The following is a 45,478-nucleotide window of genomic DNA, read 5'->3' on the forward strand; positions in this document are numbered from 1 at the left end:
TTCGATTTCATGCCTCATGCTCTCCATGTGTACCGGGAGCTTGTCAGGCTTTTGAGCAAGGCGGTTGACTGAGGTTTGGGCGGTCGTCGTCGGCTTGCTATCTTCCGATGGGCAGAGTATTCCGCTTTCGTAAGGTTCTTCCTCGTCCCAGTTTTCATTACCTTCCTGGGAGGCTACGTGTGGCAGTGCATTGGCAAGCAGTTCGGACATTGTTCCTTTCTGGCCTTTTTTACTCCAAAGGATGAGATTTTTTCCGGCACGGGTAAATGCTACATAAAGCAGATTCAGGTTATCCACCCAAAGTTGCAGACGCTCGTTAAGATACTCTTGCCTGTATACTGATTCTGCCATGGTAGAGGAATAATTGACCGGAACAATGTCGAGTGCGCTGAAAGGTGATTCGGAAGGTGAACACCATATTAATTGATTATTGGTCTCATTCTCCAACTTCCAGTCGCAGAAGGGGATTAAGACGGTATGGAATTCCAATCCTTTTGATTTGTGAATGGAAAGGATACGAATACCATCCATTTCTCCGCTGGGGATTGTTTTGTTGCATAAGGTTTCGTCCCAATAGCGGATAAATACATCCAGATCCGATGAGTTGTTTTGCAGGTACTCCGTTACGGCATCGAAAAAAGAAAAGAGATACGCATCCTGTTCTTTGATCCGGTTCATCTCAAACAGACTGAACAGTTCTTCCAATAATTCGTATAGCGGCATTAGACGAAGAGGCTCTATGCGGTTGACAAATGCCTCGGGCAATACATCCTCCGGTCGGGAAGTTAGTATATCATCCCACTTCGTTTCAGGCGCATTTGCTCCTTCCTTCTCCATTCGCCCTTCTTTGTTTTCGTTTGTAATTTGTAATTTGTAATTTATAATTAATGAGGCTCTTGTTACTTTATCATCAGGATTGGAAAGGTAACGTAAAGCATCCATCAACATGCACAATGCTTGTGAAGCATTCAGTCGGAAAGCTTCGTCTGAAACAATAGGCAGATGCATTGTTTTGTCGAAATAATCGGCAATGGGAGGAATGTTTTTATTCTTGCGAACGAGGATGGTGATATCGTTTAGTTTTACACCGGCAGCCAGTAGTCTCTGTACTTCTTCGCCTAAAGAGATGATGGTCAGTTCCGTATAATCGTGTTCTTCGTCCGGTTCCAGGAAAGTAGCCTTGATGTATCCTTTGGCTTCGGTTCGTGGAGATTCCTGTTCCACGTCGGCATAAGCTTGCTGCAACGGGCGGCAGTCTTCCTGTAATTCTTTCAGATGGAGCATATTCAGGTACTCCACTGCGGCCGTAAACAAACTGTTGTTAAAACGGATGATATTTGTTTCGCTTCGACGGTTTGTTTTTAAAGTTTCTACACGTACAGGGTAGGGAATAGGCGTTTCTTTGGTACCCAGCGCATTCAATATTCCCCAGTCTCCATTTCGCCAACGGTAAATGGATTGTTTCACGTCACCTACAATCAAGCTGTCGGCTCCTTGTGAAAGACCTTCAAGCAATAAGATTTTGAAGTTATCCCATTGCATACGGCTGGTGTCCTGGAATTCATCGATCATTACGTTCCGGATATTGGCACCGATTTTCTCGAATACGAATGAAGAGTCTCCATCTCGTACCAGGTTATGGAGCAAGGCATTGGTGTCTGACAACAGGAAACGGTTGTGTTCGCGGTTCAGCTCTCGTACTTCTTCGTCAATGTGGGCAAGCAATTGCAATTTGTTCAGGTGTTGCAGTGATAACCGGCAACTGTTTACGGTCTTGTTGTTGCGGGGTCTGAATGTTTCTGCATCCTGCAATAAAGGGAGCAGACTTGTTTCTGCCAGATGGATGATATCGTTCTTTCGGGGCGAAGTCTTGGTGGCCCAATTCTTTGCGTCATCCAAGCTATTCTTCAGAGTGGTGTTCAGCACATCTTTGTCTGATAGCCGTCCGTCACGCAATTTACGGAAATAACTGCCTATGCCTCGCGTTCCGCCTTTCAGGTCTTCGGCGGTGAGTGCATGTGATTCCAATTCTCCGATGAACTGGTCGTAGAAGCTTTTCATTTGTTCCAGAGCCTCGGTCTCCATTTCCCGCAACACATTACGGTACAGTTTGATTATATCCGGTTCTTTCAGTTGTTGCCGGAGTCCTTCACCGCGTTCTATGTAACCTTCGTCGAAGATGTTCCAGCCGAATCGCTTGATCTCATCGGATACATTCCAACGTTTGTCATCGGCAATGCGTTCGTTGATATAATCCAGCAACCAAGCCAGAACAGGGGAGGAAGGTGTCAGTTTTTCAATGAGGCTGTCCACGGCATCGCTCAATACGTCGGCATTGTTCAGTTCTATATTCAGGTTCGGACTCAGTTCCAGTTCCCGTGCCAGATTGCGCATTACGGACTGGAAGAAGGAGTCGATGGTTTCTACACGAAAACGGCTGTAATCATGCAGCATGTATTGCAATGCTGTTCCTGCTGCCCGACGGATGTCAGAGTCAGATAAGTTTTTCTGTCGTAAATCTTCCCGGATACGGTTCAGGTAGGGCTCTGATGCCGGATCACTTAACCAGATACCGTAAAGTTGTTGCAGAATACGTTCTTTCATTTCTGCCGTAGCTTTATTGGTAAAAGTTACGGCCAGTATTTGCCGATAGGCCCTTGGATTCAGTATCAGGTGCTTGATATACTCTACAGCAAGGGTGAATGTCTTTCCTGAGCCGGCTGAGGCTTTATATACTAATAATTCCATGTAGATTTGCTGAATTGAACTTTTGTACAAACATACGCAAAAATGTGAAATTATTGGGATTGGTGGGGGAATTAATTTGTTTCTATAAGGTTATGAGTTAAATAATAAATAATCTTTTAGACGCGGATGACACGGATGACGCGGATTTTTTTATACTTCTTATAGCGCAGCCTTTTAAATCCGCGTTATCTGCGTCATCCGCGTCTAAAAAATAATATACCGAATGGCACTATTCGCTAAACCCTAATCACTTTTTGCTATTTCACCTCTTCCAGCCAAAGCACCCTGCTTGAATAATCATTCTGCTTATGGTAATCTACCTTATGATTATAAGGTATCTCCAACCCATTCGCCATCAGATAAGCACCACTAAATGTCTTTCCCTCAAAACTCAGCGGATCATTATCTATCCGGTTCAGTTCATGCACTTTGTAAAGTTTATCGGGAGAGAGTCCTGCCATTTTCACTCGTGGCAGATGCTGGTTGACAAAGTGTTCTGTCTTCCACCAATAGAACACCGACTTATCTTTTTCGGGCGTTACATACATCATAGAAGCTACTCCCAATTTATCATACGGAGACATTAAACGATAGATATCACCTAGTTGCACTACCGGACGGATCGTTTTATATTCAGCGATGGCATTCTTGCAAAGTGTCTTCTCTTCTTCTGTCATATTCTTTGGTTGTATTTCCATACCCAGGCGACCACTCATCGCTACGTCAATGCGATATTTTAAAGGAATGGTGCGGAAAGTCTGGTGGTTGGGAGCGGCACTGATATGCGATGCCATGGCAATGGCAGGGAAGAAATATGAAGTTCCCCATTGCATATAGATACGTTGCAGAGCATCCGTATTATCACTTACCCAAAACTCATCGAAGTAGGGCAGGATGCCATAGTTGACACGACCGCCGCCGCTGGCGCAAGCCTGTATGGTGAGGTCCGGATATTTAGCGCGTATTCGCTGACATATTTTCTCAAAGCCACGGTGGAATTCAATATACATGTGGCTTTGATTGTCTTTCGTCAGATAATTGGAACCATGATTTAAGATGGACATATTGGCATCCCATTTGATGTAGTCGATTTCCGGGTAGTTACTCATAAGATCATCTACAATCTTGAAGATAAATTCCTGTACCTGCGGATTGGCAAGATCCAGCACTACTTGTGTACCACCACGTCCCTGCACCACGTCACGTTCGGGAGCCTTAATCACCCAGTCCGGATGTTTCTCATAAAATTCACTGGTTGTATTGGCCATTTCCGGCTCTATCCAGATGCCGAACTTGACACCGTTCTTTTGTGCATCTTTCAGCAGACCTTCAATGCCATTGGGTAACTTATTCTTATCCACTACCCAATCTCCAAGAGAAGAACTGTCATTTTTACGCGGATATTTGTCGCCAAACCAACCATCATCCATCACGAACAATTCACCACCCATGGAAGCGATATCACTCATCATCTGATCCATACCCGCCTGGTTAACGTCGAAGTAGACACCTTCCCAGCTATTCAGTAAAATCTTGCGGGGAACAGTGCCATGAGCAAGCTTGTGCAGGCGTGCCCAGCGATGGAAGTTCCGGCTACTTCCGCTTAATCCCTCATTACTGTAAGTTAAAGCAAGTTCGGGAGTACGGAAAATCTCATCTTTCTTTAATGAGTAAGCTGAATTTTCCTCATTGATTCCGGCAAAGAACCGGTGATATTCATCGTCGTGCGTATCAATGCGCAGTTTGTAGTTACCACTGTAACAGAGGGCGGCGCCAATGACACAACCCGCATTTTCCTGTGGCTTTCCATCCAGTGAGAACATGACTTCGGCATGTGAGGTGTGCGAGTTTCGTACCCCGTCCTTATTCTTTATTACCTTCATGCCGGGTTCCAATGCCTCTTGGCACAAACGTCCTTCGTTCGCCCATGATCCGTAAAGATGAGATAGCCAGACATTGCCCCGGCGAATAGGTAAGAAAGCAGAGGCAAACTGATTGAGTATAACCGGTTTCTTTTCCTGATGTCGGATTTCTGTCCATATCTCGATGACATCTGCATCTTGATAGGCTTTATAATACACGTTTACATAGAAAGGATATACCTTGTCTTTCAGTTCGATGGCAGTGATTTCCGCATTTTCTTCTTTGCTCGTTTTTACTTGTACGATTTCCATCTGCAAAGTCATGTTGCCGTCGGCATGTTTTACGGCTAAAGCGGATTCTCCGGGACAGTTAAGTCCATACACAGGATAAGCGGGCATGTCCGGAGTTCCTGTAAGATTTATATTCTGCAAATCTACCTCCGAGAGTTTATCTCCATAATATACATGTTTTAGCTCACCACCGACAGGTGCCGAGAGTACCAGGGAGGTTTCAGGAGTAGATACGCATACATTTTGTGAAAACAGACTGCCGGTCAGCAGTAACGTTCCAAACAATACATTCATTCGTTTTCTGATGCTCATGTTTTTCTTCTTTTTAGATTTCTGAATATTGATAAGTGCGGCAAAGATAGGCAATTCCGATAAGATGAATTGATAGTGTTTTATCATATACTGATAGTCTGCCTATAACAGCCTGATAATATCTTGCCAGCCCGATACTCTGTGATAGTTACGGTCCGGCACACAATATTATGTGGTTGTGCAAATAAATACCGTTCTCCATCGAATGTAGAAAGATTCTTGGGATGATCATCGATCATGATGTTTCCTCTGATGCTATCCTTACGGCCGCAAAATATCATTTGTTCCCACGTGATGAATGGAAAATGCTCGCTCAGCCATTCTTCCTTTTCATTCAGACTTTGTGGAAACTCGGTGGCCGAAGATACAATCAACACGTTGTATTTCTCATTCAGATATTTCAATCCCTCTATGCTTCCGGGAATAAGAGGAGCTGTTCTGAAGAAGCCTTTACTTCTCACATGTTTCTCGAAAGAAGGAAAAGCTTCCTGTTCGGTTTTTCCATACATGTTTTCAATGTTCAGTTTGATCCCTGAATCCCTGTATTCGAAAATGATCAACTGGGCATATACATCTGCCAATACTCCATCCATGTCTACCAAGATCTGTTGTCTCATACTTTTAAGTTTTATTAATAATTAAACATTCGTTTTTCTTATAAAAAGCGAGCTATTACTTATTTTACTACTATGCGGGGTTTTCTTGTACTTGCGGTTTTTATATATTATCTATTTTATAAATTGCAAAACTCCGCATAATTTCAAATAATCGTTCAGTATTTATTGTTTTCATGCTTAAATATAAGTATATTTGCGGTAATATGCAATGTTTAAACACATGGAGATATGCTTAAAGAAGAAAGACATCAGTACATTTTAAACCGTATTAATCAGAATTATCGGATTTACATTACCGCATTAAGTTCAGAACTGGGAGTGTCAGATGATACTTTACGGCGAGATCTGGCAGAATTGGATGAGCTTGGTTTATTGACTAAAGTACATGGAGGTGCCATTGCCCGGTCAGGTATTCCGGTAGAATTTACCGATAGGCTGAATACGGGGATAGCAGGAAAGCAGCAGATGGCAACCAAGGTGATTCCATTGTTCAGTCCCGGAGATATTGTGTTGATGGATGGTGGTACATCCAATCTGGAAGTAGCCCGACAGATTCCTGTAGATGCGGAATTAAGCATTTATACCAATAGTTTTCCTATTGTAAATGTCTTGATGCATCATCCTAATCTGGAATTGATTTTCCTTGGCGGAAAAGTATTTCCTTCTTCTCAAGTGACAGTCGGAGTTTCTGTTTTCCAAGCATTACAGACTATACGGCCGGATTGGTTGGTGCTGGGTATCAGTAATGTACATCCCCATCAAGGACTTACCGGACCGGATAGGGAAGAGGCTATGATGAAACGCCTCATGATGGAACGTGCGCAAAAAAGGATTATACTGGCAGACAGCCATAAGTTGAATACGGCTGAAGCTTATAGCGTTGCTTCTTTAGGAGACATTGATTATCTGGTGACGGAAGATAGTAAAGTTGATTACATCAGGCAGAACTGGCCGAAATCTTCCTATCAGGTACTTTGAGTATCTGATCTTATCCAATGAAGCCTTATTCTATTTCCATTCCCTCAAACCGGCAATCTTTTATTCTAAAATATAATTCTTTACTTTGCCGTGTGCTCCATGGGAAAAGTCGGATATGGAGGCGTTCATGAGGCTTTAACGTTACATTGACAGGGAATATCTGTTTACCGGGAGCTTTTGGGGCATGTGGCTGTTCTGCCAGATCGGTACGTGGATAAAAGTCTTTTCCGTGTGCATAGGCGAGGCGATAAGAAATTTCCCCTTCCAGAGTGAAAGAAATCCGGCGGATTATAAGTGACTTTTCATTGCTTTGTATGATGACTTCTGCATAACGTTTGCCGTCCTCATCAATATCGGCAGGCCATTTACCGGTTTCTATCGTGATACCTTTTTCTGTTTGTATCAGGCTCTTTACGGCAATGTCGGGACATTCCCGGATTACAGGACTTTGGTGACTGATCTTTTTGCTGATAGCCGTCACTGGAAGAAACCGCTTATTGCTTCCATATGTAATAGGTATAACAGTAGAAACTTTTTCCGTATGTTTAGGAGAGAAGTGAAGATAAAAACATTGATTCCATAATCTGCCATTTGAATAGGGTAATTCGATAACCGTTTTAGGTGAAGATTGGGGAGCATCGGAAAGTGTCATGCCTTGTGGAGCTTCCAAACGTAAAATACCACTGGAGGGAGTTAGTTTTAACCCGGTGAGATCAAAACACAAAGTTGCTTTATCTCCTATATAGATAGTTTGAAAATCAAGTGAGGTGGGATTTAGAATAAGTGGTGCATCTTCCTGGATATAATCGGAAAGTATGCCTTGTTGTTTCAATTCCTGAGCGACGAGTGCGGCATAACATGCAGCACCTGTAGCCTGTGTATGCGTGCCGTCTGTTGGTACGTATATGCATTTTATGGTAGTTTCTTCTCCCAGTTGCTCTGCAAAATTCTTGGTCAGTGTGGTCATGTCTACCAAGGGGACTTGTTTCTCACACGCCACGTGTTTCATAACTCGTACATAGTTTAAGGTTGAGTCATCAGGGGCAATGCCAATGTCATGACAGCCTTTAGGACTGATCGTTCCCGCTTTGGTGAAATAACGTCTCACGATTGGAGTGATGAAAACCGGATTAGCACCCAGTGCTTCAGTTTCGTCTACATACTGTTCAAGAAAAGTCTTGTAAGTAGTCCATGGAGCCGTTCCCCGTCCGTCTGCTCCATCTTTTCCCTGTTCTTTTTCGTCATTATGTGCAAACTGGATGAATACGTAATCTCCTGGATTCAGATTACTTTTTACTTTATCCCACAGTCCTTCTTCTGTGAATGAACGTGAGCTTCTTCCTCCACGGGCATAATTGATGATCCGTACATCCGAAGTAAAGAATTCCTGCAGCATTTCTCCCCATCCGCGTGTACGGGTGGTATTTTCTACATAGTCGGCCATTGTGGAATCTCCGATGGTATGTACTGTTAGTTTCTGGGCATGGATGTGTGCTGTACTGATAAGAGTTGTAGCAAGTAGTAGTATTATCTTTTTCATGGCATTTTTAGAGTTTCATATGAATGCCTGCAAAAATAAATATATGTTTTGTTGGGAGCAACAGGGGGAACAAATAATGCACTAAATGTGGCAAATACTCCACTAATTTAATGCCGTTTTCTCTTCTTTTACTGATGTATGGGCATAAAAAAAGGAGTACCGCTGTACTCCAACCTTTGTTAACCTTAAATCTAATACTATGAAAAACACAGTGCAAAGATACGTACTTTCAGGATAACTACAAATTATCCAAGAAAAAAAGTATGTTTAATAACACTTATTAGTGAAAATCCCCGCTTTCTCTATTTATTTTAAGAAAAGGCGGAGACTATTTTAAGAAAAGTGGTATTAGACTTTTTCTTTCAGCATATCTTCCATTTTCAGTAATTCGTCACGATATTGTGCCGCTTCAATGAAGTCAAGTTTCTTGGCAGCTTCCTGCATAAGCTTTCTGGTACGTTCGATGCTCTTTTCCAATTGCGGGCGAGACATGTATTGTACAATTGGGTCGGCGGCAATATGAGCAGAGCTTTCTTGTTCGATGTAGGGGCGGGGAGTGATCGTCGCTCCTTTTTCGATATAACTGTCTTCTGTTGGAGCATTTGATGCAAATACATTCAGATTCTTCCCTTTCTTGATTTGTTGAGGCGTAATGCCATGTTCTTCATTATATTTCAGCTGCTTTTCGCGGCGACGGTTCGTTTCATCAATTGTCAGTCGCATACTATCGGTGATACGGTCGGCATACATGATGACCATTCCGTTTACATTTCGGGCGGCACGTCCGGCAGTCTGAGTCAGCGAGCGGTGAGAACGTAGGAAACCTTCCTTATCTGCATCAAGAATGGCTACAAGTGACACTTCCGGTAAATCCAGCCCTTCACGCAGCAGGTTGACACCAATAAGGACATCATAGATGCCTTCACGCAAATCACTCATAATCTTTACGCGCTCCAAGGTATCTACATCGCTGTGGATGTAATTACACTTCACATCGTTATTCAGTAAGAATTCTGTTAACTCTTCCGCCATTCTCTTAGTAAGCGTTGTTACCAGCGTGCGTTCGTTCTTCTCGATCCGTATCTGGATTTCCTCCATGAGATCATCTATCTGATTATGGCTGGGACGTACTTCGATTATAGGATCTAACAATCCGGTAGGACGAATCACTTGTTCCACAACTATACCTTCCGACTGGATAAGTTCATAGTCGGCAGGTGTTGCACTCACATAAATCACTTGTTTTGCCATTTCCGCAAATTCTTCGAACTTCAACGGACGATTGTCCATGGCAGCCGGAAGACGGAAACCATATTCCACAAGGTTTATTTTACGTGCGCGGTCACCCCCATACATGGCTCGAATCTGCGGTACACTTACATGGCTTTCATCAATGACAATCAGAAAGTCTTCCGGGAAGAAATCCAATAAACAGTAAGGACGACTGCCGGCCTTACGCCCATCGAAATAGCGCGAATAGTTTTCTATGCCTGAACAGTGCCCTAATTCGCGTATCATTTCCATATCATAGGTAACCCGCTCCTGAAGACGTTTCGCTTCAAAGGGACGTCCCTCATTTTCAAACCATTGCACTTGCTTGTGCAAGTCGTCTTCAATCTCGTGAATAGCTCGCAGAGTGGCTTCCTTAGTGGTCATGAACAGATTAGCGGGATATATCTTATATGCATCAAAGCGGGCGATGGTAACACCGCTTATCGGATCGACTTCTTCGATGCTGTCTACGTCATCTCCCCAGAAAATGATACGCAGCAGATTATCGGCATACGCCAGATAAATGTCTACCGTATCTCCTTTCACACGGAAGTTACCACGATTCAGGTCAATGTCATTGCGTACATAAAGACTGTCCACCAAACGACGTAGAAAAACGTTCCGGCTGAATGCTTTTCCTTGCTGTACTTCTATCACATTGTTATAGAAGTCGGACGGATTTCCCATACCATAGATGCAGGATACAGAAGACACGACCACTACGTCTTTCCGGCCCGAGAGTAGGGAAGAAGTAGCGGCAAGACGCAGTTTGTCTATTTCATCATTGATGGCAAGGTCCTTTTCTATATATGTATCAGAAGACGGAAGATAAGCTTCCGGCTGATAATAATCATAATAAGAAACGTAGTATTCTACGGCATTATTGGGGAAGAAAGACTTAAATTCACTGTAAAGTTGTGCGGCCAACGTTTTATTATGGCTTAATATTAACGTTGGTTTATTGATATTAGCAATAACATTAGCTATGGTGAACGTCTTTCCCGAACCGGTGACACCAAGTAACGTTTGTGCCGGAACTCCCTGAAGTACGCCCTCAGTGAGCTCTGCAATAGCTTCCGGCTGATCACCGGTGGGCTTATAGGCGGATGTTAATTCAAATTTATTCATTTTCTCTCCTTATGGTCGGCAATATTCGGGAAAATACTTGAGATAAACAAAATTTTTTTATTCCTTTGCAGGAAATAAGAATTAATAATAACCATCAATGTAATACAACAAAGACATGATTTGGAATGAAAGCATCGAATGTATGGATCGTGAAAGTCTCCGTAAAATCCAAAGCATTCGCCTCAAAAAGATCGTGGAGCATGTTTATCATAACACTCCTTTCTACCGTAAGAAAATGCAGGAACTGGGGATCACTCCGGACGATATTAATAGTATAGATGATATCGTAAAACTTCCTTTTACTACCAAATATGACTTGCGCGATAATTATCCTTTCGGACTTTGTGCCGTGCCTATGAGCCAGATCGTACGTATTCATGCCTCGTCCGGTACTACAGGTAAGCCCACCGTAGTAGGATACACCCGCAAGGACCTTTCGTCTTGGGCAGAATGTCTTTCGCGTGCTTTTACAGCTTATGGTGCGGATAGTTCCGACTTTTTTCATGTAGCCTACGGGTATGGCTTGTTTACAGGCGGGCTGGGTGCTCATGCAGGCGCTGAAAATATAGGTGCTTCCGTAATTCCGATGTCAAGCGGAAACACGGAAAAGCAAATTACTTTAATGCATGATTTTGGTTCTACGGTACTTTGTTGTACACCTTCTTATGCTCTCTATCTGGCTGATGCCATTAAAGATTCCGGTTTGCCCCGCGAAGAATTCAAACTGAAAATAGGGGCTTTCGGTGCAGAACCCTGGACAGAGAATATGCGTAATGAGATTGAAGAAAAACTGGGCATTAAAGCCTATGACATCTATGGATTGAGTGAGATTGCTGGTCCCGGTGTAGGTTATGAGTGTGAATGTCAGCATGGTACTCATCTTAACGAAGACCATTACTTCCCTGAAATTATCAATCCGAATACCTTGGAACCGGCTGCTCCCGGTGAGACAGGCGAACTTGTATTCACCCATCTGACCAAAGAAGGTATGCCTCTGTTGCGTTACCGTACCAAGGATCTTACTGCCTTGCATTATGACAAATGTACTTGTGGACGTACGCTGGTTCGTATGGATCGTATTCTTGGCCGTAGTGACGATATGCTCATTATCCGTGGTGTCAATGTATTCCCGACTCAGATAGAGTCTGTCATCCTTGAAATGGAGGAATTTGAACCGCATTATCTTTTGATCGTGGATCGTAAGAATAATACCGATACCATGGAATTACAGGTTGAAGTGCGTCCGGAATACTACTCTGATGAAATCAATAAAATGCTGGCATTAAAGAAAAAATTGGCCGGTCGTCTTCAAAGTGTCTTGGGACTGGGTGTGGATGTTCGTTTGGTAGAACCTCGCAGCATCGAACGTAGTGTGGGTAAAGCTAAACGTGTGATTGATAATCGGAAACTTTAATAATTACGAATTACCGATTACTAATTACAGCGATTTTGTAATTCATAATTGGTAATTCGCGATTTGTAATTCATAATTAGTAATTTGTAATTCATTTATTATGGTAGCAAAACAACTTTCTATTTTCCTTGAGAATAAGTCCGGTCGTCTGACAGAAGTGACTGAAGTGCTTGCGAAAGAAGGTGTCAATCTTTCCGCTCTCTGTATTGCCGAGAATGCTGATTTTGGTATTCTTCGTGGCATTGTGTCTGAACCGGATAAGGCATATAAAGCTTTAAAAGATAATCATTTTGCTGTGAATGTGACGGATGTGGTGGGCATTAATTGTCCTAATATTCCGGGCTCGTTGTCAAAAGTCCTGCGTTTTTTGTCCGATGAGGGTGTTTTCATTGAATATATGTATTCATTTGCCAATGGTGAAACGGCGAATGTCATTATTCGTCCCAACGATATGGAAAACTGTATTCGTGTACTGACTGAAAAGAAAGTAGATTTGCTTGCGGCGAGCGATTTGTATAAATTATAATGACTGTTTTTTCAGACTGTTCATTATCCCGGTTCGTCGTGAATTGATTGGCGTTTGTCGGTCATTTCCTGGTTTTTGAAAAATTAAGGTTCGTATCATTGGTTTATTCGGTGCGAACCTTTATCTTTGCACATTATTTGAAAAGCTAAGAATGAAGAAGAATATCTTAATAACTTTGCTTGCGGCAGTGTTGCTCTCCTCGTGTGGAGAATACAATAAGCTGTTAAAGAGCACCGACTATGAGTATAAGTATGAGGCGGCAAAGAACTACTTCGCAAAAGGACAGTATAATCGTGCTGCAACATTGCTTAATGAGTTAATTGCTATCCTTAAGGGTACGGACAAGGCAGAGGAATCCCTCTATATGCTGGGTATGAGCTATTATAATCAGAAAGACTATCAGACAGCCGCCCAAACATTCGTTCAATATTTTAATGTATATCCTCGCGGTACGTTTACCGAACTGGCACGTTTCCATGCAGGAAAAGCATTGTATCTGGATACCCCTGAACCCCGTCTTGACCAGTCTGGTACTTATGCCGCTATTCAGCAATTACAAATGTTTATGGAGTACTTCCCGCAAAGTTCAAAGAAGGAAGAAGCTCAGGATATGATATTTAAGTTGCAGGATAAATTGGTGATGAAAGAATATCTTTCAGCCAAATTGTACTATAACTTGGGTAATTACCTAGGAAACAATTATCAGTCTTGTGTAATTACTGCGCAAAACGCTTTGAAGGACTATCCTTATACAAACCTTCGCGAAGACCTGTCTATTCTTATTTTGCGTGCCAAATATGAAATGGCCATATATAGTGTGGAAGATAAGAGGGCAGAGCGTTATCGTGAAACGGTGGATGAATATTACGCTTTCAAGAACGAGTTTCCTGAAAGTAAATATATGAAGGAAGCCGATAGAATCTTTAAAGATTCAGAGAAGATATTGAATGAAGATAAACAGAGTTAGGATAATATTAATTTAGATATTTATGGATTACAAAAAAACTAATGCTCCCAGCAGCACGGTTACCCGTGATATGATGGAGTTGTGTGCAGATACCGGTAACGTGTACGAAACCGTATCTATTATAGGTAAGCGTGCAAATCAGATCAGTGTGGAAATCAAAAGTGATCTTTCCAAGAAGCTGTCAGAATTTGCTTCCTATAATGACAACCTGGAAGAGGTATTCGAAAATCGGGAGCAGATTGAAATTTCACGCTATTATGAGAAATTGCCGAAGCCGACATTGATCGCAACGCAAGAGTACGTTGAAGGTAAGATCTACTATCGTAACCCGGCTAAAGAAAAAGAAAAATTACAGTAAATGAAATTACTGCAAAGGTGTGCCCGAGTAAAGTTAACTTAGGCACACCTTTGTTGCTTTAACAAAGAAAAAGAACTATGATACAACGAATTCAATCTGTCTATTTATTAATTGTGACAGGCTTGCTGATAGCAGCTATGTGTTTGCCGGTAGGGCAATTTATAGCTTCGGATGGAGTTACTGCATTTGTTTTTAAGCCATTGGGTGTAACGCTGGCAAGTGATGCCTTTCAATCTACGTGGGGATTATTTGGAATTTTGTTTTTGAGTACTGTTGTGGCATTCTGTACTATTTTCCTGTTTCGTAACCGGATGTTGCAAGTTCGTATGACGGTATTCAACAGTATTTTATTGATTGGATATTATGCGGCATTTTTCGTATTTATGTTTATGTTGAAAGATGATTTGGAGGCAATGTCTTTCCAATTAGGTTGGGCACTGTGTCTCCCCGCAGTTTCTATTGTTTTGAATTATTTGTCTTTCCGGGCTATTTATCGTGATGAAGTAATGGTGAAAGCAGCGGATAGTTTCAGATTGAGAAAATAAGAGAAAGCAGATAAAAGAGAAACGTCCCGGGATTTCGTACAGAAGTCTCGGGACGCTTTCTTTTATCTTGTATTGGGGAATTTCTTTTTTCTGTATTGAGTAATTTATTCTTCTGTATTAGGGAATTTATTTTTTGAGATCAAACAGATAGGTTATTTTCGCTACTATAGTGCCGTGTGCTGAACGGGAGAAATAGTCTTTCTTGGTGCTTTTGTAGAAATCGGACAGAGCATAGTAGTATCTGCCCTCTACTAGGAAATTGCCGGCTTTGGTACGTAGTTCCAATCCGGCACCACCGGTAATACCATAATCGAATTTGTTTTCTACATTCTTATCGTGTTGCTCAGGAGTAGAGGTATAGTTGTTCCATGCGTCATTCTTCTTCCTGGTATCACTGATAAAAAAGCCTATCTGCGGACCTGCATGGACGAAAAACTGCACTCCACGGTCTCTGCCGAATGCCAGATGTGCCAGAAGCGGTATTTCTACATAATTCATCTTGCGTATATATTCCAGTTCGGGGTGATCTTCATCAAATTCACTCCAACCATGTTGAGAAAAGTTTAGTTCGACTTGTGCACCACAAATCATGCTGAAGTATTTCTCGGAGATATAGCGTGCTGTTAAGCCTCCGTTGATACCCATCAGGCTTTTTTGCCGGACCGTAGGAGAGAAGCTGACGCTATTGATATTGATACCACCGTTGAAGCCTACTGCAAAGTTCTGGCGTTGTTCGCCAATCTGTGCATGACTGGGCAAAGCCCATGCGGCAAGCAACAAGGCAGCCCCTATACTATTTTTTATCTTCATTGTCTTTGGATTTAAAACTTCTGTAATCAATCATAATCCAGTTTTACCAACTCATAATTCTTGGTGAAATGTACAAAGAATACTTTCTTGTTGATGAATCCACCCCAATTGTTTACACGTTGGAATTTGAATCCGGTCTGGATAGGTACCAGATCCATGCGTTGCATGTTCTTTTCTAATTCAGAACCATAACGCGACAGACCTTTCAGGAAGAAATAGCCGGTATCGAAGCCCAACATTCCGAATTTGGGATAGCGTTCGTCCATTTCCTTACCATACCATCTGCGATAACTCTTTGTGAAATTGATGGCGGCAGGTAACAGGTTGTTGGTATAGAATGATGAATAGAAGTAAGTATCCAGTTCGAAGAATGCTTCCAAGTGATCTTTTGTATAAGTTTGCCATTCCGGATAACCGAACAAATGAATATTGCTTTCCGGATTATCGCGAACCAACAAAGTCAATTGGGGAAGTATCTTTATCAAAGTCATGTTGTTTCCCGAAGTGGGAATGAATATATTTTCCCGGTCGGTACGTAATACAGTTTTCAGAGATTCTACCGTTGCATCCTCTTTCAATGATTTCATAGGAATGGAACGGTTTTTCAGTTCATCTTTCAGACCTTTGATAAATTCTACTTTATCTTTTGTGCCCGTGCTGGCTTCTATAAAGATTACGTTAGCATTTGGGAACTGACGTACAAAGTGATCGTACACTTCAGAATAAAGGTATGATTGAGGAGTATTAATCTGATAAATGGATGGGTTGCGGAATACGTTGTTGTCTTTGGAGGTAAATGGTACTACCAGGCGGATATCATTCTTCTGTGCAAAATCTGCCAAAGGTTTGACTTGCTGCTGGTGTAACGGACCAAAGATAATATCCATATCTTTCATTTCTTTTTTGGAAAGAATGGGGTTCAGAGACGCATTCTCAGGACCTGAGTTGTAAGTGTATAGATCAATGGAAACTCCACTGCGTTTCAAACTGTCTACAGCTATGAGGAATCCTTCGTAGTACTCTACCATGCGTGCTGCTTCACTTTTGGAAACATCCAGGAAAGGAAGGATAAGAGCGGCTTTGATAGTGCTGAAGCGTTCTGTTTCTTTTTTATTTTCGCTGAATAATTCACTGTTGCTGGGTGCTACCTGTGGTTGCGCGGGTTTCTCTACTTGTGCGGTAGGATAAGGAATACATAAGAAAGTACCTTTTTTAATCTTATCTTCACCTTGCAATTCAGGGTTGGCAGCTATTAATTCTGCCTCTGAGATGCCATATTCACGACTGATGCTGTATACGGTTTCTTTCCGTTTTACCTTGTGCATATCCCGGCAACGTGATTGTACGGGGCCTTGGATAGTGGGGATGGCAGCTTCTGTAACATTTTCAGTGGTGACTACATCGGCTTCGCTGGCAGAAGGTATGCGTATTACCTGTCCGATGCGGAAGTTTTCCGCACTCAGTCCGGGATTGGCATCACAAATGGCTTTGGCAGATACACCGTACTTGACGGTTAGCCGATAGAGCGTTTCACCTTGTGCTATGGTGTGAAAGGTCTCTGTCTGAGTATTGGCAGCTGTCCGTGGAATACGGAGAGTGCGTCCTACGAATATTTTTTCATCACTTCCTGGATTTAACTTTACGATGTCCGACTGTGTGACACCATACATACTGGATATGGAATAAAGGCTTTGGCCTTTTTCAATGGTATGCAGAAAATATGACTGGTTCTCTTGCGCAATTGCACCGAGACTGCATGCGCCGGCAAGCAGCAAGGAGCAGAAAATCCGGTTAATCGTTCTCATTCGATATCGTTGGTTTACGTTTACAATTTCCCAAAGTAGCTGCAAAGGTAAGAATTTTGCCTAAAATTAACGAAAGGAATGCGTTAAGAAATAATATTGTGCATTTTAAAACTGAAAAATCCCATGTATCCGCTGATATTCGCTTGGAAACCGTTATTTTTGCAGGTATTATGCGATGCGGATTGTTTTCATATATCGGTTGTGCAGCAATGTTGCTGCTTGGATATTTACCGGTGTGGGCTGACGGGGGAAAGACAGAACTGTTGGATATGTCTCCCGTGGCAATCTTGCTTTCTGAAAACGGAACAATTCCTGAAGAGAAAGTTACCATTTCGCCAGATGATACATATACCGGTGCTGCTCCTCTTGAATTCCGATTCGTGTGGAGAGACGAAGATTCCGGAGGAGAATCGGACGAAACGGTAAATCTGCGTTATGAGTGGAATTTTTCTCGCGACGCTGCTTTCAACGATATCTTTCTGACACGTTTTGATGCTGAAACTATTTATAGTTTTCAGGAGTCAGGTATGTTTTATGTTCGTCTGATTATAACGGATATTGAGACGGAAGAAACGAATATTTCCGGTACTTTTATGATCCGCATTACTGAATCGGAACTTAAAGTGCCGAATGCTTTTTCGCCTAATGGCGACGGAGTGAATGATGTGTTTCGTGTAAAGCACAAGTCGCTGGTTCGCTTCAATGCGTATATTTTCAATCGTTGGGGACAAGAACTTTACCGCTGGGGATTACAGAATATTGATGCAGGATGGGACGGTACTGCGCATGGAAAGAATGTTCCTGAAGGTGTTTATTTTATAGTGGTAGAAGCGGAGGGAGCAGATGGAGTTAATTACAAGATTAAAAGTGATATTAATATATTAAGATAAATGACAGAAGAAACAGAATACATCAATGTATATGGTGCGCGCGTGCACAATCTAAAAAATATCGATGCAGAAATTCCCCGTAACAGTCTTACCGTTATTACGGGACTGAGCGGAAGCGGTAAGTCATCCTTGGCATTCGATACGTATTTTTGCCGAAGGACAACGTCGGTATATCGAAACCTTTTCTGCGTATGCCCGTAATTTCCTGGGAAATCTGGAGCGTCCCGATGTCGATAAGATTACGGGATTGAGTCCGGTAATTTCTATTGAACAAAAAACGACGAATAAGAATCCCCGTTCTACAGTCGGCACAACAACGGAAATTTATGATTATTTACGTTTGCTTTATGCACGTGCCGGTATTGCTTATTCTTATCTTTCGGGTGAAAGAATGGTAAAATACACTGAAGAGCAAATTCTTGATTTGATCCTGAATGATTATAAAGGCAAGAAAATTTATATTCTGGCTCCATTAGTCCGTACTCGTAAGGGACATTATAAAGAACTGTTCGAACAGGTGCGTAAGAAAGGGTATCTCTATGTTCGTGTAGACGGTGAAATCAGGGAGGCATTACCCGGCATGAAGTTGGACCGTTATAAGAACCATGATATCGAGGTAGTTATCGATAAACTGATTGTGACGGACAAAGATGATGTCCGTCTGAAAAACAGTGTGGCTACCGCTATGCAGCAAGGTGACGGTTTGTTAATGATACTTGATTTACAGTCCGAAAATGTGCGCCATTATAGCAAGCGGTTGATGTGTCCCGTTACAGGCTTGTCCTACCGTGAGCCGGCACCCCACAATTTTTCATTCAACTCTCCGCAAGGTGCTTGCCCTAAATGTAAGGGATTGGGAGTTGTGAATCAGATTGATGTGGAAAAAGTGATTCCGGATCGGGAACTTTCTATATACGAAGGAGCTGTCATTCCATTAGGTAAGTACAAGAATAGCATGATTTTCTGGCAGATTGCCGCTTTATTGGAAAAATATGAAGCTACCTTGAAGACTCCTGTTAAGGAGTTGCCAGATGAAGCCATTGATGAAATTCTCTACGGTTCGGATGAGCGTATTAAGATTAAAAGCTCTCTTATCGGCACTTCCTCCGATTACTTTGTAACGTTTGAGGGAGTAGTGAAGTATATTCAGATGTTACAGGAAAAGGATGCTTCCGCTACTGCGCAAAAGTGGGCGGAACAGTTTGCTAAAACTACTGTATGCCCTGAATGTAAAGGGGCAAGATTGAATAAAGAAGCCCTTCATTTCCGTATCCATGATAAGAATATCTATGAACTGTCTTGTATGGATATCAATGAGCTTTACGACTGGCTGATGAATGTCGATCAGTATCTGGATAATAAACAGAAACAAATTGCTGTCGAAATATTGAAAGAAATCCGCACCCGTTTGAAATTTCTGTTGGATGTGGGACTGGATTACCTTGCTCTTGACCGTGGTTCTGTAACCCTTTCCGGTGGTGAGAGCCAGCGTATCCGTTTGGCTACTCAAATCGGTTCGCAATTGGTAAATGTACTTTATATTCTTGATGAGCCGAGTATTGGCTTGCATCAGCGGGATAATCAGCGGCTTATTCATTCTCTGAAGGAGCTGAGGGATATCGGTAACTCTGTCATTGTTGTGGAGCATGATAAGGATATGATGATGGCTGCCGATTATGTGATTGATATGGGTCCGAAAGCCGGGCGCTTGGGTGGTGAGGTTGTTTTTGCAGGAACTCCGAAGGAAATGTTGGAGACGCATACATTGACATCGCAATATCTTAATGGTGAACGTGAGATAGAAATACCCCAAAAACGTCGTGAAGGTAATGGGCATAGCCTTTGGTTGCGTGGTGCACGGGGGAATAACCTGAAAGGGGTGGATGTGGAATTTCCTCTTGGTAAGTTGATCTGTGTCACCGGTGTATCCGGTAGCGGAAAATCTACGCTTATCAACGAAACATTACAACCTATTCTTTCGCAGAAGTTCTATCGCTCGCTTCAGGATCCCCTGGAATACGATAGCATTGAGGGATTGGAAAACATCGATAAGGTAGTAAATGTGGATCAGTCTCCGCTGGGACGTACACCGCGTTCTAATCCGGCCACTTATACGGGAGTCTTTTCTGATATTCGTAATTTGTTTGTAGGATTACCGGAAGCCAAAATACGCGGGTATAAACCGGGGCGCTTCTCCTTTAATGTGAGTGGCGGACGTTGTGAAGCGTGCCAGGGAAATGGTTACAAAACTATTGAAATGAACTTCCTGCCCGATGTATATGTACCCTGTGAAGTCTGTCATGGTAAACGCTATAATCGTGAGACATTGGAAGTGCGCTTCAAGGGAAAATCTATTGCTGATGTACTGGATATGACCATTAACCGTGCGGTGGAGTTCTTTGAAAATGTGCCGCAGATTCTGAATAAGATTAAGGTGATACAGGAAGTCGGTCTGGGATATATAAAGTTGGGGCAATCTTCCACCACACTTTCCGGTGGTGAAAGCCAACGTGTAAAATTGGCTACGGAACTTTCCAAGCGAGATACGGGAAAAACCCTTTATATCCTTGATGAGCCTACTACCGGACTTCACTTTGAGGACATTCGTGTACTGATGAATGTACTTAATAAACTGGTGGACAAAGGTAACACAGTGATTGTCATCGAGCACAATCTGGATGTTATCAAGATGGCTGATTATATCATCGATATGGGTCCTGACGGTGGTAAGGGTGGGGGGCAACTCCTCAGCTGCGGCACACCGGAAGAAGTGGCGAAAAGTAAGAAGGGATATACTCCTAAATTCCTGAAAGAAGAATTAAAAGGATAAATTATGAAGATCAATAAAACAAATGCGGCAAGGCTTTTGGACAAGGCCAAAATTGCATACGAACTGATTCCCTATGAAGTGGATGAAAATGATTTGAGTGCTATTCATGTGGCTGATAGCTTGGGGGAGAATATCGAGCAGGTATTCAAGACCCTTGTACTGCATGGTGACAAGAATGGTCATTTTGTTTGTGTCATTCCTGGCGAACATGAAGTGGACCTGAAGCTGGCTGCTAAGGCTTCCGGTAATAAGAAGTGTGATCTTATTCCGATGAAAGAATTACTTCCTTTGACGGGATATATTCGTGGGGGATGTACTCCTATCGGCATGAAGAAACCTTTTCCTACATACATTCATGAATCTTGTCTCAATTATCCTTATATCTACATAAGTGCAGGTCAGCGTGGCCTGCAGCTTAAACTTGATCCAAATGATTTAATTAAGGAGGTTCATGCTGAAGTTTGCATCCTTTTTCATGACTAATTTCACTTTTTTACAGGTTATTTCAGCAAAATGTATATATTTGCATTTAATAAACGAAAATCAATCTAATTACTAATTTAAAAACTTATATCTATGTTCAACAAACATCCTAAAGGTCTGGTCGCCGCAGCACTCGCCAATATGGGCGAACGTTTCGGATTTTACATTATGATGGCAGTCCTTACTCTGTTTATCTCAGCGAAATTCGGTTTGTCCGAAACTGTGACCGGATATATTTATTCTGCTTTTTATGCATCAATTTATATATTGGCATTGGCAGGCGGTCTGATTGCGGATAAAACTAAAAACTTTAAAGGTACTATTTTGGCAGGCTTGGTCTTAATGGCTGTCGGTTATTTGATAATAGCCATACCCACTCCTACGCCTGTTCCCAGTATGGCACTTTATTTAACCTTAACCTGCTTCGGACTTTTAGTTATTGCTTTTGGTAATGGTTTATTCAAAGGAAACCTTCAGGCATTGGTAGGACAGATGTACGATAATCCTGTATATTCTAATTTGCGTGATGCTGGTTTCCAGATTTTCTATATGTTCATTAATATCGGTGGCTTTTTTGCTCCTTTCATTGCTATTGGCGTAAGAAACTGGTGGTTGAAAGTGAATAACTTTGATTATGATGCAACGTTACCTGAACTTTGTCATCAATATATAAATCACATTGATTCAGGAGCTGAGATGCCGGCTCAGGCTATGGAAAATTTGACAACTCTTTCTAATAGTGTGATTCTGGATGGACAAGCTGTAACAGATCTTCATGCTTTTGCAAACAGTTACCTGGATGTTTTCAATCGTGGTTTCCAATATGCATTTATGGCTGCTATTGTTGCGATGTTGATTTCTTTGGTAATCTATATTATCAATAAGAATCGTTTCCCAGACCCAGCACAGAAAGCTGTAGCAACTAAGGGTAATAATCAAGCTGTTAGCAAAGAGGAAATAACAATGAGTGCAACTGAAATCAAACAGCGCATTTATGCTTTGTTTGCAGTGTTTGGAGTTGTAATCTTCTTCTGGCTGTCTTTCCATCAGAATGGTTATTCGCTGACTTATTTTGCAAGAGACTATGTTGATTTGAGTGTTATTAATATTGATTTGGGCTTTACACAAATAAAAGGTGCTGAGATATTCCAAAGTGTTAATCCGTTCTTTGTGGTCTTCCTGACGCCATTTATTATGTGGTTATTCGGCTCATTGAAGAAAAAAGGCAAAGAACCTTCTACTCCTATGAAGATTGCTATTGGTATGGGGATCGCTGCATTAGCTTATGTGTTCCTGACAGTATTCTCATTCACTTTGCCGACTAAAGAAGTATTAGGTACAATGTCTGCTGCTGAAGTAAGTGCCATTCGTGTCACTCCTTGGGTTATGGTAGGTTTGTATTTTATCTTGACGGTTGCCGAATTGTTTATTTCCCCACTGGGATTATCATTCGTATCTAAGGTAGCTCCACCGCATTTGCAAGGCTTAATGCAGGGTTGTTGGTTGGCTGCAACAGCTGTCGGTAATTCATTGCTGTTTATTGGTGGTATTCTGTATACTACTGTTCCAATGTGGGCTTGCTGGCTGGTGTTCGTAGGTGCTACGGGTGCATCCATGATTGTTATGCTCTCTATGGTGAAATGGCTGGAACGTGTGGCAAAATAGTGATAGAATAATATAAAAAGTTAAAGGCTGCGCAAGGTTCTCTTTTGAACTGCGCAGCCTTTAATTTTTTATTTTCAATTTTTAATTGATCTCCAGCCCCATTATAAAGTCATTCATATAATATCCGTTTCCTATCGGAAAATCCCCTTCCCTCAATTTCTTCATTCCCATACGTTCATAGAAATTCAGCGCTTTATTGTTACGGTTCACATTCAACTCCATCAGGCATGGACTAGGATGCACTTCCTTGATATATTTGACGGCTTCATGGAATAAGAAGCTACCGCAATGTAATCCTTGAAAGGAGGGGAGTACATATATTTTCTGTAAGTGAAATAGATCTTCACCTTGTTGTTGCACAGATACATAACCACACACTTCTTTGTCCTTGTATCCAATGAAATAGACATGTCCTTCTTCTTCCATTTGCTTGCGGATGTTCTCTATGGAGTACATCCATTCCATCATGTAATCGTTTTGCTCCGGTGAAAGGATTTCCTTATAGGTTTCCGGAAATATCTGCCATGCAAGTTTATGAATCAGCTCACAATCGGCTGTAGTTGCTTTTCTGATAGTTAACATAGTTCGTTGTATTTACAGTTTGGTCGCAAAGATACATTTTTCTCTTATATGTTATTCTCCCCCTTGGTGCTTTATTAATAAGGTGTGAATAGATAATAGTGTTAATTAAATAAAATACAAGGTACTTTGTATTGCATAGTACTAAGATAATACATATATTTGTGTCATACAAATAAAGGCTCTATTTCAATCAGTTGCTATCTTTGCTGTAAAATAGAAAATTGTCGAATCGTAAACCAATAAGAGATGGACGTAAATAATGTAAAGTCGCAAATGCGTAAGGGCATGTTAGAGTATTGCATCATGCTACTGCTTCACAAAGAACCGGCCTACGCTTCGGATATCATCCAGAAACTAAAGGAAGCCAAGCTGATCGTAGTGGAAGGAACGCTTTACCCGCTGCTCACTCGTCTGAAGAATGACGATTTATTAAGTTACGAATGGATAGAGTCCACACAAGGACCACCACGTAAATATTACAAGCTCACTCCGAAAGGGGAAGTTTTTCTTGGAGAGTTGGAAATCTCCTGGCGTGAGTTGAATGAAACAGTGAATCATATAGCCAACTATTAGATTCAAGATATTAAAAACCTCGTATCAGTATAAATTTTAAAAACAAATAGCAATGAAAAAGACATTAACAGTAAATTTGGGCGGAACTGTTTTCCACATTGATGAAGACGCCTATCGCCTTTTGGATAACTATCTATGCAATCTGAAACTGCACTTTAGAAGACAAGCCGGTGCTGACGAGATTGTAAATGATATCGAACTTCGCATCTCTGAACTTTTTTTAGAGAAGCTGACTGCTGGCTCTCAGGTGATCACTATAACTGATGTAGAAGAAGTAATCAATCGTATGGGGAAACCTGAAGAGATGGAAACAGGGACTGAGGAGAATGCTGCTTCCGGTTCCGGAAATACGAAGGGCGCCTCCGGTGAAGGTTATGGTTCCGGTTCCTGGAATAGTGATAATAATTCTTCTTATACTTCAACCCGTCGCCGTTTGTATCGCAATCCGGACGATAAAATGCTGGGTGGCGTGATAGGGGGACTTAGTGTTTATTTAGGTTGGGATTCCACTTGGTTCCGTTTGGTTCTTGTTTTTTGCGCAATCTTTGGTTTCAAGTTCTTGATCCCTATCTATATCATTTGCTGGATAGTGATTCCCGAAGCTCGTACGGCGGCTGAAAAGTTGAACATGCGTGGTGAAGCTGTTACGGTAGAGAACATTGGAAAGACTGTAACTGATGGTTTTGAGAGAGTTACAAATAATGTAAACGATTATATGAAGTCTGATAAACCTCGTACTTCTATGCAAAGGACCGGTGATACGTTGTTAATGATTGTCGGTTGGTTCCTGAAGATTTGTCTGATTATTGTGGCTATCATTTGCAGTCCGGTACTGTTTGTTTTCGGTATTGTATTTGTGGCTTTGCTCTTTGCCGCTATTGCAGTTGCTATTGGTGGTGGTGCAGCGTTGATGTCTTGGTTCCCGGCTATTGATTTTGTATTACCTACATCTCCTTTGTCAGCCATCGTACTATATATTGCAGGTATCCTCGTAGTGGGTATTCCTCTGGTTAGCCTTGTTTTCGCAATCTTCCGTCCGGTGTTCAATTGGCAACCTATGGTTTCCGGGTTGAAGTGGACATTGCTTATTCTGTGGATTGTTAGTGCTACCATTTTCTTTATCTGCTATACCATGCAAGGATTTACATTCCCGGAATTGCTGATGCGAGGGTAACAGATTGTTATTTTAGTTTTTCTGGGGGCTTGGAGATATTTTCAAGACTATCTCCAAGCTATTTTTATTAATCATAAATATAAATACTATGAATCGGACGCGTTTTTATTATCTTGACTTATTACGGGTTTTCCTTACTATGCTGGTGTTCTATCATCATTCTGCGGTTGCTTTCGGAGCTTCCGGTGGATGGTATTACATATCGAAGGAAACAACTACCGGCCTAACTCAAGGCTTGCTCTCAGCATCTATGGGCATTGACCAATCCTATTTTATGAGTCTTTTCTTTTTTATCTCTGCCTATCTGATGCCCTTTTCTTTTGATCGTAAAGGAATGAAATCTTTTATATGCGATCGTCTCAACCGTTTGGGTATTCCTCTTTTGATTTATAGTTTTCTAGTCAATCCTCTATTAATATATTGGATATACGGTGTATGGGGTAGACCGGGTTTTGGACCGATGTGGTTTGTATTTACACTGTTGATTTTTGAATTGAGTTACGCTGTTTATCGCCATTTTTGTACAAAGCGGTTGGTACTGAAGTGGAAATATCCTGCAATAATGGGTATTCTTCTATTTATGCTAATGACGGGTGCCGCAGCATTCCTCATTCGGCTTTATGTTCCTGTAGGAAGTGAAGTTTTAGGATTGCAGCTGGGGTTCTTTCCTTTATATATAGGTATGTATTTGTTGGGAATTGTGGCGCATCGTAATCACTGGTTGGATAAAATCTGTGTGAAGAATGCACTTCCCTGGTTTCTTATAGCAATTCTTTGTGGCATTCCTTCTTTATTGATTGTAATGAGTAGTTTTTCAGAACAGATGGATTTATTCTCGGGTGGATGGAATTTGCAGGCTTTATTTTATGCCCTTTGGGAACCTGTTATGTGTGTGGGTATTTGCTATTTTCTGTTAGCATACGGGAAGGCTCATTGGAACAAACCGATGCCTTTGGTCCAGAAATTGTCCACTGATAGTTACGCGGCTTATTTTATTCATCCGGTTGTTGTGGTAGGTTGTATATTTGTTATGGAACTTTTGCCGGTCTCTCCATTGATGCGATTGGCATTGGTTTGTGTGGTGGGCATTCCGTGTTGTTTTATTGCGGCAAGAGGAGTGAGGTTAGTGCTGGGAACGGTTGGCGTGAAGATGTAACAAAAAAAAGGGAGTTCGAAAAATTCGGAACTCCCTTTGTGTATAATCATCTCTGATTTATTTCTTCATCCTTAGTACTCTGATTCCTGTCCAGTTATCATTATTCTGTAGCATTTGTCCTAAAGCCACTTTGGAAACCACCACTTTCTTTTCTTTAGAAGAAGCATGCAGCAGACTCAGTTTGCCGTTTACATAGAAAGCAATACCCATATGAGCCACATCCAATCCCGGAGTATTCGTTGTAATAGCAATGATATCACCATTCTTTATCCAAGGCAGACCATTAAACGGTAGCTTATCTTTGGGAACATAATGAAATTCCTGACCACTCAATGACTTCTCGATCTCTTTCATTTTTGCTACATTCTCCGGAGAATTACTCAGCTGCTTGTACAGTTCCGGATGAGAAGACATGTAAGAAAGAGAAACTTTCTGGGTATATGGGCTGTAAGCTGTTGTTACGTCTTCCAGGAAACCGTTACGGATACCATTGTTTACCCAGTCTGCAATGTAGTGCAGGCGTGAAGGATAACCGTTGATTTTTCCATCACGGTAGCGGATTTTTTGCAAATTGGTAGCAAAATCGCCTTCAGCTACCTGTCCGTCTTCGGTAGGAGAGAGGGCCATAGCAAGAGTATATTCTACAAAGGTGGTGCAGTCTACTTCATCACAATTGATGATAAGTTCTTCTTCGCCATCGGTAACTTCCAACGTATGTGCTACGTAAGGAATATCCAGAAAATTTATTCCATTGTTCAGCATGGCGTTGTCTTTTTCATCTGTCTGAGCACTGACAGTAGCTACACAAAGCGCACTGAACAGGAGGGTAATCATTGTTTTCATTGTTCTTTCGTTTATTAATATAAATAAAAAAGGATGTCGCAAAAGTACGACATCCTTTTCATAAATCCTTAATTTGGACAGATTAAATTTAATATTGATAGATTAAATTTTTGTAATCCGCCTTTTTGTCAAATGGTACGATGGAGAAGCCGTATTCAATGGCATTTTCTACACCTGGACGAATCAGATACGGTTCGTGTGCTATAGCTCCCCAACTGTTATCACCACCTACACCCATCATACGATAGTCGATAAACATATCTACCTGTTTTACAGGTTGTGGGTCGGTGAGGTGACGATGATTCGTTTCGTTGGTACGTGGAGCACCATTGTCGATGGTTTCGCCGCTATCCAGACTTCCAAGCAGATAGTTGGAAGCATTCAGTTCAAACGTACGGTCGGCAATGAAGAGTAAACCGGCTTTTTGTTTAGTGGTGAGTGCACACCAGTAAATATCCGTACGATGCTCATTTTCTTGCGGACGGATGTACGGTTCGTACAAGTCCTTTATCGGAGTAGTATATTCTCCGATAAACTGGGAAGTGCGACGATCACGATAGTTCTCTTCCGGACCACGGCCGTAGTAAGTAAGGTCGTTTAATATTTCCGATAATTGCATGCGCAAACCTACACGGGGTATCATCGGAGTTTCCGTACCTTCGGCTACAAAGCGATTATCCACTTTGATAATACCATTGGCAAATACCTTATAGGTAATTTCCCACTGCGCATCTACCTGCGGAAAACGATAGGTAACCTTTACAATGGACTTGTCACCATCTTTAGAAACATTGAATGATTCTGCCTTAGGTGTCTGGTAACTGGCCTCGCGCCATGCTTTCAGACGAGTGGGAAGTTTTGCTCCGTAATCATTATCGGTAGGTGCACGCCAGAAGAAAGGCTGCGGGCCCTGGCCGTTATGGATATACTCTTGTTTCTTATAGATATAAGAGGTCAGCAAGCCGCTTTGTTTATCAAATGTAGCCTTGAAATCATCACCGCTGAAAACAACCTGTGAAAAGACTTCATCTACTTTCGCGGGATCCATGCGTACCACTTCTTTCTTAAAGAACGGATGAACATAAGTTTGTTCACGTGCGATTACCGTACCAACCGGTAAGAAAGGTTCTGCATTACGTATGGTTGCATAGAACTCGATGCGTACATCTCCCGTAGTATTCTTTTCTTTAGGAATACCTTGCAGGAATGCACTGGTAGCTGTCTTACCCGGAGCAGCATTGATATTGTCCATCTGACCTTTATAAATCTCTTTTCCATGATCGCGAACGACATAGTGGAAATCATATTTATTCAGATCAGTAAATGAGAAGTCATTGCGTATCTGCACCGTGCAGGTTTGCGGATCGAACTTAATGAATTTAATGTTCTGATAAACCTTACCCATTTCAATAGTCTGGGGCTTTATACTGCGGTCGGGATAAACTACACCATTGATACAGAAGTTGCCATCGGAAGGAGTTCCGGTATCGCCATAGTCACCACCATAATTCCAGTATTTGCGTCCGTCGCTGGTCTTGGCGGCAAAGCCTTGATCTACCCAGTCCCAGATGCAACCACCTTGCAATATCGGATATTTCTCAATCACATCCCAATAATCCTGGAAGTTGCCAAGACTGTTACCCATAGCATGAGCATATTCACACAGGATAAGCGGACGAGTCATTTCCTTATTCTGGGCATACTTTTCAATAGATTGCGGAGAAGAGTACATCGGACAGTAAATATCCGTATTCCATTCTAATCCGGCACGTTCGTACTGAATAGGACGGCTATCGAGCATCTTCAGCGTATTATAAGTAACGTAGAAGTTCAGTCCGTTTCCGGCTTCGTTACCCAATGACCAGATGATTACAGACGGATGATTCTTATCGCGTTCGTACATATTCATGGTACGGTCGAGGTGAGCATTCATGAATAACGGATTGTTACCCAAAGTACCACCTACATTGAGGTTATAACCCATACCGTGGCTTTCAATATTTGCTTCATCAATTACGTACATGCCATATTGGTCGCAAAGTTCGTAGAAGCGTTCCTGTTGCGGGTAGTGGCAAGTACGTACGGTGTTCACATTATACTTTTTCCAGAGTTCGAAATCCTTAATCATAAGATCTTCCGGAACGTAATGTCCCGTGTATTCATTATGCTCGTGTACATTCACACCTTTTATAAGGATAGGCACGCCATTCACAAGCAGTTGCTTATCCTTAATCTCTATCGTACGGAAACCTACCTTGCAACTGGTAGCTTCTATTACTTCGCCATTGGTGCGCTTCAGGCTGATGACGAGTGTATAAAGATTAGGCGTTTCAGCTGTCCAATGCTTTACACCACGGAGGGTTTTCTTTGTGAATTCTACTTCATTCTGATCACCTTCCACACGGGTAGAGGATTGGGTCACTTGCTGATCCTGATCATCGAGTAAACGATAGGAAACTACATAAGGAGACTTTATATCACTTTCGTTCGTAAGCTTCACTTTCAGTTGCAGGATACCATCCTTGTAATAAGGATCCAGTGGAGTCTCTACCTTGAAGTCTGCAATATGGATTTTGGGCGTGGCATAGAGATAGATATCGCGCTCTATACCGCTGATGCGCCAAAAGTCCTGACATTCCAGATAATTGGCATCCGAGAAACGGTGTACCTGAATGGCAATCATATTCTTGCCTTTTTTTACCATGGCGGTAACGTTGAAGCGGGCAGGAGTTTTAGCATCCTTGCTCATACCTACAAACTTGCCATTCATGTAATAGAAAGCAGCACCGCGCACACCGTCTGCACTGAGGAAGATTTCTTTTCCATCCCAGTCATTACCTACAACGAAATCACGGCGGTACGTGCCTGTCGGATTCCAGTCTTTGGGTACATAAGGCGGATTAGGCTTGTCCCAATAAGGTTCGTAACCCTTAGAACAGAACTCGTAAGGCTGGTTGACGTAGATTGGAGTACCGAAGCCTTGCAATTCCCAGTTACCCGGCACATTGATGTCCGGCCAACGGTTCACCTCAGTACGCACGTTCATGAAGTCTGTGGGACGGTCGGCAAAGTTTTCCACATAGTTGAACTTCCATTTCCCGTTGAGGGATAGGCGGCTGGCTCCGTTCGTCCGGTCGTTGACGATAGCATCTTCTTCGGTGGCATAAGAAGTGAATGTACTCCGGGGAGCCTCCTTGTTGATACTGGTCAACTTCGGATTGGTCAACTGGTCGTAACGGTCTTCCTGTGCCTGAAGGGCGAGGGGTAGTAATACGAGACAGGTGATAAAAGTCAATTTTTTCATGAGTTGATATATTAATTATTTTTTCTCGAATTTCACCCCGTCACGCAACCACTTCTCCAGTTCTTCTGTCCACTGGCGTTTGTAAGTGAAGTTATCGCGGAAGCCCCAGCCATGTCCGCCAATGGGGTAGATGTGCATAGATACGGGAACTTTCTGTTGGTTGAGAGCAAGGAAGTAGCCGATACTATTCATGGGCGGCACAGCGCCATCATCAGCAGAAAGTACGATGAAAGCTTGTGGAGAGCGGGGAGATACACGACGTTCCAGAGAATACGCATCTTCCAGTTCCTTGGTCGGGTTATCACCAAGAAGGTTCTTGCGCGAACCTCCATGAGTAATACCCGGTACCATCGAGATTACCGGATAAAGTAATATCTGAAAGTCCGGACGCGTTTCATCACTACTGTAAAGTGTAGAGAGAGAAGCGGCCAGGTGTCCTCCTGCCGATGCTCCCATAACGCCTACCTGATTCGGATTGATACCCCATTCTTTGGCATGCTGGCGAATAATGCGGATAGCCTGTTCTGCATCTGAGAGGGGTACTTCGCGGTTTCCGTTCGGCATACGATATTTCAGGACGGCATACGTGATTCCCTGTGTGTTGAACCAGGATGCCATGTCATGGCCTTCGTGATTCATTGCCAGGCGGGCATATCCGCCGCCCGGACACATCAAGATAGTCATGCCGTTCGGCTTTGCCGGACGATAAACCGTGATGGTGGGATTAACGACATTGGCCACACGGCCGCCGTTCAAATCTTCCTGATCTCCTGTCAGGCCATTTGTATTAGGAGCACCGTTGGGCCACAAGGGTATCTCAACGGGCTTCTGAGCAGATAGCAGAGTTGACATAAACAGTGCTGTGATAAATAAAATTGTTTTCATTGTATTTCTATTATTTGGTTTTCATCGAAGCCTTGATAAAGTAAATTATCAGCAATGCATAAGCACCCAATGCCAGTACTTCGGACCACGTATTGTTTACCCAGGCATCATTCACCAGGTTGATACCTCCGAAACGCATTGCTGCGCTGACTACGCCCATAAGCGCACCACCGGCAATGAAACCGGATGCCAGCAACGTACCTTTTTCGCCACGTTCTGCATTAAGAGCAGCATCCTTGCTACGGCTGGTTACGTACCAGTTCACAGCACCACCCACAACGAGAGGAATGTTCAGTTGTAACGGAATAAACATACCCAATGCAAATGCCAATGCGGGAATTTTGAATGCATTCAGTACGATAGCAAGTACTGCACCAATGCCGTAAAGCAACCAGGGAGCACCCACGCCATTCATTAACGGTTCAATAACTGCCGCCATCGCATTAGCTTGTGGAGCAGCCAGTTGTCCGCTGGTAAATCCGTATGTCTTATTCAGGATAATCATTACACCACCTACGGTTGCAGCTGAAACAATCGTTCCGAGGAACTTCCAGGCTTCCTGTTTGGCGGGTGTACTACCCAACCAATAACCGATTTTCAAGTCAGTAATGAAACCACCTGCCATAGACAGTGCCGTACACACAACACCACCCATAACCAATGCGGCTACCATTCCCTCCGGACCTTTCAAGCCAACAGATACCATCACTACCGATGCCAGAATCAATGTCATCAGCGTCATGCCGGAAACAGGGTTCGTACCTACGATTGCAATAGCATTGGCAGCCACAGTCGTAAACAGGAAAGCGATACCTGCCACCAACAGAATAGCTACCACAGTATGCAGCAAACTGCCTTGCATCACATCGAAGTAGAAGAATAAGAATACCAGTAACAGCGTTATAATAGAACCGATAGCAATAATCTTCATAGAAATATCGCGCTGAGTACGCTTCATGCTGGCTTCTACATTGGATTTTCCACCCATCTCCTTAGCTGCCAGTCCTACAGCACTCTTGATAATGCCCCACGACTTGATGATACCGATGATACCTGCCATAGCGATACCGCCGATACCGATGCTCTTGGCATAGTAATTGAAAATTTCTTCGGGAGCCATGCTGCCTACGGTAGCCACAATTGACGGATTCCACTGGTTCAGCACGCTGTCACCCCAGATCATGGACATTCCCGGAATGATAATCCACCATACAGCCAGTGAACCGGCACAGATGATAGAAGCATATTTCAGACCTACAATATAGCCCAAACCGAGTACGGCCGCACCTGTATTCACTTTGAATACCAGTTTTGCTTTATCAGCCAACATCTCACCAAAGCCGCATACACGTGTGGTGAAATTTTCGTTCCACCAGCCGAATGTGGCAACGATGAAGTCATATAAACCTCCGATAATACCTGCCAGCAACAACGGTTTGGCCTGGCTTCCGCCTTTTTCGCCCGATACCAGTACCTGTGTGGTAGCTGTTGCTTCGGGGAAAGGATACTTGCCATGCATATCACTTACAAAATATTTACGGAACGGAATGAGGAAGAGAATACCCAACACACCTCCCAGCAGAGAGCTGATGAATACCTGAGTGAAAGTAACTGTGATTTCTTCCGGATAAGTTTCTTGTAGAATGTATAAGGCGGGCAGGGTAAAGATGGCACCTGCCACGATAACGCCGGAACTGGCGCCGATGGATTGGATAATGACATTTTCTCCTAACGCATTCTTACGTTTGGCTGCGCCTGATACGCCCACGGCAATAATTGCAATAGGAATGGCTGCTTCGAACACTTGTCCTACTTTCAATCCCAGATAGGCTGCCGCAGCCGAAAAGAGGATAGCCATAGCGATACCCCATAATACAGACCAAAGGTTAACTTCCGGGTACTTCTTGTCAGGGCTCATCAACGGGTTGTAGACTTCGCCCGGTTTCAGTTCACGGAATGCATTTTCCGGTAGACCGGTCAATTTCTCTTCTTCTTGTTTCATAGTTTCTTAATTGCTTTTATGTTTTATAGTTATTATGTCGTCAATTAATTGTTTATTTTATCCAAATCAGCTTCAAAGAAAGCAAAAAAAAAGGAGAATTGAAAAATTCTCCTTTATTCTTATATATAAAGATGCTTATTTTGCATCTTTCGGTGTCATATCTCCTTCTACAAAGAGTCGCATCATTTCTGTTTTGGCATTCGTGCGCAAAGTGATGGACTTTTTGAAGTGTCCCGGATACTTGCCTGTTCCGTTGTAAGTAATCTTAACGGTTCCGGTTTTGCCCGGCAATACGGGTTCCTGGGTATATTCGGGAACTGTACATCCACAGGAAGCTACGGCTTGATGTATAACCAGCGGAGCATCGCCCACATTGGTGAATGTGAATACACAACTTACTACCGGATCATTTTCAGAAAACGTGCCGAAGTTATGTGAGGTCTTATCAAACTTAATATCAGCTTTCCCCTGTGCCGAAACGTAACCAATGCTCAGTACGAGCATAAACATATACAATGTAAGTCTTTTCATGTCTATAAATCTTTTGTATTACACAGTGGGCAAAGGTAAGGCATTTTTGTGAAAATTAATCCAATGATGTGCGAAATAGTATTAAATGCGCCTCAGAAGGTGCTGTGGCGTATGATTAATAGTGAAAAATAAGGGAAAGAGAGTGCCGAAATCAGCTCTATATCATGCAAGTATTTCTCTTTTTCCGTGCCTATATTCTCGAAATAATGATAGTTATATTCGGGATGGAGATGGATGCAACGGTGAACTTCTTCGGTACATTGAGAAAGTTTCATGATGACAATGGTAGTCTTTTCCTCCATATATTTCTCTATTTCTTCGGCGGTAATGATACCGGGAATGACGGTCAGGCGTTCCTCCTGGCTGGCAATGTGGAGTCCTGCACAAGCACCTGCTGCAATGAAGGCGGGGATACCGGCAATGTGTTGCACAGGAATATTGTCGGCTTGCAGTTTCTCAAAGATATAGTGTATGGAAGAATAGAAACCTGCGTCTCCTTCGGCAACGATACAGACTTTTTTATTTTCTTTATGAAGCAGGGAAGCTTCGTTATACACTTTATCGTAAGCTGCGAAAGCCTGTTCCCGGTTCTTACTCATAGGCAATGCAAAGCGGGAGAGGGTGGTATTTGGAATATCCAGTGCATGCAGTATGTCGGCAGCACGCGAGAATATCCGTCCGTTTGCAGTGCGAGTTTCAGGACAAAAGATACAATCGGCATTTTGCAGGGCTTTCAAGCCTTTCAGGGTGATAAGTTCCGGTTCGCCGGGACCGAGGGATACGAATATGACGGGGTTGGACATTTTGTTAGTGATTAATGGTTAGTGTTTAGTGATAAGCACCCTCATAATAACTTTTATGGGGAGTGCAAAATTGGGGATTTTCTGAATATAAAACAAAATAAAACCCGATTTCTTGTTTATCTATCTTTTCTTGCTTACTAAAGTCAAACGCTCTGATGTAACGGTACTTTTTAATGAACCGAATGCAATAATAGCTTGCTTGCCAAACTGATGCTATCAATATACTTGTCTGTCGATCAATGAAGAAAATGACCTGTACCAGAAAAGGTTAGCATGTAAAGTCTGAAAACTGTTGGAAAAAACGGTTGAAAGACTTGATTTCTCCTTCCTGATGTAGTATATTTGTAGGGCTTTGAAGAGAACATAACTTTAATAGTAAACCTAAAAAACTTAGCAAATGATAAAATCTAATCTTTCTTTTCCGGACTTTGGCGGATATGTATTATTACTGCCGGTTCTCTTACTTTTTGTAATATAATTTTATTGTTTTAGAATTGGGGATATCCGTTCTTGAAATAATAACATACGAAAAACGATAAAGGCGATACTTCCTCATAAGGATTATCGCCTTTTTTGTTTGTATTTATCGCTTTTTGCTTTTAAGTACCCCTTTTACGTTTTTAATAAACGTTGGATACATTCTTTAAAAACGTTCCTGTTATTCTTTAAAAACGCTGTTTATCGTTATTAATAGGGTTGTTGGTTTTGTTGTGATTTATTCTTGATGGTTACAATTTGTTCATCTCTTCTGTTTTCACGGGAATGGTAAATAAAAAACGACGAAAAAAAAGAGAATAATAAGCTGTTTTTGTATACAATTCCTATGATTTTACAATAGAGTGTTTTTAAATTAATGCGGATCAAAGGCAGTTGCGTGGTTTCCCTGTTTCCGTGAAATGCTGTACATGGAAAACCTTTGCCGATTTGTCGGGTTCAGCGCCGAACAGACCGTCTTATTTCATTGAAAAACAATAAAAAGTGGACTCATCACCTCCCATGAATGGCACTTTTTGTATATTTGCAAACTGTTACAAATGTATATGAATAAAAATCAAATACAAAGTTATAGATACGATATATATGCTGAATAATAAAAATCAAGATTTTCATAATGCACGTAAACTGGCACTGACAAAAGCATTTCCGGTAATGCTTGGTATAGCTTTTCTTGGTGTCGGATATGGGGTGTATATGCGTTCCTGCGGTTTTGACATGATATGGCCTATCTGCATGGCGGCTACTATATTTGCCGGTTCAATGGAGTTTGTTACCGTCAGCTTATTGCTTAGTACGTTCAATCCCGGTTATGCCTTGTTGCTGACGCTGATAGTGAACGGAAGACATCTGTTTTATGGAATATCCATGTTGGAAAAGTATAGGGGAATGGGAAGAAAGAAACTATGGGCTGTTTCCGGATTGATAGACGAAGCGTTTTCGTTAAACTATATGACAGATGTGCCTCCGGGAACAGACCGGAATTGGTTCATGTTATTTGTTTCGTTGTATCTTTATATATCATGGATAGGGGGTACTGTTGTTGGTGCAGTTTCTGCTTGTAAAGCTGTTGTGGACATCAAGGGAGTGGGTTTTGTAATGACAGCCTTGTTTATCGTGATATTTATTAGCCAGTGGCAAAAAGAACGCACACACGGCAGTTCCATATTAGGATTAGTGGTTGCGGGGGGATGTCTTCTACTTTTTGGCAAGACATATTTCATGCTTCCTACCATTTTGATTATCACTACTATTTTTACGGTGCGTTGGTTGACTACAAAGGATAAGGAGAAATTGGTATGACGGTCACAGAACAAATTGTTACTATATTCATCGTGGCGCTTGTCACACAGCTTACCCGTTGGATTCCTTTCTGGGTTTTCAGGTCTTCTGCGCACACTCCCCAATATGTAAACTATTTAGGTAGAGTACTACCTCCAGCCATATTCGGTATGTTGGTAGTCTATTGCTATAAAGATATAGATTTTCTATCACCTTCATACGGCACTCCGGAAATACTATCGGGTATCTGTGTAGTCGTTATTCAAATGCTTTTTAAGAATATGGCTTGCTCTATTTTATTAGGGACGGGATTGTATATTCTACTCATAAACTGAAATATAGTTATAACGAAATATGACCTTACATGGGGTAGGGCGTTACGAAAAGCGGAGATGATGAAATAGATTGCTTTTTTATTTGCATTAGCTTCCGGAATAGCGTATATTTGTACTTCGGCATACGACAAAGAACTCTAACTTTTTAACATCATGATAGATTATCAATTAAATACCCGCCTGAACGGGAACTTGGCAATGACCTTTTGTTTCCACGAAAATAAAGCACTGCAACAGGATACTACTTTATATAAGTTCATTTGGGTACGGAGTGGAAACTTGTCTATAGAGATAGATCATATTCCCATACAGTTGGAACAGGATGAAATCATAAGTCTTACTCCTTTGCAGCATATTGAAATTAAATCAGTGGAGGGAGAGTACCTCACTTTTCTGTTCAACAGCAATTTCTATTGTATATTCGGTCATGACGATGAAGTATCCTGTAACGGTTTCCTATTTCATGGTTCTTCCCAGGTGATGAAACTGAAACTTTTGCCGGAACAATCCGCCAACCTGAATGACATTATTCGTATCTTCCGGCAGGAGTCCGCCGTTCGCGATAATCTGCAAGAGGAAATGTTACGTATCATTCTCAAACGTTTTATCATCACCTGTACCCGCATTGCCCGTGAAAAGTGTGGCGTCACGCCGGAACAAGAAAAAGCTTTTGATATCGTCCGCCGTTTTTATATTCTGGTTGACCAGCACTTCCGCGAAAAGAAGCAGGTGCAGGATTATGCCGACCTGTTATTTCGTTCCCCAAAGACACTCTCCAATCTGTTTGCCTCTTGCGGAGTGCCTTCCCCGCTGCGCATTATTCATGAACGGATAGAGTCGGAGGCCAAGAGATTACTGCTCTATACCCCTAAAAGTGCCAAGGAAATCAGCGAACTGCTGGGCTTCGAGGATTTGTCCACTTTCAGCCGCTTTTTCAAGAAAATGACCGGTGAAAGTGTATCGAATTTCCGTAAATTGAACACAACGGGAAATATTGCCAACTGATACGGCAGAATTGCCATTTCATGCTCCGACATGAACCCCGATTTTTGCATCAGGAAAACAAAACAATTAATTAATGCAATAATCGTATGGAAACAAAATTAAAATCTATGTTCGTAGCAGCCCTGACACTGGCTGCATCTACTCAGAAATTAGGTATCAATCTTATCCGTGTATCAATTCTTATTATTTTCGTTTGGATCGGTGGGTTGAAGTTCTGGAATTATGAAGCGGAAGGCATTGTGCCTTTTGTAGCAAACAGCCCTTTCATGAGCTTCTTCTATACACACGATGCTCCCGACTATAAAGAGTATAAGCTGAAAGAAGGAGAATTTGATGCTGTGAAGCATGAGTGGCACAAAGAGAATAACACATATGGCTTTTCTCATGGACTGGGTATTCTTATCATGAGCATCGGTATCCTTACATTCCTTGGTATCTTCTGGCCGAAAGTAGGACTGGTAGGAGCTGGGCTTGCCATTATCATGACTCTCGGAACGCTTTCTTTCCTCGTCACCACGCCCGAAGTATGGGTGCCCAACCTGGGCAGTGGCGAGTTCGGTTTTCCTTTATTGACCGGTGCAGGAAGATTAGTTATAAAAGATACAGCCATTTTGGCCGGCGCAATTGTTATATTAGCAGACAGTGCGAAGAGCGTACTGGAACAATTAAAAAAAATAGAGATATGAAAAAGTATGATGCCATTATCATTGGTTTCGGCAAGGGTGGGAAGACTCTGGCTGCCGAATTTGCAAAACGTCAGAAGACGGTTGCCATAGTAGAACGTTCGGATCGCATGTATGGAGGCACGTGTATCAACATCGGCTGTATTCCTACAAAGACGTTGGTACATCTGGCTAAGGAAACTCCGGTAAAGGCTACGTGGGAAGAGAAGAAGGACTATTATCGTCAGGCCATTGGTCGTAAAGAAGAGGTGACTTCCTTCCTGCGGAATAAGAATTATCATAATCTGGCTGATAATCCTAATGTGACGGTGTATACAGGTGTCGGATCGTTTGCCGGTCCTGATGTGGTAGAAGTGCGGACGGAGACGGAAGTAATTGAATTGCAGTCTTCTCAGATATTTATAAATACCGGTGCAGAAACCATCGTACCACCTATTGATGGAATAAAAGAGAATCCCCGCGTATACACCAGCACTTCCATCATGGAACTGGAAGAACTTCCCGAACGGCTGGTGATTGTGGGTGGAGGCTATATCGGCTTGGAATTTGCTTCCATGTATGCCTCTTTCGGTTCGAAGGTGACGGTACTCGAAGGGTATCCCGAACTGATTGGGCGCGAAGACAGGGACATTGCCGTTAGCGTACAGACCGTATTGGAAAAGAAAGGTATTGCTTTCCATCTCAACGCAAAGGTACAATCCGTGGACGGTGCAACAGTGATTTATGAGGATGCTGTAACTCATGAAATCCATCACTTGGAAGGAGATGCTATCTTATTGGCAACAGGGCGTCGTCCGAATACTTCGGGGCTGAACCTGGAAGTTGCCGGCGTGAAAGTGAATGAACGGGGAGCCATTATTGTAGATGAGTGGCTGCGTACTACTAATCCGGCCATCCATGCCATTGGCGATGTAAAAGGCGGATTACAATTTACCTATATTTCATTGGACGATTACCGCATTATCCGTGAGGATTTATTTGGTGCAGGAGAACGGCGTACGGACGACCGTGAGCCTGTGAGTTATTCGGTATTTATGGACCCTCCTCTGGCACGTGTGGGGCTGAGTGAGACGGAAGCCCGTAAGAAAGGACTGAACATAAAGGTGAATACACTTCCGGTAGCAGCCATTCCGCGGGCACGTACTTTAGGCGAGACTGACGGGTTGTTTAAGGTAGTAGTGGATGCCGATACAAATAAGATTCTGGGCTGTTCCCTGTTCGGACCGGAAACAAGTGAGATCATTAATATCGTATCTATCGTGATGAAAACAGGACAGGAATATACTTTCTTGCGTGATTATATATTTACACATCCCAGCATGAGCGAAGCATTGAATGATCTGATGAATTTTTAGACGTTCTTATATAAGAGGTGTTCGGGCACAAATTCGGTTAAATTATAGGACGGGTATTTGCGTATCTCCCCAAAAATGACGAATATTGTGCTCGAATTCTATACCTTTTTATTGTCATGAAACGAACTACTGCAATAACTGTCTCCCTTTTAAGTATTTTATGTGTGGCTTGTGGCCCGAAAAACAAACAAAATTCTACTGATCTACAGGCTACCACAGCTTCTGCATCAGCCACAGATTCTATTTATCCGGTCTATGCCCAAGGGTTTGAAGTGAAATATCTTCCCAATCATGTCCGCTTGGTGGACTTGCGCGATCCTCAAAATGAAAGTAGTAATACTTTCCATTATGCATTGGTGCCCCGGGGAACAAAACCCGAAGGGATTCCTTCTGATTATACCGTGATTGAAACACCGGTACGCAGTGCCATTTGCATGACTTCTTTACAATTATCTAATTTCATCAAACTGGAAGCCTGCGATAAAGTAGTAGGGATAACCAGTACACGGCATTTGTTCAACAAAGAGATGAATGAGCGCTTGAAATCGGGTAAGACTGCCAAAATAGGAATTGAAGGTAACTTTGATAATGAAGTGATCATGAGTGTGAATCCGGATGTCATCTTTATCTCCCCTTTTAAGCGTGGCGGATATGATACGATGCGTGAAATCGGAATACCTTTGGTTCCGCACCTGGGATATAAGGAAATGACTCCGCTGGGACAGGCGGAATGGATTAAATTCATCGGCTTGTTTATTGGACAGGAAGAGGAGGCAAATGAAAAATTTGCTGCTATAGAGAAGCATTATAACGACCTGAAACAACTGGCTGCTGATGTGAAGAAGCGTCCGGTAGTCTTCAGCGGTGAGATACGTGGAGGAAACTGGTATGCAGTAGGCGGTAAGAGCTTCTTGGCGGAACTGTTCCGTGATGCGGGAGCCGATTACTTCTTGAAGGACGATCCCCGTTCCGGTGGCGTTACACTGGATTTTGAAACAGTATACAGCCAAGCGGAGAGTGCCGATTACTGGCGTATTGTGAATAGTTACGACGGTACATTCTCATATGACGCTTTGAAATCCCTTGATCCCCGTTATGCCGACTTCCGTGCATTCCGTGACAAAGGCGTTATTTATTGTAATATGCGCGAGCAACCTTTCTACGAAAGTATGCCGATGGAACCGGAAATAGTGTTGGAAGATCTGATCCATGCGTTCCACCCCGATTTATTACCTGATTACCAACCGAAATACTACGCACGTTTGCAATGAAAAGACCGACACTGCTCCTGATGCTGGTGATACTGGCATCCATATTCCTGTTTTTTCTGCTGAACCTGCTGTTAGGCTCTGTCCATATTCCTTTTCGTTCCGTCTGGAACATCTTATGGGGGAATACGGATGAGTCCATTATCTGGCAGAACATCATTTGGAAATCCCGTGTGCCGCAGGCATTGACGGCGTTAGTAGCGGGAGCAGGGCTATCGGTGAGTGGTTTGCAGATGCAGACGGTTTTCCGGAATCCGCTGGCAGGACCGTCAGTGTTGGGTATCAGTTCGGGTGCCAGCCTGGGAGTAGCCTGTGTGGTATTGCTATCGGGAGCGATGGGCGGTGTGGCATTGAGCAAGCTCGGATATATGGGAGAAGTGGCGTTGTCCATTGCAGCTATAATCGGAGCACTGTCCGTGATGGCGCTTATCGTATACGTTTCACAGAAAGTAAAAGGAAATGTGACGCTGCTGATTATCGGTGTGATGATTGGTTATGTGGCAAGTGCCATTATCGGCGTATTGAAATATTTCAGTGTGGAGGAAGATATTCGTGCATACGTCATTTGGGGACTGGGAAGTTTTGCCCGTGTGTCGGGGGATCAGATGATACTGTTTGTCTGTATCATGGCGGTCTTGTTGCCACTCTCGTTTTTGCTGATAAAGACAATGAATCTGTTGCTGCTGGGCGATGGGTATGCACGGAACTTGGGGCTGAACATCAAGCGGGCACGCCTGTTGGTGATCTCCTGCTCAGGTGTACTGGTGGCGATTGTGACGGCATATTGCGGTCCGATTATGTTTATCGGTCTGGCTGTTCCCCATCTTTGCCGGGCTATATTTCATACATCCGACCATCGGATACTGATGCCTGCCACATTGTTGGTAGGGGCTTCGTTGGCGTTGGTGTGCAACCTCATAGCCCGCATGCCGGGATTTGAAGGAGCTTTACCGGTGAATTCGGTGACTGCTTTGGTAGGTGCTCCGGTAGTGGCATCCGTGCTCTTCAGGAAGCGTAAAGGGGAACTGGAAGAATAATTGAGAATTGAAAATAAAGAGGTCTTGAAACAGGAAACTATACATATTGAGAAACTATCCATTGGCTATCCCGGTAAAGGAGATGTGAAAGTCGTGGCAAGCGATATTTGTGCCGGAATCAATAGCGGGGAGTTGACTTGTCTGCTGGGTGCCAACGGGGTGGGGAAGTCTACATTGTTGCGTACACTTTCCGCATTTCAACCGAAGTTATCCGGCGAAATACGTATACAGGGAAAAGAGATCGGCTCTTATACGGACAAACAGCTTTCAAAAGTGATCAGTGTAGTCCTGACTGAAAAGTGCGACATCCGCAATATGACTTCTGTGGAACTTATCGGTCTGGGACGCAGTCCATATACCGGTTTCTGGGGAACACTCTCCAAAGAAGATAAAGAGGTAGTGGATCATGCTATCAATCTGGTCGGAATATCTCACCTGGCACATCGCATGGTGCATACACTGAGTGATGGTGAGCGGCAGAAGGTGATGATTGCCAAGGCACTGTCACAGGAAACTCCGGTGATTTTCCTGGACGAGCCCACTGCCTTTCTTGATTTCCCGAGTAAAGTGGAAATGATGCAATTGCTCCATCAGCTGAGCCGGCAGACGGATAAGACTATTTTCCTGTCTACCCATGACCTGGAACTTGCCTTGCAGATTGCGGATAAAATCTGGTTGATGGATAAGGTGAACGGGGTGACTATCGGAACTCCCGAAGACCTCTCATTAGATGGAACGCTCAGTGGTTTCTTTGCCCGTAAAGGAATTGTGTTTGATCTGGAGACTGGGTTATTCCGGGTGAACAATGAATATACTTCCCGGATTCGTATTGTCGGGCACGGACAAAAATACGCTATGGTGCGAAAAGCTTTGCAAAGAAATGGTATTCTGGCAAACCGAAACGTGGAGTCGGACGTTTATATTGAAACGGGAGATTTGAAAGGGGACGGTACTTTTGTACTGCACCCCGTAAACGGCGAAGCGGTGACTGTGCAAACCATTGATGAACTGCTTGCAGAGATTGTGAAAATTCTATGAGACATTCGACAAAAGATAATTATCTCTATCTGACTACCACCCCGGTGCCCCGTCTGATAGTATCATTGGCTGTACCTACGATTATCAGTATGTTGGTTACGTCATTCTATAATATGGCGGATACGTACTTTGTGGGGAAGATCAATACCCAGTCGACGGCGGCTGTAGGTATTGTGTTCTCGGTCATGTCCATTATTCAGGCGGTGGGCTTTTTCTTCGGGCACGGTTCGGGGAACTATATTTCGCGGAAACTCGGTGCGCAGGAGACTGGGAATGCAGAGAAGATGGCGGCTACCGGTTTCTTCTGGGCGTTGTTTATGGGTATATTTCTGGCAGTGGTGGGACTTATCTTCCTTACCCCGTTGTCGCTTGCATTGGGGTCTACACCTACTATCCTGCCTTATACGGAGAAATACCTGGGCATCATATTGCTGGGTGCCCCTTTCATGACTGCTTCGTTAGTACTGAACAATCAGATTCGTTTTCAGGGAAATGCAGCGTATGCGATGGTAGGAATCGTATCGGGCGCGGTGATTAATGTGATACTGGACCCTATTCTGATTTTTGTCTTCGATATGGGTATATCGGGTGCTGCGTTGGCTACGGTCATCAGTCAGATATGTAGTTTCTCCCTGTTGTTGTATATGTGCAGAAAGGGGGGCAATATCCGTATCCGTTTCAAGAACTTCACGCCTTCACTGGCTTTCATAAAGGAAATTATCGGTGGTGGTACTCCTTCGCTTGCCCGTCAGGGGCTGGCGAGTGTAGCTACTATTTTGCTGAATGTGGCTGCCGGGGCTTATGGAGATGCGGCTATTGCAGGCATGTCTATTGTCACCCGTATCGCAATGTTCATTAATGCATTTTTGATAGGTTTTGGGCAAGGTTTCCAGCCGGTATGCGGTTTCAATTACGGTGCAGGATTGTATGCGCGTGTCCGTCAAGGATTCTGGTTTTGTGTAAAGGTGGGATTCATTTTCTTGTTGGTGTGTGCGTTGGCAGGCATGGGATTTGCAGAAGAGATTGTTTCTTTGTTCCGTAAAGGAGACCCGGATGTAATTGCAGTAGGTGCTGCTGCCTTGCGTTGGCAGTTCATTACTTTTCCGTTGGGTTCATGGATTGTGATGAGCAATATGATGTTGCAGACGATTCGTAAACCGGTAAAGGCTACCATTATTTCTTCTGCCCGCCAAGGATTGTTCTTTATTCCGCTGATTTTTATTCTGCCTCACTATCTGGGGTTGCAGGGTGTGGAAATGTGTCAGGCCGTTGCTGACCTTCTTACGTTCATTCTTGCCATACCGTTGACATGCAGTGTACTGAATGAAATGAAACGAAAGCAGGCGGAACAGTTGTAAATCAGAACCGGTATCCTACGGTGAAGAACGAAGCGAGATTCTTGGGAGAGAATTTCTCAATACCGGATGATTGCAATAGGTTATCCAGCTGGTCGTTTACCTTGATCATTCCTAATTGAAGCTCTGCTCCGAATATGAATTTGTGATATTCGATGTTGAGGCCGAACATAAGGCCGGCGTCAAAGCGTTTGTTTCCCATTTTGTCATCTATCCGGTTACCGAAAGTATCTATGCGGAATCTGTAGCTTCTGTTAGGATTGTATTCACTACTGTAATCATATTCCTCCATCTCGCCGGATGTCTTTCCGCCTACGCCATAGGCAATATACGGGCCGGCACTCAGGGAAGCACTGTAATTCTTTCCAAGGTTGAGGCGGGCGGCCATCATGATGGGGAGCTGGATATACAACTCGTTCATGTTCACTTTGCCTACATATTCCACTTCTTCACGGGCACCTATCGATACGAAGTTCAGTGACGGTTGAACCACCCATGTGCGGTTGAGCTCATAGTTCATGCCGACACCTACTTTGTAGGCGATGCGTGTGTCACTTTCTACATTTTCTCCATAGAAGTTGGAGGTACCGACTCCGGCTTTTACCTGAAAGGAGATAGGGGATTGGGCATTTGCTCCCAATGCTATGATTGCAAAGAAAATAGTGAGAATAGTCTGTTTCATTACTTGAACCTTGTAAGGGGTTGATGTTTATTTGCTCGCAAAGATATAAA

At 42.9% G+C, this 45,478-nt stretch carries 36 protein-coding genes and 2 pseudogenes; 23 read left to right on the top strand and 15 right to left on the bottom strand.

The annotated features are described in order from the left end of the window. The 3 genes from BACCELL_RS20075 to BACCELL_RS20085 form a co-directional block, all read right to left on the bottom strand. Positions 1–2,748: UvrD-helicase domain-containing protein (locus BACCELL_RS20075; RefSeq protein WP_007213872.1), on the bottom strand; the 2,748-nt coding region annotated here is incomplete at its 3' end. A gap of 257 nt (positions 2,749–3,005) precedes the next feature. Further along, positions 3,006–5,213, bottom strand: coding sequence for an alpha-galactosidase (locus tag BACCELL_RS20080; protein ID WP_044154252.1), 2,208 nt, complete (start codon positions 5,211–5,213; stop codon positions 3,006–3,008). Between the two features lie 83 nt (positions 5,214–5,296). Beyond that, complete coding sequence (locus tag BACCELL_RS20085; RefSeq protein ID WP_007213874.1) at positions 5,297–5,830, bottom strand: 5' nucleotidase, NT5C type; 534 nt, start codon at positions 5,828–5,830, stop codon at positions 5,297–5,299. Positions 5,831–6,058: 228 nt separating this feature from the next. On the opposite strand from BACCELL_RS20085, the gene BACCELL_RS20090 reads away from it, so the two are divergent. Further along, entirely contained in the window at positions 6,059–6,808 is a 750-nt protein-coding gene (locus tag BACCELL_RS20090) for a DeoR/GlpR family DNA-binding transcription regulator (protein WP_007213876.1), read from the top strand. A gap of 25 nt (positions 6,809–6,833) precedes the next feature. On the opposite strand, the gene BACCELL_RS20095 is transcribed toward BACCELL_RS20090, so the two are convergent. Both BACCELL_RS20095 and uvrB read right to left on the bottom strand, forming a co-directional pair. Further along, positions 6,834–8,348 (bottom strand): rhamnogalacturonan acetylesterase, encoded by a 1,515-nt coding sequence (locus BACCELL_RS20095; protein ID WP_007213877.1) that lies wholly within the window; start codon positions 8,346–8,348, stop codon positions 6,834–6,836. Positions 8,349–8,696: 348 nt separating this feature from the next. Beyond that, positions 8,697–10,748 carry an excinuclease ABC subunit UvrB gene (gene uvrB / locus BACCELL_RS20100; RefSeq protein ID WP_007213878.1) on the bottom strand — a complete coding sequence of 684 codons (2,052 nt, stop codon included), beginning with the start codon at positions 10,746–10,748 and terminating at the stop codon, positions 8,697–8,699. 115 nt (positions 10,749–10,863) lie between these two features. Here uvrB and BACCELL_RS20105 point away from each other — a divergent pair, with 115 nt between their 5' ends. The 5 genes from BACCELL_RS20105 (at position 10,864) to BACCELL_RS20125 (ending at position 14,558) form a co-directional block, all read left to right on the top strand. Continuing rightward, positions 10,864–12,162 (top strand): phenylacetate--CoA ligase family protein, encoded by a 1,299-nt coding sequence (locus tag BACCELL_RS20105; protein WP_007213879.1) that lies wholly within the window; start codon positions 10,864–10,866, stop codon positions 12,160–12,162. A 100-nt stretch (positions 12,163–12,262) separates the two neighbouring features. Then, on the top strand, positions 12,263–12,688 hold the full coding sequence (locus BACCELL_RS20110; protein ID WP_007213880.1) for an amino acid-binding protein: 426 nt from the start codon (positions 12,263–12,265) through the stop codon (positions 12,686–12,688). Positions 12,689–12,839: 151 nt separating this feature from the next. After that, a complete protein-coding gene (locus BACCELL_RS20115; RefSeq protein ID WP_007213881.1) occupies positions 12,840–13,655 on the top strand; it encodes an outer membrane protein assembly factor BamD in 816 nt (271 codons plus the stop codon). A 22-nt stretch (positions 13,656–13,677) separates the two neighbouring features. Next, a complete protein-coding gene (locus BACCELL_RS20120; RefSeq protein ID WP_007213882.1) occupies positions 13,678–14,013 on the top strand; it encodes a DNA-directed RNA polymerase subunit omega in 336 nt (111 codons plus the stop codon). 77 nt (positions 14,014–14,090) lie between these two features. Then, a complete protein-coding gene (locus tag BACCELL_RS20125) occupies positions 14,091–14,558 on the top strand; it encodes a DUF4293 domain-containing protein (protein WP_007213883.1) in 468 nt (155 codons plus the stop codon). A gap of 126 nt (positions 14,559–14,684) precedes the next feature. Here the strand turns inward: BACCELL_RS20125 and BACCELL_RS20130 are convergent, their stop codons facing one another. Together BACCELL_RS20130 and BACCELL_RS20135 are read right to left on the bottom strand one after the other, a co-directional pair. Continuing rightward, on the bottom strand, positions 14,685–15,368 hold the full coding sequence (locus BACCELL_RS20130; protein WP_007213884.1) for a porin family protein: 684 nt from the start codon (positions 15,366–15,368) through the stop codon (positions 14,685–14,687). A gap of 26 nt (positions 15,369–15,394) precedes the next feature. Continuing rightward, on the bottom strand, positions 15,395–17,173 hold the full coding sequence (locus BACCELL_RS20135) for a muramidase family protein (protein ID WP_007213885.1): 1,779 nt from the start codon (positions 17,171–17,173) through the stop codon (positions 15,395–15,397). A 98-nt stretch (positions 17,174–17,271) separates the two neighbouring features. Between BACCELL_RS20135 and BACCELL_RS20140 the strand changes: the two genes are divergently transcribed. The 4 genes and pseudogenes from BACCELL_RS20140 to BACCELL_RS20155 all read left to right on the top strand — a co-directional run bounded on the left by BACCELL_RS20140 (position 17,272) and on the right by BACCELL_RS20155 (position 23,041). Further along, entirely contained in the window at positions 17,272–18,063 is a 792-nt protein-coding gene (locus tag BACCELL_RS20140; RefSeq protein ID WP_236100821.1) for a T9SS type B sorting domain-containing protein, read from the top strand. Continuing rightward, positions 18,064–20,893, top strand: a pseudogene (gene uvrA / locus BACCELL_RS20145) (excinuclease ABC subunit UvrA). It begins immediately after the preceding gene. A gap of 3 nt (positions 20,894–20,896) precedes the next feature. Then, the gene (gene ybaK, locus BACCELL_RS20150) at positions 20,897–21,376 is read left to right on the top strand and encodes a Cys-tRNA(Pro) deacylase (protein WP_007213889.1); all 480 of its coding nucleotides are present in this window, start codon (positions 20,897–20,899) and stop codon (positions 21,374–21,376) included. Positions 21,377–21,469: 93 nt separating this feature from the next. Continuing rightward, positions 21,470–23,041 carry a peptide MFS transporter gene (locus tag BACCELL_RS20155; RefSeq protein ID WP_007213890.1) on the top strand — a complete coding sequence of 524 codons (1,572 nt, stop codon included), beginning with the start codon at positions 21,470–21,472 and terminating at the stop codon, positions 23,039–23,041. 81 nt (positions 23,042–23,122) lie between these two features. Here BACCELL_RS20155 and BACCELL_RS20160 read toward each other — a convergent pair whose 3' ends face one another. Beyond that, positions 23,123–23,623: a GNAT family N-acetyltransferase gene (locus BACCELL_RS20160; protein ID WP_007213891.1), complete on the bottom strand. Its 501-nt coding sequence runs from the start codon at positions 23,621–23,623 to the stop codon at positions 23,123–23,125. A gap of 246 nt (positions 23,624–23,869) precedes the next feature. Between BACCELL_RS20160 and BACCELL_RS20165 the strand changes: the two genes are divergently transcribed. The 3 genes from BACCELL_RS20165 to BACCELL_RS20175 all read left to right on the top strand — a co-directional run bounded on the left by BACCELL_RS20165 (position 23,870) and on the right by BACCELL_RS20175 (position 26,526). Further along, positions 23,870–24,196 (top strand): PadR family transcriptional regulator, encoded by a 327-nt coding sequence (locus BACCELL_RS20165; RefSeq protein ID WP_007213892.1) that lies wholly within the window; start codon positions 23,870–23,872, stop codon positions 24,194–24,196. A 52-nt stretch (positions 24,197–24,248) separates the two neighbouring features. Next, entirely contained in the window at positions 24,249–25,370 is a 1,122-nt protein-coding gene (locus tag BACCELL_RS20170; RefSeq protein ID WP_007213893.1) for a PspC domain-containing protein, read from the top strand. 88 nt (positions 25,371–25,458) lie between these two features. After that, positions 25,459–26,526, top strand: a complete 1,068-nt coding sequence (locus tag BACCELL_RS20175; protein WP_081450837.1) for an acyltransferase family protein — start codon at positions 25,459–25,461, stop codon at positions 26,524–26,526. Between the two features lie 57 nt (positions 26,527–26,583). Here BACCELL_RS20175 and BACCELL_RS20180 read toward each other — a convergent pair whose 3' ends face one another. The 6 genes from BACCELL_RS20180 to BACCELL_RS20205 all read right to left on the bottom strand — a co-directional run bounded on the left by BACCELL_RS20180 (position 26,584) and on the right by BACCELL_RS20205 (position 34,894). Further along, positions 26,584–27,369 (bottom strand): N-acetylmuramoyl-L-alanine amidase-like domain-containing protein, encoded by a 786-nt coding sequence (locus BACCELL_RS20180; protein WP_007213895.1) that lies wholly within the window; start codon positions 27,367–27,369, stop codon positions 26,584–26,586. Between the two features lie 88 nt (positions 27,370–27,457). Continuing rightward, on the bottom strand, positions 27,458–30,673 hold the full coding sequence (locus BACCELL_RS20185) for a glycoside hydrolase family 2 TIM barrel-domain containing protein (protein ID WP_007213896.1): 3,216 nt from the start codon (positions 30,671–30,673) through the stop codon (positions 27,458–27,460). A gap of 15 nt (positions 30,674–30,688) precedes the next feature. Next, the gene (locus tag BACCELL_RS20190; protein WP_007213897.1) at positions 30,689–31,558 is read right to left on the bottom strand and encodes an alpha/beta hydrolase; all 870 of its coding nucleotides are present in this window, start codon (positions 31,556–31,558) and stop codon (positions 30,689–30,691) included. A 10-nt stretch (positions 31,559–31,568) separates the two neighbouring features. Then, positions 31,569–33,560 carry an OPT family oligopeptide transporter gene (locus BACCELL_RS20195; RefSeq protein ID WP_007213898.1) on the bottom strand — a complete coding sequence of 664 codons (1,992 nt, stop codon included), beginning with the start codon at positions 33,558–33,560 and terminating at the stop codon, positions 31,569–31,571. Positions 33,561–33,695: 135 nt separating this feature from the next. Next, positions 33,696–34,091 carry a DUF1573 domain-containing protein gene (locus BACCELL_RS20200; RefSeq protein ID WP_007213899.1) on the bottom strand — a complete coding sequence of 132 codons (396 nt, stop codon included), beginning with the start codon at positions 34,089–34,091 and terminating at the stop codon, positions 33,696–33,698. A gap of 92 nt (positions 34,092–34,183) precedes the next feature. Continuing rightward, the gene (locus BACCELL_RS20205; protein WP_007213900.1) at positions 34,184–34,894 is read right to left on the bottom strand and encodes a precorrin-2 C(20)-methyltransferase; all 711 of its coding nucleotides are present in this window, start codon (positions 34,892–34,894) and stop codon (positions 34,184–34,186) included. Positions 34,895–35,754: 860 nt separating this feature from the next. On the opposite strand from BACCELL_RS20205, the pseudogene BACCELL_RS27805 reads away from it, so the two are divergent. The 10 genes and pseudogenes from BACCELL_RS27805 to BACCELL_RS20250 form a co-directional block, all read left to right on the top strand. Beyond that, positions 35,755–35,844 (top strand): annotated as a pseudogene (locus tag BACCELL_RS27805) (mobilization protein); the annotation flags it as partial. A 130-nt stretch (positions 35,845–35,974) separates the two neighbouring features. Continuing rightward, on the top strand, positions 35,975–36,691 hold the full coding sequence (locus tag BACCELL_RS20210; RefSeq protein WP_007213904.1) for an AzlC family ABC transporter permease: 717 nt from the start codon (positions 35,975–35,977) through the stop codon (positions 36,689–36,691). After that, the gene (locus BACCELL_RS26185) at positions 36,688–37,005 is read left to right on the top strand and encodes a branched-chain amino acid transporter permease (protein ID WP_007213905.1); all 318 of its coding nucleotides are present in this window, start codon (positions 36,688–36,690) and stop codon (positions 37,003–37,005) included. The genes BACCELL_RS20210 and BACCELL_RS26185 overlap by 4 nt, the downstream gene beginning before the upstream one ends. Before the next feature lie 156 nt (positions 37,006–37,161). Then, complete coding sequence (locus BACCELL_RS20220; protein WP_044154253.1) at positions 37,162–38,010, top strand: AraC family transcriptional regulator; 849 nt, start codon at positions 37,162–37,164, stop codon at positions 38,008–38,010. 86 nt (positions 38,011–38,096) lie between these two features. Further along, the gene (locus tag BACCELL_RS20225; RefSeq protein ID WP_007213908.1) at positions 38,097–38,696 is read left to right on the top strand and encodes a DUF417 family protein; all 600 of its coding nucleotides are present in this window, start codon (positions 38,097–38,099) and stop codon (positions 38,694–38,696) included. Beyond that, the gene (locus tag BACCELL_RS20230) at positions 38,693–40,048 is read left to right on the top strand and encodes an FAD-dependent oxidoreductase (RefSeq protein ID WP_007213909.1); all 1,356 of its coding nucleotides are present in this window, start codon (positions 38,693–38,695) and stop codon (positions 40,046–40,048) included. Before BACCELL_RS20225 ends, BACCELL_RS20230 begins: the two co-directional genes overlap by 4 nt. Before the next feature lie 116 nt (positions 40,049–40,164). Continuing rightward, positions 40,165–41,319 (top strand): ABC transporter substrate-binding protein, encoded by a 1,155-nt coding sequence (locus BACCELL_RS20235; RefSeq protein WP_007213910.1) that lies wholly within the window; start codon positions 40,165–40,167, stop codon positions 41,317–41,319. Then, the gene (locus tag BACCELL_RS20240) at positions 41,316–42,353 is read left to right on the top strand and encodes an iron ABC transporter permease (RefSeq protein WP_007213911.1); all 1,038 of its coding nucleotides are present in this window, start codon (positions 41,316–41,318) and stop codon (positions 42,351–42,353) included. Before BACCELL_RS20235 ends, BACCELL_RS20240 begins: the two co-directional genes overlap by 4 nt. 24 nt (positions 42,354–42,377) lie before the next feature. After that, positions 42,378–43,391: an ABC transporter ATP-binding protein gene (locus BACCELL_RS20245; protein WP_044154254.1), complete on the top strand. Its 1,014-nt coding sequence runs from the start codon at positions 42,378–42,380 to the stop codon at positions 43,389–43,391. Continuing rightward, the gene (locus tag BACCELL_RS20250; protein ID WP_007213913.1) at positions 43,388–44,749 is read left to right on the top strand and encodes an MATE family efflux transporter; all 1,362 of its coding nucleotides are present in this window, start codon (positions 43,388–43,390) and stop codon (positions 44,747–44,749) included. The genes BACCELL_RS20245 and BACCELL_RS20250 overlap by 4 nt, the downstream gene beginning before the upstream one ends. 1 nt (position 44,750) lies before the next feature. Here BACCELL_RS20250 and BACCELL_RS20255 read toward each other — a convergent pair whose 3' ends face one another. Next, positions 44,751–45,428, bottom strand: a complete 678-nt coding sequence (locus BACCELL_RS20255; RefSeq protein ID WP_007213914.1) for a porin family protein — start codon at positions 45,426–45,428, stop codon at positions 44,751–44,753. Positions 45,429–45,478 lie beyond the last annotated feature (50 nt).

It is taken from the genome of Bacteroides cellulosilyticus DSM 14838 (assembly GCF_000158035.1).
Lineage (GTDB): Bacteria > Bacteroidota > Bacteroidia > Bacteroidales > Bacteroidaceae > Bacteroides > Bacteroides cellulosilyticus.

What these genes read in the sequence shown, in the direction of transcription:
- BACCELL_RS20195 (WP_007213898.1), bottom strand. Translation starts at nt 33,560, where the DNA reads ATGAAACAAGAAGAAGAGAAATTGACCGGTCTACCGGAAAATGCATTC.
- BACCELL_RS20080 (WP_044154252.1), bottom strand. Translation starts at nt 5,213, where the DNA reads ATGAGCATCAGAAAACGAATGAATGTATTGTTTGGAACGTTACTGCTG.
- BACCELL_RS20185 (WP_007213896.1), bottom strand. Translation starts at nt 30,673, where the DNA reads ATGAAAAAATTGACTTTTATCACCTGTCTCGTATTACTACCCCTCGCC.
- BACCELL_RS20210 (WP_007213904.1), top strand. Translation starts at nt 35,975, where the DNA reads ATGCTGAATAATAAAAATCAAGATTTTCATAATGCACGTAAACTGGCA.
- BACCELL_RS26185 (WP_007213905.1), top strand. Translation starts at nt 36,688, where the DNA reads ATGACGGTCACAGAACAAATTGTTACTATATTCATCGTGGCGCTTGTC.
- BACCELL_RS20090 (WP_007213876.1), top strand. Translation starts at nt 6,059, where the DNA reads ATGCTTAAAGAAGAAAGACATCAGTACATTTTAAACCGTATTAATCAG.
- BACCELL_RS20240 (WP_007213911.1), top strand. Translation starts at nt 41,316, where the DNA reads ATGAAAAGACCGACACTGCTCCTGATGCTGGTGATACTGGCATCCATA.
- BACCELL_RS20190 (WP_007213897.1), bottom strand. Translation starts at nt 31,558, where the DNA reads ATGAAAACAATTTTATTTATCACAGCACTGTTTATGTCAACTCTGCTA.
- BACCELL_RS20095 (WP_007213877.1), bottom strand. Translation starts at nt 8,348, where the DNA reads ATGAAAAAGATAATACTACTACTTGCTACAACTCTTATCAGTACAGCA.
- BACCELL_RS20130 (WP_007213884.1), bottom strand. Translation starts at nt 15,368, where the DNA reads ATGAAGATAAAAAATAGTATAGGGGCTGCCTTGTTGCTTGCCGCATGG.
- BACCELL_RS20155 (WP_007213890.1), top strand. Translation starts at nt 21,470, where the DNA reads ATGTTCAACAAACATCCTAAAGGTCTGGTCGCCGCAGCACTCGCCAAT.
- BACCELL_RS20135 (WP_007213885.1), bottom strand. Translation starts at nt 17,173, where the DNA reads ATGAGAACGATTAACCGGATTTTCTGCTCCTTGCTGCTTGCCGGCGCA.
- BACCELL_RS20230 (WP_007213909.1), top strand. Translation starts at nt 38,693, where the DNA reads ATGAAAAAGTATGATGCCATTATCATTGGTTTCGGCAAGGGTGGGAAG.
- uvrB (WP_007213878.1), bottom strand. Translation starts at nt 10,748, where the DNA reads ATGAATAAATTTGAATTAACATCCGCCTATAAGCCCACCGGTGATCAG.
- BACCELL_RS20175 (WP_081450837.1), top strand. Translation starts at nt 25,459, where the DNA reads ATGAATCGGACGCGTTTTTATTATCTTGACTTATTACGGGTTTTCCTT.
- BACCELL_RS20165 (WP_007213892.1), top strand. Translation starts at nt 23,870, where the DNA reads ATGGACGTAAATAATGTAAAGTCGCAAATGCGTAAGGGCATGTTAGAG.
- BACCELL_RS20250 (WP_007213913.1), top strand. Translation starts at nt 43,388, where the DNA reads ATGAGACATTCGACAAAAGATAATTATCTCTATCTGACTACCACCCCG.
- BACCELL_RS20200 (WP_007213899.1), bottom strand. Translation starts at nt 34,091, where the DNA reads ATGAAAAGACTTACATTGTATATGTTTATGCTCGTACTGAGCATTGGT.
- BACCELL_RS20115 (WP_007213881.1), top strand. Translation starts at nt 12,840, where the DNA reads ATGAAGAAGAATATCTTAATAACTTTGCTTGCGGCAGTGTTGCTCTCC.
- BACCELL_RS20085 (WP_007213874.1), bottom strand. Translation starts at nt 5,830, where the DNA reads ATGAGACAACAGATCTTGGTAGACATGGATGGAGTATTGGCAGATGTA.
- BACCELL_RS20105 (WP_007213879.1), top strand. Translation starts at nt 10,864, where the DNA reads ATGATTTGGAATGAAAGCATCGAATGTATGGATCGTGAAAGTCTCCGT.
- BACCELL_RS20160 (WP_007213891.1), bottom strand. Translation starts at nt 23,623, where the DNA reads ATGTTAACTATCAGAAAAGCAACTACAGCCGATTGTGAGCTGATTCAT.
- BACCELL_RS20125 (WP_007213883.1), top strand. Translation starts at nt 14,091, where the DNA reads ATGATACAACGAATTCAATCTGTCTATTTATTAATTGTGACAGGCTTG.
- ybaK (WP_007213889.1), top strand. Translation starts at nt 20,897, where the DNA reads ATGAAGATCAATAAAACAAATGCGGCAAGGCTTTTGGACAAGGCCAAA.
- BACCELL_RS20235 (WP_007213910.1), top strand. Translation starts at nt 40,165, where the DNA reads ATGAAACGAACTACTGCAATAACTGTCTCCCTTTTAAGTATTTTATGT.
- BACCELL_RS20170 (WP_007213893.1), top strand. Translation starts at nt 24,249, where the DNA reads ATGAAAAAGACATTAACAGTAAATTTGGGCGGAACTGTTTTCCACATT.
- BACCELL_RS20255 (WP_007213914.1), bottom strand. Translation starts at nt 45,428, where the DNA reads ATGAAACAGACTATTCTCACTATTTTCTTTGCAATCATAGCATTGGGA.
- BACCELL_RS20225 (WP_007213908.1), top strand. Translation starts at nt 38,097, where the DNA reads ATGGAAACAAAATTAAAATCTATGTTCGTAGCAGCCCTGACACTGGCT.
- BACCELL_RS20180 (WP_007213895.1), bottom strand. Translation starts at nt 27,369, where the DNA reads ATGAAAACAATGATTACCCTCCTGTTCAGTGCGCTTTGTGTAGCTACT.
- BACCELL_RS20110 (WP_007213880.1), top strand. Translation starts at nt 12,263, where the DNA reads ATGGTAGCAAAACAACTTTCTATTTTCCTTGAGAATAAGTCCGGTCGT.
- BACCELL_RS20205 (WP_007213900.1), bottom strand. Translation starts at nt 34,894, where the DNA reads ATGTCCAACCCCGTCATATTCGTATCCCTCGGTCCCGGCGAACCGGAA.
- BACCELL_RS20120 (WP_007213882.1), top strand. Translation starts at nt 13,678, where the DNA reads ATGGATTACAAAAAAACTAATGCTCCCAGCAGCACGGTTACCCGTGAT.